The sequence below is a fragment of the Rhodoligotrophos appendicifer genome, from assembly GCF_007474605.1.
Classification (GTDB): domain Bacteria; phylum Pseudomonadota; class Alphaproteobacteria; order Rhizobiales; family Im1; genus Rhodoligotrophos; species Rhodoligotrophos appendicifer.
In genome coordinates, this window is the sequence record NZ_VHKL01000018.1 from 1 (window position 1) to 55,388 (window position 55,388).

Consider the following 55,388-nt stretch of genomic DNA (forward strand, 5'->3'; position numbering starts at 1 on the left):
AGGGGGAGGCAAGGGGGTGTGGGTGGAGGCGGGCTAGGGGGGAGGAAACGTTTAAAATCGGCCGCAGTGAGGAGAAGGAGGTCTCTCCTTCTCCTCTTTCGACAAAGAGCGTCAAAATTTGGCTTTGCGGTTTCGAAGTGTCTAAATACATCGCTTGTCGGGCCTTAAAGTGCGTAGCTATGAACTTGCTGCTGCCATCACGATCTGCACGATGCCCATCAGCAGGCTGGCGATCCCCGTTATCCCGGCGAGCGTAGTAGAGCGTAAGAGGCGCATGATCTCGGGCCAGAGTGGATCTGGAGTTTCGATCAGCTTTTCGGCAGACTCAATTAATGCCATGGCATTTGCCTTATGAGCATTAGAGAGTTTGGCGGATTCGACGACTACTCGAATATCCCTGAGAATGTTCTGGATCTCAGACTTTTGATTTTCAGATAAGTTATATTGGCCAGTCCATGCAACGCTGTCCACCCTGACAGAAATATCGCCTTTCTGCACTGCGTCCAACCCTGCGGCGGTGATCTGAAACAGTCTGCCGCCGGACATTTGATATGCCTGACGCGTGATAACCAATCCTACGGACTCTAGGTCATCTGTCAGGGTCAAAATGTATTGACTAGAACCCTCAATCTGCGTGTGTTTCCTGATCGTCGAGATGGTGCAGTATCGTTTGTCTCCGCCAATCAGGCGTTGGTGTAAGTATCTAAGGATCTTTAGCTGATCAGTTTTTGAATTCAATCCGATCTCCTCTGAGATTTAACTATCTCATCTACCAAAAAATCCAGCCATGCATCGTTGTAGGTGTAGCTGTTGTAAGCCTTATGGAAGATGCAATAGGTGCGGTTGGCGTTTTCCCCCTTGCCGGCCCGCACGTTGTGTCTCTTCCATGCTTCCGTGTGGTTGCTGACCGTAAAGCGACGGCCGCTTCTCCGACTGACAAGAGCGGCCACCTCACTGGGTTTATAGGGGTAGAGCTCGTCAGAAATCTTGTACTTTTGGAGGACGTTGTGAACGCTCTTTCCCTCAGCAGAATCTGGCGTCAGAAACTGGATATGTGCACTTCCCTTTGAAGCGCTGTCTAACGTGTAAACAACCCGAAATTGATATTCCAGGTCACTCAACTCCTCCTCTGAGAGCTCTGCCGTCAGTCGAGCGTCCAGCGCTGCGATATGCGCTGGAACGTCGTACTGGTGAGGCTGCGCGGCCTGCTCGATCTCAAGCTTGCCGAACTGAAGAGCTACCGAGATTTCGTTTTGAAGACTTAGGCGAGGTCCGTACCAGTCCACAATCGTCCTATCGAAGTTCAGGCAGCAAGCTTGGAAAACAGCGAGCCATCGAGGATCGCTACGTCCCATTAGCCTGTGTTCGACCTCGTCCCGAATGGCTTTGATCGTGTTTAGGTTGTTCTTGATGCCCTTTGACAGCGGAGAGTCGGACTTGTTGAGCATGTAGCTTAGGCCAAAGGTTGTGCCGTCACTGTTCAAGATGTTACCGTCTTGCCTGTGATAAAACTCGTGGAGAAGATAGGTCCACGCAATGTTCGCCAGGATAGCAAACATACCAGCTTTGAACTTGTAGCTGCTGCTATTGAAAATCGTGACCGCGATTATCATTGCTTCGCGCGCACGAATCAACCGCTCGTCATCGTAAATATTGAGGCCGGTTATAGGGTCAAAGCTAAGCTTCCACTTCTTAAAAAATTCTATTTCTGCCTCTGAGGCGGGCTCGACAAAATTGTCTTTTTTGACACCAGAAATACGGCCGAAGTTAACTGTTGGAGTTCGCTGATAGTTAATGAGCGCATGGATATCCTGGCTCCGCTCGCCACAAAAAAGTAAGGCCTTTACTATCCGCTTCTCAAATGTAGTCAGTCCCCCGCCTTTTGACATCATCGCCTCCGCTTACTACTAAGTTGATATTTTTGTTTAGAGGGAACTCAGCGCAAAAGGTTCTCAGGTTAACGCTAACATGCGAAGCTTCTGTGAAAAACATGAACAGGTCGGACGTGAAAACATTAGCGTCCATGGCGACAAGCCACTTCAGCGCGCCAATTGCCCGGTAAATCTTCATTCAAATATTATGAACTGTCGTTCGTTATCCTGACAAGTAAGTTTAAGATCTAAAATATTTTCTTCGCAGCTTTGAGTTCCCTTGGCTATCGATTCATTATTGTTACTGAGCAAGGCCGAAACGGCGCTTTGCGCTTCCTCAGGATGAGGTTCTCCCTTGGGACGGATCCTTCGAGACGGGTGGGGAGGCCGCTCGGATGAGGGTTTCCCTTGGGGCTAGTCCTTCGAGACGCGCCCTGCGGTCGCTCCTCAGGATGAGGATTACCCCAAGGCTTTGGGGCGGAGGGTTTGGCGGTCCCGGGTCTGCACGGCACCGCTGCGCGGTGCAGTGCGCCCGGGATAACCCGGGGTGGGTGCTTCGGGACGGCGGAGCGGTTGCGGATCCTTGCGGAGCGTCATCCCGGGCTTGACCCGCGGTCCCGGGCCCCAGGGGAAAGTGTTGCGTGTGTGGCCCCTGGATCCTCGGGTCAAGCCCGAGGATGACGGGTGGGGGGGGCGATGGGGGGGCTTTCCCCTGCGGGACGGGGTCCCGGATCTGCGCAGCACCGCTTCGCGCTGCGGCGCGTCCGGGATGACCGGTGTGGGGGGTGCGCTGCGGTGCGTCCGGGATGACGGGTTTGGGGGGTGCGCTGCGGCGCGTCCGGGATGACGGGTTTGGGGTGCAGCAAGGGAGGACGGTGTTGTCATGGGGTTGTTAAGGCTGCTGTTCAATTGTGTGGCGTCGGCGGTGGTCTGGGGTTAGCGTCGGGCGGATTGGGGGCTCGAGGGCCGGCGCTTCGTTCTGCTGCGCCCCGTCGTCGCCATCAGGAGGATATATCGCCCATGAAAATACCCCAGATCCGCTTCGCGCTGCTGCTGCTCGGCAGCCTGGTCTCGGCGTCGGCCGTGGCCTCGGCGCAGGAGGCGGCCAAGCCGCATGTGCCGCTGCAGAAGACCATCGGCCAGGTCACCCATACGGCGCCCGAGCCGTCGCTCGCCGTGATCAATTCGACCGGCGCCACGCTGGACGGCACGAAGCTGACCCTGACGGGCGTTGCGCCGAATTCCATCGTCTTCGCCGACCGGCCGGTGCGCGCGGCCGGGCATGTGACGACGAAGCAGTTCATCATGCAGTGGGACGAGGGCAAGGACAGCTTCGCCAAAGATCCGCCGAACGCCACCATCTCGGTCCTGGGCGGGGACGGGTCGGCGGTCGAGGATGCCGTGGTGACGCTCAAGAAGCCGGTGCTGGAGGGCACGACGCTGACCTTCGAGGTCGCGGTGCTTGAAGGCAGCCTGTCGGGCGGCAGCGGGCCGGCGGCGCTGTTCATCGACTTCTTCGCGGCCCATTACGGCGGCTATCACGGCGGCGTGACGGTCGGCCATGTGGGCGGCTATGGCTATCACGGCGGCGGGGCCTATTGGCATGCACCGGCCTATCACGGCGCCTGGTACGGCGCCGGTGCGGTGGCGGGCGCGGCGGTCGCCGGTGCGGCGGTCGGTGCGGCGGCAGCGACGGCGGCTCCCTATTACCGGCCGGCCTGCGGCTATTACCCCTATCCGCCCTGCTATTGAGGCTTCGTCCTTCGAGACGGCCCCCCATGGGGGCCTCCTCAGGATGAGGGGTGGAGGGGCCTCCTCAGGATGAGGGGGAGGCGGGCCGGATCGAGCGCGGCCATGAGCTGAGCGCAAGGCTTCCCTGCGGGAGGCCTTGCGAAATTCGTTTGTCGCGGAGATGCGCAGGGGTTTACATCCGCGGCCATGAGTGCTGCGCCTGATGCATCGGACCCCGAGGTCTTCGTTACCGAGCGCGACCCGAAGCTGCGGCTGCTGATCCCGCTCATCGTCGCCGTCGCCTTCCTCATCGAGCAGCTCGACCAGACCATCATCACCACCGCCATCCCGGCCATGGCGCTGAGCCTCGGGACGACGCCGATCCGGCTCAATCTGGCGATCACCGCCTATATCCTGACGCTCGCCGTGTTCATCCCGGTGTCGGGCTGGTTCGCCGACCGGTTCGGGGCGCGGACGATCTTCGCGCTGGCGCTGTTCATCTTCACCCTCGGCTCGGCCCTGTGCGGCATGGCGAATTCGTTCGAGATGCTGGTGGCGACGCGGGCGCTGCAGGGGATCGGGGGCGCGATGATGACGCCGGTGGGGCGGCTGATCCTGCTGCGCTCGTTCCCGCGCGCCCGGCTGGTGACGGCGATGACGTATATGACGCTGCCCGCCATCATCGGGCCGGTGGCGGGGCCGCTCCTGGGGGGCGTGCTGACGACATATGCGTCGTGGCGGTGGATCTTCTATGTGAATGTGCCGATCGGGCTTTTGGGCATGGTGCTGGCGCTGCGCTATGTGGAGAATACGAAAGCACCGCAGCTCGCGCGGTTCGATTTCAAGGGCTTCGTCATGGTGGGGCTGGGGGCGGCCTTGCTGCAGTTCGGACTGGAGAATGTGGGGCGGCCGATGCTGCCGGTGCCGGCCATCGTGCTGGTGCTGGCGGCTTCGGCGCTGATGCTGCTCGGCTTCGTGCGGCATGCGCGTAGGGTCGCAGCACCGGCCGTGGACCTCACGCTGTTCCGCGAGCGCGCCTTCGCGGTGGGGACGCTGGCGGGAGGATTGTGCCGGGTGGGGCTCAACGGCACGCCGTTCCTGCTGCCGCTGATGCTGCAGGTGGGCTTCGGCATGAGCCCCGTCCTGTCCGGCTCGCTCACCTTCGCCAGCAGCCTGGGGGTCGTGCTGGTGAGGCCGTCGCTGTCGCCGCTGCTGAAGCGCTTCGGCTTCGACCGGGTGCTGATCGCCAGCGCGGTCTTCAGCGCGCTGTTCACCGCGGGCTTTGCCCTGATCGAGCCGGGGACGCCGCATTGGGCGATCGGGACCTACGTGTTCGCCTTCGGGCTCATGCGCTCGCTGCAGTTCATGACCTCGAACACGCTGTCCTATGCGGACCTGCCGAGCGAGAAGCTGTCGCGGGGCACGAGCCTGGGCGGCGTGCTGCAGCAGCTGAGCGTGAGCTTCGGGGTGTCGATCGCGGCCACGCTGCTGGCGCTGGTGAGCGTGGGCAGCCACGAGCTCACCCCGGCGCGGTTCCACGAGGTGTTCCTGCTGCTGGCAGTGATCCCGCTGCTGTCGATCCCGGGCTTCCTGCTGCTGAAGCCGGAAGACGGGCGACAGGTGAGCCGGCATGTCAGGGACTGATGCAGCCTGCAGCTGCTGTGCCGGCGGCAGGAGTGGTGTCAGCGCGGCGCGGCGGCGCGGGCGAGCCGGTCGTTGATGGCCTCGCCGAGGCCGTGATGGGGAACCGGGGCTGCGGCAATGGTGGAGGACCGGCTGACGGCCTCGGCGTCGAGCTCGTGCAGCAGGCGGAACAAATTGGCAGCGGCCTCGATGAGATCGCCGCCGGGCGAGAGATTGCGCATGGGGCCGTCATGAGGGGCGGCCGGTCCGAAGGCGAGATAGGCCTCGCCGGGGGCCGGGGCCGTCACGTTCAGGCGCAGGGCTGCACGCGGCGCGTAATGGCTGAGGAGCTGGCCCGGCGCGGTGGGACGATCGGGATCGGCGGCACAATCCGCCAGCCGCCCCTCGAGACAGCGCTCGATCGCCTCGCGGGCGAGGCCGCCGGGGCGCAGCAGCGTCGGCGCGGATCCCAGACAGGCGATAATCGTCGATTCGAGGCCGATGCCGGTGGCGCCGGCGTCGAGGATCCGGTCGACCCGGTCGCCGAGGCTGGCGGCCACATGAGCGGCCAGAGTCGGGCTGATCGAGCCGGAGCGGTTGGCGCTGGGTGCCGCCAGCGGCCGGCCACAGGCGCGCAGCAGGGCTTGGGCCGTTTCGTGGGCGGGGACGCGCAGGGCGATCGTGTCGAGCCCGGCCGAGGCCAGAGCGGAGATCGGGCAGCCGGGTGCGCGCGGCACGACCAGGGTCAGGGGACCCGGCCAGAAGGCCTGTGCCAGGCGTTCGGCGGCCGCATCGAAGCTGCCCAGGACGCGGGCGGCAGCGAGATCTTCGACATGGATGATGAGCGGATTGAAGCTGGGCCGGCCCTTCGCCTCGAAGATGCGGGCCACGGCCCGGTCCGAGGTTGCGTCCGCGCCCAGGCCGTAGACCGTCTCGGTGGGAAAGGCCACGAGGTTGCCATGGCCCAGACAATCGGCCGCCGAGGCGATATTCTCCGGGGTCGCGGGCAGGATTTGCAGGCCGCGGGCCTCATGTCCGATTGACGCCACGGCGCTGACCCCTACATTCCATGCACAAATAGAAATTCACACGCGTATCGCGCCGGCCTGCCCCGCGCGCTCAAGCCAGGAAGCCTCCAATGCCTTATACCCCACAGGTCGACGACCTCAAGCATGTGCTCGGTTCCATCACCGGATTCCGCCAACTGGTGGAGGAGGGGCTGTTCCCGGACCTCACCGCAGACACGCTGGACCAGATCCTGGAGGAGGCGGGCCGCTTTGCCGGAGAGGTCCTCGCGCCGCTCAATGTGGTGGGCGACCGGGTCGGCGCCAAGCGCAATGCGGACGGCTCCGTGACGACAGCGCCGGGCTGGCGGGAGGCCTATACGCGGTGGGTGGAGGCAGGATGGGGCGCGCTGCCGTCGCCGGTCGATTATGGCGGCCAGGGCCTGCCGGTTTCGGTAGGGCTTGCGGTGCAGGAATTGTGGAACACCGCGGCCATGGCCTTCGGGCTCGGACCGCTGCTCACGCAAGGAGCGGCGGATGCGCTGCATCAACATGGCAGCGAGGCCCTCAAGAGCATCTATTTGCCGAAGCTCGCCACCGGGGAATGGTCGGGCACCATGGTGCTGACCGAGCCGCAGGCCGGCACCGATCTCGCCGCCATCAAGACCAAGGCCGAGCCGCAAGGCGACGGCACCTACAGAGTTCAGGGCACGAAGATCTTCATCACCTATGGCGAACATGATCTCGTGGACAATATCGTGCATTTCGTCCTGGCACGGGTCGTGGGGGCGCCGGAGGGCACGCGCGGGATCTCCATGTTCCTGGTGCCGAAGGTGCTCGTGAACGAAGACGGCAGCCTGGGCGCGCGCAACGACGTCAAATGCCTGGCGCTGGAGCACAAGCTCGGAATCCATGCGAGCCCCACCTGCGTCATGGCCTATGGCGAAGAGGACGGTGCGGTGGGCTATCTCGTGGGGCAGGAAAATCGCGGCCTCAACTGCATGTTCACGATGATGAATTCGGCCCGGCTGCATGTGGGGATGCAGGGTGTGGCCGTCGGCGAGCGGGCGTTCCAGCATGCGCTGGGCTATGCCCAGGACCGGAAACAGGGAAAGCGGTCGGGATCGGACCAGATGGTGCCGATCATCACGCATCCGGACGTCAAGCGCATGCTGCTGGACATGAAGGCGAAGGTCGCGGCATCGCGGGCGATCTGCTTTGCCACCGCCTATGCCCTCGACGTCGCCCGCCATGGGCGGACGGAGGAGGAGCGGCTCCATCATGAAATGCTGGCCCAGCTGCTCACGCCGGTCGCCAAGGCATTTCCCACCGACATGGGCGTGGATGTGGCCTCGACCGGCATTCAGGTGCATGGCGGCATGGGCTTCATCGAAGAGACGGGCGCTGCGCAATATTACCGTGATGCGCGGATCGCGCCCATCTATGAGGGCACCAACGGCGTGCAGGCGATCGACCTGGTGGGACGCAAGCTGCCGCTGGGCGAAGGCCGCGTGGTCGCCGGGCTGATCAAGGAGCTGCGCGGCATCGCCGAGGAGGCGCGGGCGGTGAACGATCCGGCCTTCGGCAAGACGGCCGAGCGGGTGGGCGAGGCGGTTGCCGATCTCGAGGAGGCGACGGCCTGGATGCTGAAGGCGCTGGCGCGCAACCAGGACGAAGCCATGGCCGGAGCGACGCGCTATCTGAAGCTGTTCGGGCTGGCCGCCGGCGGCGCCTGGCTGACCAAGGGGGCGCTGCAGGACCGGACCAACGGACATGTGCCGACGGCGCGGTTCTTCGCCGAACAGGCCCTGCCGGAGACGGGGGCGCTGAAGCGCAGCGTCATGGAGGGCGCGGATGCGGTGCTGGAGGCAGCCCTCTAGGCGGTGTGCGTGGGCGGGTTTGCCAGCGGGTGTGCCGGCGGGTTTGCCTCTGCCGCCCGGGGTCCCGGCTCTGCGCGGACGCACGCGTCCGCTGCGGCCGGGATGACCGGGATGCTTTCTTTTCGACCCTTTCAGGCTGAGCAGTCGAGGGATTTTCCGTTTTCCCTTGCGGGAGAGGGATCTTTATAAGGAGCTTCATGAACACTCTTCTTCTCACGCATCCGGATTGTCTCGAGCATGAGACGCCGAAGGGGCATCCGGAACGGGTCGATCGGCTGCGCGCCATCAACCAGATCCTGGCCGCGCCGCATTTCCAGAGGCTCGACCGGCTCGAGGCCCCGCGCGGCCTGCGGGAATCGGTGCTGCTGGCCCATGAGGAATCCTATGTCTCGCGCATCGAGGAGGCGGTCCCGTCGGAGGGGATGGAGGCGGTCGACCCCGACACCTGGCTGTCGCCCCGATCTCTGGATGCGGCCTTGCGCGGGGTGGGGGCCGCGACCCGGGCGGTCGATGCCGTGTTCAATGGGGAGGCCGTGAACGCCTTCTGCGCCACGCGACCGCCGGGACACCATGCCGAAAGCGACAAGGCCATGGGCTTCTGTTTCTTCAACAATGCGGCGATCGCCGCCCTGCATGCGCGCGAGAACCACAATGCGCAGCGGGTGGCGGTCGTCGATTTCGACGTGCATCACGGCAATGGCACGCAGGAGATCTTCTGGTCTGACCGGGACCTGTTCTACGGCTCGACCCACCAGATGCCGCTGTTCCCGGGCACCGGCGAGATGTCGGAAACGGGGGTGGGCAACATCGTGAACGCGCCATTGCGGGCGGGCGACGGGTCGGACCGGTTCCGCGAGGCGATGATGTCGACCATCCTGCCGGCGCTGGATGCCTTCGAGCCCGATTTGATCGTGGTCTCCGCCGGCTTCGATGCCCATCGCGACGATCCTCTGGGCAGCCTGCAGCTGAGCGAAGAGGACTTCATCTGGATCACGCTCCGGCTCCTGGAACTCGCCGACCAGCATTGCGAAGGGCGGCTGGTGTCGGTCCTGGAAGGCGGCTACGACCTGCGCGCATTGGCGAGCTCGGTCGGATGCCACGTACAGACCCTGATGCGGGCGGCGGAGATCTCATGATGACGGACAAGCAGGACGTGGCAGGCCTGAGCTTCGAGACGGCGTTGAAGGAACTCGAAGGCATCGTCGACCGGCTCGAGGCGGGCAAGGTCGATCTCGAGGAATCGATCACCATCTATGCCCGCGGCGAGGCCCTGAAAGCCCATTGCGAGGCCTTGCTGAAATCGGCGGAAGCCCGGATCGAGAAGATCACCCTGAAGCCGGACGGAACGGTAGCGGGAACGGTGCCGCTGGACGTGGAGTAGGCGTGGCCCTTCGAGACGCAGCCTTGCGGCTGCTCCTCAGGATGAGAGCACCTTGCCTGGGTGCGGAGCCCTTGGCGGTCCCGGGTCTGCGCGGACGCGGTCGTCCGCTGCGGCCGGGATGACGGTGCGGGAGTGCCATGCGCTTGGGATGACGGAGAGGGAATGGCGCGACAGAGGCTCGACCTCAGGCTGGTGGCGGCGGGGCTGGTGTCCAGCCGGGCGCGGGCTCAGGCGGCGGTTTCGGGCGGGCTGGTGCGGGTCGATGGCGCGGTCGCAACGAAGGCCGCGATGCTGGTGAGGGGGGATGCCCTTCTCAGCGTGGAGGCGGCACCGGAGCTTGCCTATGTCTCGCGCGCCGCCCTCAAGCTTCTCCACGGTCTCGACCATTTCGAGATCGAGGTCGCGGACACGGTGGCGCTGGATCTCGGGGCCTCGACCGGCGGCTTCACCCAGGTGCTGCTGGCGAGGGGTGCTGCCCGGGTGTTCGCTGTGGATGTGGGCCATGGCCAGCTCGATGCCGCGATCGCCGCGGATCCTCGCGTGACGGCGATCGAAGGGCTGAATGCGCGCGATGTGGATGCCGCCACGGTTCCCGTGGCCCCGCAGCTCGTCGTCTGCGATGTGAGCTTCATCAGCCTCAAGCTGGCGCTGCCGGCGAGCCTCGCCCTGGCGGCGCCGCGGGCGGAGCTGTTGGCGCTCATCAAGCCGCAATTCGAGGTCGGCCGCCAGGGCCTGGGCAAGGGCGGCATCGTGCGCGATCCCGCCCTGCAGGAGCAAGCCTGCACCGACATCGCGACCTTTCTGGAGGCGGAGATGGGGTGGGCGGTGCAAGGGGTGACGCCGTCGCCGATCACCGGGGGCGACGGTAACCAAGAATATCTGATCGCGGCACGGGGGCCGAGATAGCGATATGATCGTGCAGCGGATATAATCGCCGCCCCTTCCCAAGCTCGAGGATCACTTTCATGCGCAATGACGAGACTTTGTCGGCCGAAGAGAAGAAGACGCTGGCCCATGGCCTGTCCCGGGTTCTGGCGGACAGCTTCAAGCTCTATCAGAAGACCCACGGGTTCCATTGGAACATCGAGGCGGCGAATTTTCACGACCTGCACCTGATGCTGGAGGAACAATATCGCGACATCTGGGATGCGGTGGACGTGATCGCCGAGCGGATCCGCGCATTGGGCCATTATGCGCCGTCGACGGCGACCGATTTCAGCCAGCTGTCGGAGATCGAGGAGGAGCGCGGCGTGCCCGAGGCCAAGGCGATGCTGAAGCAGCTGGTGGCCGACAATGAGACGGTGGTGCGGACCATGCGCGACATCCGGCCGAAAGTGGAAGAGGCCGGCGACACCGCCACCGGCAGCATGCTGGACGACCGGCTGCAGGTGCATGACAAATATATCTGGATGCTGAAGGCGACGCTGAAAGACGGCGGCAAGGGCACGAAGTCGGTGCTGGAGACGCTGACCTAGGCCGCTCAGCCGTTCTGGGCGCGGTTCAGGAGAAAATGGTCGGCGAGGACCAGGGCCATCATGGCTTCGCCGACGGGGACCGCGCGGATGCCGACGCAGGGGTCGTGACGGCCTTTGGTGACGATCTCGGTGTCCTCGCCCGCAGCCGTCACCGTATGGCGGGGGCTGAGGATGGAGGAGGTGGGCTTCACGGCGAAGCGGACGATGATGTCCTGGCCGGTGGAGATGCCGCCCAGGATGCCGCCGGCATGGTTGGAGGCGAAATCGACGGCGCCGTCGACCATGCGCATCTCGTCGGCATTGGTCTCGCCGGTGAGGCTGGCCGCCTCGAAGCCCTCGCCGATCTCGACCGCCTTCACCGCATTGATGCTCATCATGGCGGAGGCGAGATCCTGGTCGAGCTTGGCATAAAGGGGTGCGCCGAGGCCGGGCGGTGCGCCTGAGGCGATCACCTCGATGACGGCGCCGGCGGAGGAGCCGGCCTTGCGGACCTGGTCGAGATGGGCCTCCCACAGGCGGGCGGTCTCGGCATCGGGGCAGAAGAAGGGGTTGCGGGCGACCTCGTCCCAGTCCCAACGGGCGCGGTCGATCCGGTGCGGGCCGATCTGGACCAGGGCGCCGCGGATCGTGATCCCAGGCACGACCTTGCGGGCGACGGCGCCGGCAGCGACCCGGGCGGCGGTCTCGCGAGCGGAAGAGCGGCCGCCGCCGCGATAGTCGCGGATGCCGTATTTCTTCAGATAGGTGTAGTCGGCATGGCCGGGGCGGAACTTGTCGCGGATGTCGGCGTAATCCTTGGAGCGCTGGTCGGTGTTCTCGATCATCAAGGCGATGGGCGTGCCGGTGGTGCGGGGGCCGTCGCTGCGGTCATCCTCGAAGGTGCCGGAGAGGATGCGGACGCGGTCGTCCTCGCGGCGCTGGGTCGTGAAGCGCGACTGTCCCGGCTTGCGGCGATCGAGGTCGCGCTGGATATCGGCCTCGGTGAGGGACAGGCCCGGCGGGCAGCCGTCGATCACGCAGCCCAGGGCCGGCCCGTGGCTCTCGCCGAAGGTGGTCATGCGGAAGATGTGGCCGAAGCTGTTATGCGACATGAAACGGGTTCTAGGGCGCGGGAGGCCGCGCGGCAAGGGCAGGTTGATTCAGTCTGGCGGGAAACGCGGCCAAGGCCCTGGGGGAGGCGGCTGCTTGGTTAAACTTCAGTTAAAAGTTTAACGAAAGGGCGCGGCGGATTCCGGATCTCGGCCGCCGGCGCTAAGCGGTTGATCGGATTCAGAGGACGGATCCGACTCACTTTATGAACAGTTTGACTCAATTTATCAGCATCGCGCGCTAAGCGTCTGAGGGGATTCAGCGAACGGCTCAGGGGATCACGGTGTGCCGGCGCAGGGTCGCGAGGGCGTCGAGGATCGACTGCTCGGTGTCGATGGCGTCGGGAAAACCATGCTGCCGGGACTTCACGATGGAGGAGAGATCGTCCCAGTCGGCGCGGAAGAGGAAGTCGCCGAAGGTCCAGTTGGCGAGGCTGGCGAGGGGGTGCGGAGCGAGGTTGCGGGCGGTGATCAGGGCCTGCCATTCGGCGTCGGCGCCGGACATGATCGCGGCCAGGGGGGCATTGCGGACCTGGCCTAAGGGCACGGCGAAGAACTCCGCCAGACGCGGCCAGAGATTGGACCAGCGGAAATAGTCGCCATTGATGATGTTGTAGGATTGGTTGGCGCAGACGGGATCGGTCGCGGCCCAGACCATGGCGCGGGCCAGGAGGCGGGCGTCGGTCGCCTGGCTGATCGAGTGATAGCAGGCTTCGGTGCCGGGGAAATCCAAGGGCTGGCCCCGGGCGGCGCAGAGGGCGCCATAGGCGCCGAGAAGGGTGACGAGGTTGAAGGGGTAGCCCGTCGTGGGGGCGCAGACGATGTGGGGGCGCACCGTCGACCAGGTCCAGTCGCGGCCCCGCTGCAAGCGCTCCACGTCGTCGAGCTGGTCGTAATAGAAGTTGGGACCGGCATGGCGCGGATCGCTTTCCCGGGCCGGCGTGCGGTAGGGGCCGAGATGGCTGCCATACCATTTCGTGCCATGGACGAGGCTCACATGCTCCAGGGAGGGCGAGGCGGCCAGCGGCTCCAGGATATGGGCCAGCATGGCGCGATTCATGGCGGCTTCGGCGGGCGCGTCGGGATTGCTGTAGCGGGCGCAGTAGAAGAGATGGGTGACGGTGCCGAGATGCACGGCCGCTTCACGACAGGCGCGGGCGTCGGCGAGGTCGAGGGCGAGATGACGCCAGCCGGGACTTGCCGGCGGGGCCTTGCGCGACAGGCCGGTGACCGTCCAGTCGCCGAGGCTGACGAGATGATCGACCAAAGTGGTGCCGACAATGCCGAGGGCACCGGCGATCAAAGCGTGGCGGGGCATGTCATCTCCGGGTCGGGCGCAGGATGATTTCATCGAGGGCCACATGGGCGGGTTGGCGCAAGGCCCAAAGGACGCTCGCCGCCACGTCCTCCGGCAACAGATATTGCTTGAAGCGGGCGTAGAATTCCTCGGCGCGGGCCACATCGCCCTGCCAGCGGCTCAGGGCGAATTCGGTGCGCACAACGCCGGGAATGATCTCGATGAAGCGCAGGCCGGTGGCGGCATAGTCGAGGCGCAGACCCGCCATGAGGCCGTGGAGGGCATGCTTGGTCATGCCATAATCGGCCAAGCCCGCCACCGCCTCGCGGCTGACGATGGATCCGATGGCGACGAGATCACCGGCGTCACGGGCGAGCCAGGCCGGAAGCAGGATCTGCGCGAGATCGGCAAGGCTCGTCAGGTTCACCGAGAGTTTGGCGGCGAGGTCTCCCTCGTCAGCCTCATGATAGGATGTCTTGCCGCCGGCGTCGTGGCCGGCCGCATAGACGAGGGTGTCGATGGCCCAGTCGGGAGGCAGCTGGGCCATGAGGCGCGCAGCCGCCCCGGGCTCAGACAGATCGGCAGCGATGAGATGAAGGGCCTCGCCGAAGCGGGCGCTGAGAGGCGCAAGCCGTTCGATGCGGCGCCCGGTGGCGACGATGCGTGCGCCGGCTTCGAGCAAGGCTAATGCGCAAGCCTCACCGATGCCGCTGGTGGCGCCGGTGACGAGAACAGTGCGTTCAGACATTGGAGGTCTCCGGGCGCTTCGCGCGGCCAGCCGCCTGCGGGTCCACCCAGGTCTCGGGGGTGATGCCGCGGGTGCGGAGTTCGGCCTTGCGGATCTTCTGGGTGGGGGTCTTGGGCAATTCGACCATGAGCTCGATGAAGCGGGGCCGGGCAAAATCCGGCATGCGCGCCGCGCAGTGGGCGGCCAGGGTTGCGGCGTCGCACGCACTGCCGGTTTTCACGACCACACAGGCCTTCACCTCCTGCTCAAGAGCATCATAAGGGGAGGCGACGCCGATCACCGCGACCTCGGCGACGTCGGGATGGCTGCGCAGAACCTCCTCGACCTCGAAGGAGGAGATGTTCTCGCCGCGACGGCGGATCGCGTCCTTGGCGCGATCCAGGAAGAAGAAATAGCCCTCGTCATCGCGGCGCATGACGTCGCCGGTGTGGAACCAGAGGTTGCGCCACGCTTCTAGGGTCGACTCGGGGCGATTGTGATAGGCGAGCATGGTCGTCCAGGGCTTCTTCGGGCGCACGACGAGCTCGCCGGGGGTGCCGGTGGGAACCTCCTCGTCGGTTTCGGGATCGACGAGGCGGGCCTCGAAGCGGTCGGCGACGATACGCCCGCAACTGCGGGGACGGCGGGGCTCGTGGCGCGGATGAAACAGCGGGCAGTTGAGCTCGGTCGAGCCGTAGAGTTCGATCAGCTGGACACCGAAGCGGCGCTCGAAGCGGGGCCCAAGCTCGGGCGAAGTCGGGACGGCGGTGGCGATGCGCAGGGCGGTGTCCGCATCGCCGGGGTCCTCGGGCTGCTTCAGAATGAACTCGACCATGACGCCGAGGAGATTGGTGGCCGTCACCTTGTGCTCGCGAATATGGGCAAGCCAGCGGCTGGCGCTGAATTGGGGACTGAGCACGATCTCGGTCTCGAGGATCAGCGCGCCGAGCACGCCGAGCAGCAGGGCGTTGGCGTGGAAGAGAGGCAGGCAGGAATAGAGGACATCGCGGGAGGTCAGCCCAAGCTGATCGATATAGACGTCCGGATTGGCGCGCAGCTGGCCATGGGGCATGACTACGCCCTTGGAGCGGCCGGTGGTGCCGGAGGTGTAGATGATGGCGCCCGGATCGCGCTCCGTCACGGTGATGGCAATGGAGCGGGCGGGAGCGAGGAGCAGGTCGGCGAAATGGAGGTGCTCCACGGTCGCAGGGAGCGCAACGGAGGGGGCGCCGTCGGGGACCTCGATGACGGTGTGCAGGGTGGGCGCCTCGGGCAGGATGGCTGCGATCGATGGCAGGTGAGCGGTGGCGGCGACGATGATCGCAGCGCCCGAATCCCTCACGATATGGGCGAGATAGTCGCCGACATAGGCGGTGTTGACGGTGACGATGACGGCGCCGAGGCGGTTCGTCGCAAACCAGGCCTCGATGAATTCGGGCATCGAGGGAAGCATCAGCAGGAGGCGGTCGCCGCGGGCGAGACCGAGTTCGGCAAAGGCCGCGGCGAGGCGGCGGGAGACCTGCTCGATCTCGCCATAGCTGCGGCTTGCGCCGGTGGTCAAAGTGAGGAAGCGGCGGTCGGGCAGGCGGGAGGCGCGCTCCTCGATCAAGGCGGGAAGGGCGAGCGTCATGAGGCGGGTCCTTCGAGACGCGCCCTGCGGCCGCTCCTCAGGATGAGGGCTTTCTTATAACTGTCATCCGGGGCTTGACCCGGAATCCCCGAGCCGCATGGGGTCCCTGGCCGCATAGGGCCCCCGAGCCGCATGGGGTCCCGGCGCTGCGCAGCACCGCTGCGCGCTGCGGCGCGTCCGGGATGACGTCCTTCGCTACACGGGATGAGGGCTTTCCCGTGGAGCACGAGATCCCGGGTCTGCCCTGCAGCACTCCCTGCTGCAGGGCGTCGGGGATGACGGGGGAACGGGGGACTCCGAGGGGAGAGTGCGGGCGAGACGGCCAAGCGTGAGATCCTAGATCATGTGCAGCGCACCGGAGAATGCGGGCTGCGGGGCATCATGCTGAGGGCGTTCGATGGTGGGGTCGATCGCGGGGAAATCCGGCCACTCCGCCAGGCCCGGGGTCTGCGCGTTCAGCAGGGGTCGCAAGGCGCCCAAGGCCGAAACGCGATCGCCGTCATTGGCCTCCATCAGCTGCTGCCAGGCTGCGGGAGCAAGCTTCACCTGGATGAGGGAGGAGGGGAATCCGAAAACATCCGTGGTGCCGGTTCCAACAAGCACTTCGGGAACGGCGAAGACATAGGTCTCTTGTCCGGATTTATACTCTCCCTGGACCTTGACGACCGGCGTGGAGGGTCCGCCTGCGGGCGCCTCTCCCACGAGATCGAAACGGTCGTGATAGGGATCGAAGCCCAGGACGGTCTGATCCAGATCATCCTGGTCCAGAGGCACGTGCACCGTCTCGGACTCCTCGTCGTCCAGGTCGAGCTTCAGCCGACGCGTCTGGTAGGGGCCGGGCTTCGTCAGGGTCACCGAAACGTCCTCTTCCTCATAGCGCGCCTTCATGGAGGCATAGTCCGGCTTCGACGCTGCAGTTCGGGTCATGAGTCATCTCCTTCACATCGGCCACGGTCAAGCGTGGAGGAGATAGAGTGGTGCGCAGTCGCGTCGCCGTCGGGGTCGATTTGTGACCGGTGAGGTCCATTTCTGCAACCGTGTGCGGTCACCGCGCCGTCATGCCACCATCGACGGGGAGCATCACGCCGGTGATCATGCGGGCCTCGTCGCTGGATAGGAAGACGGCGGCGGCGGCGACGTCGTCGAGGCCGATCAGGCGCTGCATGGGCACACCCGCTCCGAACTTCGCGAGGAAGGCCTCTTCATCGCCGGTTCGCCGGCCGATCTCACGCATCAGGGGGGTATCGATGGGGCCGGGGCAGAGGGCGTTGACGCGGATGGGCACGGGGGCGAATTCGAGAGCGATCGCGCCGACGAGGCCGCCGATGCCGTGCTTGGAGGCGGCATAGGCCGTGAAGCCCGCGCGGACCATGATGGACTGGATCGAACCAGTGAACAGGATCGAGGCATTGGCGCCGGACTGGGCGGCCTCGCGCAGGGCCGGGACCGCGGCCTGGGCCATGAGGAAGGGGCCGGTGAGATTGGCGTCGATCACCTTGCGGAACTCGCCCGCCGGGATCGATTCGACGCCGCCCTGCTGCGGCACGCCGGCATTGTTGTGGAGGATGTGCAGGGCGCCGAATTCGGAGACGGCCCGGGCGACGGCCTCCTGGCACTGGGCCTCGTCGGTGTGGTCGGAGACCAGCCAGCGGGCCTGTCCGCCGAGCTCGCCGGCAACCGCGCTCACCTTGTCGGCGGCGAGGTCGGTGAGCAGCAGGCGGGCGCCCTCGCGGGCGAAGTAACGCGCGGTGGCGGCGCCGATGCCGGAGCCCGCGCCGGTGATGATGGCGATCTTGCCGTCGAGACGACCCATGAGTTCAGCCTTTCGGTTCGAGTTTGGCCGCAGTGCCGCCCGCCAGGCGGCCGGAAGTGAAGGCCCAGCCGAGATGGTGGCCATGGCCCTCCAGGAGGAGCCCGCCCTGGCCGGTCGAGCCCGCGCCATAAAGGCCGCGGATGGGCGTGCCGTCGCGGCGCAGGATCTCGAGCGTGTCGGAAACGCGCACGCCGCCATCGGTGTAGACGACGAAGGCATGGAGCGGGCCCAGGGCATGGACGGGGCCGGACGCTGCTTTCAAGGTTTCTGCCAGCGCCTGGGGCGAGGCGCCGATCCGGGCGGCCAGGGCCGCGGGCGTCTCAGCCTGGTGGCAGAGCTCGGGCCGGGTGCGGCGGTAATCGGCGAGATAGGCGTAAGCGACGCCAGGTGCGGTCGAGACGAAATTCGGCCAGCTGTCATAGCGCCGGGCCAGAGCGTCGTCGAAGACGATGTAGGCGGTGTTGTCCGGGGTCGCGGCCACCGCGTCGCCGGGGCTGCGGCCGGCCAGCGTCAAGGCCTCGCCGTCGCGGCCGACGAGAAGGGCGCCATTGGCGAAGAGGCTGCGCTCAGGCGCCAGGACCGTCGTCATGAACCCCATGACGAAGGGGCGGATCACGCTGGCGGGCATGCGCTCCAGGCCCCAGCGCATGAAGCGGGTGAGGGAAGGGGCTGGCGGAATGCGCTGGTAGAGGGGCCGGCTGCGGGGCGGCTCGAAGCGCAGGACGGGGCCGAGCGCCAGGTCGCCATTGAGGATCTCGCCGCCGATCGCCTCGACCATGCGCTGGCAGTCGCCGGTGGCGGTGGGGTTGACGGCGGGGACCGGCCCCAGGGCCTCGGAGACGAGGGCTGCCTTCATCTCGGCATTGCCGCTGTAGTCGCCGCCGGCAAGGACGATACCGCGACGGGCCGACACGCGAGTGAGGGTGCCTGCGATCTCGGCCTCGATGGCGGTCGCCCGGTCGCCGTCGAAATGGATGCGGACGGCCTTGGCGTTGACGCGGATGTCGACGCCGAGAATGCGGGCGCGGCGGGCGAGGTGATAGATATAGGCGCGGGAATTGGGCAGCACATTGTGCATGCGCGGCTTGGTGTGGGGCGGCTCCTCCATGGGGCCCAGAAACTCGACCCCCATGGCGCGCAGCCAGCGCACCGTCTCGGGCACATTGTCGACGAGGAGCCGGCGCAGACCGAGATTGTCACGATTGGCCAGGGAGCCGGCGAGCTTGCCCATGTCCTCGAAATGGCTGTCGGGATGATCGACAATGCCGCGGGCGCGCTGATGGGCGGTGCCGGTTGCGGTGATGGAGCCCACGGACCAGCGGGTGCTGCCGCCGGGCTCCGGGTTCTTCTCCAGGAGGATCACGTTCGCGCCGGCTTCGGCTGCCCCCACCGCAGCGGCGAGGCCGGAGCCGCCGCCGCCGACCACCACCACGTCGGCCGTGATCTCGGGCACCGCCGTCATACCGCCAGATGCGCCATGACCTGGGCCTCGTCGGCCTTGGCCTGTTCGACCGTGCCGCTATAGACGATGGCGCCGCGGTTCATGACATAGACGTCGTCGGCCACATTATGGGCGAAATGCATGTCCTGGGCCGCCAGCAGCATGGTCAGGCCCTCCTGCTTGAGGCGGATGATCGCCTGCTCGAGGGTGCGGACCATGAGCGGCGACAGGCCCTCGGTGGGCTCGTCGAGCAGGAGCAGGCTGGGACAGCCCATGAGGGTGCGGGCGATGGTGAGCATCTGCTGCTGGCCGCCGCTGAGAAATCCGCCCTGGCGCTCGCGGAACTCCTGCAAAGCGGGGAAGACCTCGAAGGATTTGTCGAGGGACCAGGCGATGCCGTTGGGGTTCCTGCGCTCGGCGATGAGCAGGTTCTCCTCCACCGTGAGGTCGGGGAAGATGCGGCGCTCCTCGGGGACGTAGCCGAGGCCGAGGCGTGCGATCTTGAAGGGGGGCAGGCGGTTCAGGGGCTTGCCCTCGAAGGTCACCGTGCCGGCGGCGGGCGGGGTCAGGCCCATGATGGTGCGCAGGCAGGTGGTCTTGCCGACGCCGTTGCGGCCGATGATGCAGGCGGAGCGGCCCTTGGCGAGGCTCAGGGAGACGCCGAAGAGGATCTGCGAGACGTCGTAGAAGGTGGCGAGGTCGCGGCATTCAAGCATGTCCGGACTCTCCCAGATAGACTTCCTGGACGCGGGGGTTGGCGCGGACATCGGCGGGGGCGCCATCGGCGATCTTCGTGCCCTGATGCATGACGGCGATGCGGTGGGCCAAGGCGAAGACCATGTCGATGTCGTGCTCGGTGAAGAGGAGGCTGACGCCGTCGCGGGCGTTCAGATCCTTGATGACGTCGATCACCAGGGACCGCTCGGCACCGCTCATGCCGGCGGTGGGCTCATCCAGCAGGACGACGGAAGGGTTGCCGGCCAAGGCGATCGCAAATTCGAGGCGCTTGCGGTCGCCGGCGGCGAGCTCGCCGGCGTAGCGGTGGCCGCGATCGCCCATGCGCACCTGATCGAGCAGGCGCGCGATCTCGGTGTCCAGCATGCGGCTGGCCGGGCGCAGGAAATCGCGGCACAGGCCGCGGCGGGCGAGAAGGGCGATGCGCACATTCTCGATGGCGGTGAGACGCGGGAAGATCGAGGTGATCTGGAAGGAGCGGGCGATGCCCAGATGCACGAGGCTGTGGGGCCGGAAACCGACGATGCTGGCGCCGTTGTAGCGGACGTCGCCTTCATTGGGCTGGAGCGCGCCGGAGGCCATGTTGAGGAGAGTGCTCTTGCCGGCGCCGTTGGGACCGATGAGGGCGAGGATCTCGCCCTTGGACAGAGCCAGGGTCATGTCGGAGACGGCCTTGAAGCCGCCGAAGGTCTTGGTGACCCGGTCGAGCTCGAGGACTGCGGTCATGACGAGGTCCCCGCGGCAGGCTTGGCGGTGGGCTCGACGGCAGGGGGTTCGGACGCGGCAGGCGGCTGGCGCTTGCGGCTGCGACCGAAGAGGGTGCCGACGATGCCCTCAGGCAGGAACAGGACAAGCAGCAGGACGACGACGCCGAAGACCATGAGCGGGTATTCGGTATAGCTCGCCACGAAGAAGTTGAGGATCGTGAACAGGGCAGCACCGACGGCGGGGCCGAAGAAGGTGTGCATGCCGCCGGCCAGGGTCATGAGCACGGGTTCCGCCGATTGCGGCCAGAACAGCAGCGAGGGGAAGGCCATCTGGTGGAAGGAGGCCTGCAGCGCCCCGGCGACGCCGGTCAGAGCGCCGGAGATCGTGAAGGCTGCCAGCTGATAGAGGCGGATGTTCAGGCCGATGAAGCTCGCGCGCTGCGGGTTTTCGCGGATGGCGGAAAGGGCGGCCCCAAAGGGCGAGCCGACGATCAGGCGGATCAGGATGATGCAGCCGGTCACGATGACGAGCGCCATGTAGTAGAAATTCGTCGTGTTGAAGAGATAGTCGGGCGGCATGACGGGCGCGCCATTGTCACCGCCGGTGAAGGAATACCAGCCGGCGACGATGGCGAAGATCAGCTGCGAGAAGGCGAGCGTGAGCATGGCGAAATACATGCCCGAGACGCGAACGGTGAAGAAGCCGATGGCCAGGGCGAAGAGGCCAGCCACCAGGGGGGCCACGAGAATGCCGATCTCGATGGGCCAGCCCAGATGCATCTGGACCAGGGCGACCGTATAGGCGCCGAGACCGTAGAAGGCGGCATGGCCGAAGGAGAGCAGCCCCGTCTGGCCGAGGACGAGATTGTAGCTCATGGCGAAGAGGGCGGCGATGAGCACGTCGACGGTGAGGAAGAGATTGCTCTCGTCGATGAGGAAGGGCAGGACGGCCAGGACGATCAGCAGGAGGGTGTAGAAGACCGGGCCGCCGCGGGTGGTGAGGCTCTGCATCAGACGCGCCTCCCGAGCAGGCCTTGCGGCCGCAGCAGAAGCACGGCGCAAAGCGCGATGAAGATGAAGGCGATGGCCAGGCGCGGGGCGACCATGATGCCGAGAGCCTGGACGATGCCGATGATGAGGGCGGCCAAGAAGGCGCCCGGGATCGAGCCGCTGCCGCCGATGATAACGACGGCGAAGCTCTCGATGATGATCGAATCGCCAATGCCCAGCGATACCGAGCCGATGGGCGCGGCGAGCGCACCGCCGAGACCCGCCAGGGCAGCGCCGAGGCCGAAGACGAGCGTATAGAGCTTCGGCACGTTGATGCCGAGAGCGCCGACCATCTCGGGGTCGACCACCGCGGCACTCAAGGTGCGGCCGAAGCGGGTGCGCTCGATCATCAGGCTCAGGAGAATGGCGATGACCACGCCCATGGCGATGACGAGCAGATAGTAAGTCGGGAAGGGGCGTCCGAGGATGTCGATGCTGCCGCTCAGGAAGGGTGGGTAGCCGATGGAGCGATAGGCGCCACCCCAGAACATCTTGATGCCGTCGGCGATGATCAGGGTCATCGCGAAGGTCATGATCAGCTGGTAGAGGTGCTCACGGTCGGCGATGCGGCGCAGCAGGAGATATTCGAAGGCGAGGCCAAAGGCACCGATCAGCAAGGGACCGACGATCAGGGAGGCGACGAAGCCGAGATTCGAGGCGCCGACATAGTTGGTGACCGCGAAAGCCAGGAAGGCTGCGAGCATATAGAAGGAGCCATGGGCGAAATTGGCGATCCGGAGCACCCCGAAGATGAGGGTCAGACCGGAGGCGACGACAAAGAGGATCATGCCGCGGCTGATCCCGCTCAGGAGCTGGATGATGATGTCAGTCCACATGCGATCCCTGGTCGACGCGATCCTTCGAGACGCGGCCTCGCGGCCGCTCCTCAGGATGAGGTTAGTAATGCGGCCCGAAGGCCGCTCCTCAGGATGAGGATAGTGATGCGGCCTCGCGGCCGCTCACTGTGACGTTCCCGGGCGGGCCCGGGTTCCCAGGGGCCAAGGGCTTCGCGCTTCCCTTGTGGTCCTGGATCCTCGGGTCAAGCCCGAGGATGACGAAGAAGAGGGCCCGAGGATGACGAAGAAGGGACCTGACGGAGTTCTCAGCCGCCCTTGCGCTGGGCCAGGATCTCCTCAGGGGTCGGCATCACGGTTTCGGCCGGGATACGCTTGATGTCCACGAGGCCCTTGAAGGGAAGGCCTTCGACCTTACCCGTCGTTCCCAGGAAAGAGGGAACGTTGCCCTGATGGTCGACTTCGCGGAAGACAACCTCGCCCTGCAAGCCATCAAATTTCAGCTTCTGAATGGCTGCAGACACCGCATCGGAGTCACCAACATTGGTGTCCTTGATGCCTTGCGCGAGGATCATCATGCCGTCATAGCCCATGACCGCCCAATCGGAGGGGTAATGGCCGAACTTGTCGGTGAACTTCTTGATGAAGGCATCCATCTTCTCACTCTTGGTGCCGAAGGCGGGGGCGTACATCTGGCCGATCACGCCATCGGGCATGTCGTCACCCAAGGCGACAAGATCGTCGGTGAAGAGAAGGGTGGCGAACTTGGTCTTCTCAAAGAGACCATAAGGCTTGGCCTGCTTGATGAAGGCGATGAGGTCGGCGCCCCAGAGATAAGAGAAGATGATGTCCGGCTGGGCCGACATCAGCTGGGTGATGTAAGGCGTGAAATCCGGCTCGCCGAGCTTGGGCCATTGCTCGCTGATGATCTTGGCCTTCGGGTTCACCTTCTCCAGCCAAGCGCCGAAATATTTCACGGCCTGGTGGGAGGCTTCGTAGTCACCGCCGATGAAGGCGATCTTCTCATTGTCCTGGCCGATGCCTTCGGCCATGGCGCGGGCCAGCATGGTGCCGGAGGGAACGATGGTGAAGAAATAGGGGTGGAAAAGCTCGCCGACGAGGCGGGGCGTGTTCGGGATCGTCATGACAACGATCTTCTTATACTGCTTGGCGACGCCGGTCACCGCGACGCCGACGGAACTCGCGTCAGGGCCGATCAGATAATCGATCTTCTCGCGGACGATGAGATCGCGGGTGAGGCTGGAGCCAAGCTCCGGCTTCAGCTTCGAATCGCGCACCAGGAGCTCGAGCTTGCGGCCATTGATGCCGCCGGCCTCATTGATCTCGTCAATGGCGAGCTGAACCGAATCGACCTGAGCCCGGGCATAGGTCGCAGCAATGCCGGTGAGGTCCGTGGTGAGGCCGATCTTGATCGGCGGCTCATCGGCACTCACGCCGGTGGTCGACAGTCCAAACAGCGTAACGGCGGCACCCATGACAGTGCCCAACATGCCGCGACGCGACACAGAATAGAAAGTCATTCACATCCTCCCGAGTTCAACGCTCTTCGCGGCGCTTCGCCAGACAAAGGCGAGCGAACACCCTTATCTCGTTGCCGGTCTGTCCGACAACAGGTCAAATCTTATCCGAATCGTTTGCGGGCGCAAGAGGGTTTCGAAGGAGGGGTGCTGCCTGTGATCCCGGGTCTGCGGTCCTTCGAGGCGCAGCCTTTGGCTGCTCCTCAGGATGAGGGGGTTTCCCCTGCCGGACGGGGTCCCGGGTCTGCGCAGCACCACTAACGTGCTGCAGCGCGCCCGGGATGTCCTCCGAGACGGCCCTACAGGCCTCCTCAGGATGAGGGCTGTCCATGCCATGCCTCGAAAAGGGGAGCGTTGACCGTTTGTCCGACAAGGCTATAGTCCATGCGCAGTGCCGCAGACTTTGGAGTGCCGGATGGCCGATCCCATGTTCGACAAGCTCACCGTCAACCCGGCCTATCGGGTGGTGGCGGAGGCGATCGAACGCAACATCCTGATGGGACGGCTCAAAACCGGGGACCGGCTGCCCTCCGAAATGGAGCTGGCCAAACAGTTCGGCGTGCATCGCTCCACCGTCAGGGAGGGGATCCGCCTGCTGGAGCAGAGCGGGCTGGTGTCGCGATTCGGGCGGACGACGCTGGAGGTGACGCTGCCGCATTTCCAGGACCTCGCCAGCCGGGCCTCGCGGGCGCTGTCCATGCACAAGGTGAGCTTCCAGGAATTATGGGAAGCCTCCATGCTCACCGAGCCGGCTGCGGCGGAGATGGCCGTCGACAACGTGACCGAGGACGAATTCGCGCGGCTGAACGAGAATGTGCGCGCGATGGCGGACAGCGCTCCGGATACGGACGAATTCGTGCGGCTGGATACGGAGTTCCACGACCTGCTGGCCATGGCGGCCGGCAACAAGGTCATCGCCATGATGCGCGAGCCCGTCAGCCTGCTGTTCCTGCCGGCCGGGCGGATCATCCTGCCGCGGCTCAAGACCTATGACCGGGTGGTCAAGGCACATGAGGAAATCCTGGCGGCGATCGGGGCGCGGGACAAGGCCCGGGTGCGGGAGTGGATGCATCGCCACATGAGCGACTTCAGACGCGCCTATGTGCGCACCGGGCTCGACCTCGACCAACCCATGCAGATGCCGGAAAGCGCGCTGACGCCGCAGAGACCGGAGTAACGAAACGGCCAAGGCCTAAGCCGTCGAGGGGGCAAGCGAGTGGGACCACTTTCCGGATATAAAATCATCGAAATGGCCGGCATCGGGCCGGCACCCTTCTGCGGCATGCTGCTGGCGGATATGGGCGCGGAGGTCATTCGCCTCGACCGGGCGGAGAGCGCCGATCTGGGGCTGGATCTCGGACCTGATCCGCGCTTCGGCGTGCTGGGCCGGGGCAAATCGTCCATCGCCCTCAATCTGAAGACGGATCAGGGGCGGGCGCTGGCGCTGGAGCTCATCGCGCAGGCGGATGCGCTCATCGAAGGCTTCCGCCCCGGGGCCATGGAGCGGCTAGGGCTGGGGCCCGACGCCTGCTGGGCCGTCAATGAGCGGCTGGTCTTCGGCCGGGTGACGGGATGGGGCCAGGACGGCCCCCTGGCGCTGCGGGCGGGGCATGATCTCAACTATATCGCGCTCTCGGGGGTGCTGCATGCCATCGGTCCCACCGAGGGGGCGCCGGTGGCGCCGCTCAACCTCGTCGGGGATTACGGCGGCGGCGCCATGCTGCTCGCCGTGGGCGTGCTGGCCGCCCTGCTGGAGGCGAAATCCTCCGGCAAGGGGCAAGTGGTGGATGCCGCCATGATCGAGGGCTCAGCCCTCCTGATGGCCCCCGTCCACGGGATGCTGGCGCGGGGGCTCTGGCAGGAGGCGCGCGGGCGCAACATCCTCGATGGCGGCGCACCGTGGTACCGGCCCTATCAGACGAAATGCGGCAACTACATCTCCATCGGCGCCATCGAAGGGCGGTTCTATGCGGAGCTGTTGCAGCGGCTGGGACTGGAAGACGAAACGCTGCCGGCGCGCGAGGACATAGCGGGACATGCCACGCTGGAGCAGCGCTTCGCGGAGGTGATCGCAGGCAAGACGCGGGAGGAATGGTGCGCGATCTTCGAGGGAAGCGATGCCTGCTTTGCGCCGGTCTTATCCATGTCGGAGGCCTATGTGCATCCGCATAATGCGGCGCGGGGGGTCTTCGTCGAACAGCAAGGCGTGCCGCAGCCGGCGCCGGCGCCGCGGTTCAGCCGGACGGCGAGCGCCATCGGCGGACCACCGCCGGCGGATGGCGCCCAGGGGGAAGAGGTGCTGCGCCGGCTCGGGCGGTCGGATGCGGAGATCCGGGCGCTGGTCGAGGCGGGCGTGGTGAAGGGCTAAGCCCGGGCCTTCGTCGCGGCCCCGGCGTCAGCTCGACAGAGGTGCGGGATTTGGCGACGATGGGGGCGGGAGGATCTCGGGCTCCTCGTGCTGGCCGCCATTGCCGATGGTCTTGATCGGCAGCGGTGGTGCCTTGCCGTGCTTGTCCTCGCCCATATACAGCGTGATGTGAGGGAAGGGGATCTCGATGCCGCGGGCGTCGAAGACTTCCTTGATCAGCTCGTTATAGGTGCGGCCGGTGCCCCAATGCTGGCCCGGCATGGTCTTGATGCGGGCGCGCACCATGACTGCCGAATCACCGAAGCCGGTGACGCCATGCATGTCGAGGGGGCCGATGATGTGGTCCTTGTGGCTGGTCTGCAGCAGCTTGTCGAAGGCCTCCTGCATGGCCTCCTTCACTTCCCCGATGTTCTCGCGATAGGCGACGCCGATCTCGGCCACATGGAAGGAGAAGCCCTTCATCATGTTGGAGACGGAATCGACCGAAGAGAAGGGGATCAGGTGCAAGGTGCCGTCGAGGGAGCGGATCGAAACGGAGCGGATCGTGAGGCGCTCGACGACGCCAGAGAAGGAGCCGAGGCTAACGACGTCACCCTCGTTCATGGCATTCTCGAACTGGATGAAGGCCCCGGTGATGATGTCCTGAACGAGCTTCTGGGCGCCGAAACCAATGGCCAGGCCGAGGACGCCGGCACCGGCGAGCAAGGGGGCGATGTTCACGCCGATCTGGGCGAGCGCGAGCATCAGAATGATCACGCATAGGGCAATGGTGAAGGCGTTGCGGAACAGAGACAGGAGCGTGCGCTCCCGGGCGGTGGGCACCTTGCCGTAATTCGGATTGAGGCGGTATTCGACCCAGGAGGAGACGCCCAGATAGATCGCGATACCCACCAGGATGATCAGGGCGGCGGACATGACCGAGCCGGTGACGTGCTGGCCGGCGTCGGAGGCGATCCAGCTGATGAAGTCGATGAGGCCCCAGACATGGGCGATGGCCACGATCACGCCGATGAGGACGATGGTGCGCACCACCTGCAGCACCCGGGGGACGAAGGCGTTGAGGCGCCGCTCGAGCAAAGGCAGGCGCTCGCGGAGATCATCGGGGACGCGCAGGCCGACGGAGACGAAGCGGGTGGTGAAGGCGATGACGACAGCGCCGATCGCCACCGCGATGAGGCTCTGAACCGTGGCCGCGATCATGAAGGACAGGGCCTCCATGGGATTGGCGAGCCAGGTCACGAACAGCGCCACGAGATAGAGGATGGCGATGATGTGCCAATAATTGCCGAGAAAGGCCAGGGTGCGCGACAGGAGGCCGTCGCGGCCCATCTCGGCACGGCGACACAAGACGGCGCGCACGCGGTCGCGATTCTGCAGGACGATGACCACGGCCATGGTGATGACCGTGAACATGACCAGGATGCGCAGGGCCTGGGCCGCTTCATGGGACACGCTGGTGCTGACGATGGGGGCTGCGAACATGAAGGTGTAGCCCAGCATGGAGACGATGCGGCTGAGCCAGAAATACCAGTAGGTGGCGCTGGTGTCGGAGAGCGGAAGGAAGCGCAAAGACGGGCGGTCGGGCTCGAGCACCGAACGCATGAGGACCTTGAAGAGCTCGACCACGAGAAAGGCATTGAGCAACAGGGTCTGGTTTATGCCCAGGCGGCCTCCCCAGCCGCCGATGTTCAGGGCGATGACGTAGCCCGCACCCCAGGCGAGCACCACGCCGAGCGCATCGACCAAAGTGGCCACCGTCAGCCACATCGCGCTGGCAAGCCATCCGCCGCCGGTCGAGCGCCGGGCGACCATGGCCTGGACTCGATCGGTTACGAGGCGGACGATGAGAAAGGCCACAAACAGGCCCAGACCCACCAGGGCCACGTCGCTGATGGCGTTCCAGAGGCGGGTGAAATTGGTCTCCGTGGTGCCGGCGAAGACCTCACCGGTTTCGACGAAGAGCTTGCCCAGGCCCTGGGCAATGGCCACGCCCTGCTCAGCCACCATTCGGGTGTATTCGGCGACCTGACGCGCGACCGTGGGGTCGACGGTGGCCTCGGCCGCCTCCGCCTTCTCCTTCGCCACCGCCTCGGCCGTCTGAGCCTTCAGGCTCTCGATCAGGGCGGCGCGGGCCTTGTCGTCTTCAAGAAGCCGGATGAGGTCGGACACCGTGGCGGTGCCCGGAGGCGGCTCGGCGGCGGGGGTCGCACTTTCCTGCTGAGCGGGGATCGTGATCTGGGCGGCCGCCGGGGCGGCGATGAAAAACAATCCGAGGATCAACAGGGTCAGCAGCCGCATGCCGGGGCATTCTCCGTCTGTCAGGGCGTTCCGGTTCGGTGTTCAGGGGGTATGGGGTGCCGAAACGCTGCTGTCAACCTTTCGGGGGAGGGACGAGGGGCAGAATGCCGCGCTGCAGAAAGGTGGCAAAGAGACGTCGCCGTGGCATGGTCCGCCGCTGTTTCCATGGTGACGAGGTCCCATCCGTGACGTTCTCCTGCCTGCGCCAATGCGGTCTTGCCCTGATGATGTCGATGGCCGCCATACTGCCCGGCCTGGCTGAAACCGCCGAGCCCGGAACGGCCGAACCCGGAACGGCCGAGCCCGGAACGGCCAATCCACCGCCCGAGGTGACGGCGGACGCGCTCTCGCTGTCGACGGTCTTCAAACCCATGGAGCGGATCTGGGGCATCGACTTCCTTCCCGACGGGCGGGCGATCGTCACGGAACGGCCGGGGCGGCTCTCGATCCTGGGCAAGCCGGGGGATAAGCCGATCCCGATCGAAGGCGTGCCTGCGGTGTTCGTGCTGAACCATGCCGGGCTGCTCGACGTCCATCTCGATCCACACTTCAAGGACAACCAGCTCCTCTATCTCTCCTATGTGGTGGGAAGCGACGATTCCTCCTCGATGCGGCTCATGCGGGCGCGCCTCGACGGCCATAAGCTGGCCGATGCGAAAATCATCTATGAGGCCGGTCCCTTCGTTCCGGGATCGGAGAATTGGGGCGGGCGGATCGCCATCGACGGCCAGGGCTTCCTGTTCCTGTCGCTCGGCGACCGCCTGCAGGATTGGTGGCGCGCCCAGGATCTGAGCCAGTCCTGGGGCAAGATCATCCGCATCCGGACGGACGGGGCGATCCCCGAAGACAATCCGTTCGCCCATGTGCCCGGCGCGCGCAAGGAGATCTGGTCCTACGGCCATCGCAACCCGCAAGGGCTGGCGATCGATCCCAAGACCGGCACCCTGTGGGAGGTCGAACACGGGCCGCAGGGAGGCGACGAGGTCAACATCATCAAGCCGGGCCGCAATTATGGCTGGCCGGTCATCACCTATGGCATCGGCTACGACAATGCCAAGGTCGGGATCGGCACCCATGCGCCGGGACTGGAGCAGCCCGTCTACTATTTCAAACCCTCCATCGCGACGTCGGGTCTCGAGATCACCCAGGAGGGAAGTCCCTGGGGCCATGCCCTCTGGGTTGGGGGGCTCGCAACGGAGATCCTGGTGAAGCTGACGCTGGAGGGGGAACGGGTGACGGGGGAGGAGCGGTTCCTGGAAGGGGAAATCGGCCGCGTACGGGTGGTGAGGGCGGCACCGGACGGCTCGCTCTATCTGGGGGCGGATGAGGATGAGAGCGGGGTCTATCGGGTGGCGCCGAAGCAGTAGGCGGGGGAATCCTTCGAGACGGCCCTTTGGGCCTCCTCAGGATGAGGCTTCGAGACGCGCCCTGCGGGCGCTCCTCAGGATGAGGGGGGCTTTTGGCTGTCATCCCGGGCTTGACCCGGGATCCCCGGCGGCATGGGCTCTTCGAGTCGCATGAGGTCCCGGCTCTGCGCAGCACCGCTACGCGCTGCGGCGCGTCCGGGATGACGGGTTGTGGGGGCGGCATGGGGTCCCGGATCTGCGCTGCGCTCCGTCCGGGATGACGGGTGTGGTGGGGGGTCTTGTTCTGCTGTCATCCCGGGCTTGACCCGGGATCCCTGGCAGCATGGGGTCCCGGATCTGCGCTGCGCTGCGTCCGGGATGACGGGTGTGATGGGGCCTGAGTTCTTGGCGGTCCCGGACTGCGCTGCGCTTCGTCCGGGATGACAGGGTATGGAGGGGGGGGTCCCGTTCGAATCAGGTCTTTACGATGAGGGCGTCGACGGCCGTGGCTCCTTGCGGGCGGACCATCAGGGGGTTGACGTCGAGTTCCAGCAGGGTGTCGCGGTTGGCGGCGGCGTAGTCGGCAACCGCCATGATGGCGGCGACGGTGGCAGCGAGGTCGCCTTTTGGGCGGCCGCGAAATCCGTCCAGGAGTGTGAAGCTCTTCAGGCGGCGGACGGCTCGCTCGACGGCCTCAGGGGTGGTGGGAAGGAGCAGGCGTTCGGCGTCACGCATCAGCTCGACCAGGATCCCGCCCGCGCCGATCACCAGGACGAGGCCGAAGAGAGCATCGCGCTTCACGCCGACGATGAGCTCGGCGACCGCATCGGTGAGCATGGGCTCGAGGAGGAATTCATCCAAAGTGAGGCCGGGGCGGGCGGCCTCGACGCGCGACTTCATCGCCTGGGCCGCCTCGAGCACCGCTGCGGCATCGGACAGGTTTAAGGCGACGCCGCCGACTTCGGTCTTATGGGCGAGGTCGTCATGGAGGGCCTTCAGAACGAAGGGGCCCGCCATGGAGGCTGCGGCGGCGGCAAGGGTCGCAAGAGTGGCCGTGCGTCCCGGAGGGATGGGCAGGCCGAATTCGGCGAGCGCCCTTTTGCTGTCGCGCTCGTTGAGGGTGTGGCCGCCCGCCGGGTCGAGCGGCGCACAGGCAAAGGGGAGATCGATGCGGCGCCTGGTGCGGCTGCGCTCGGCGAATTCTGTCCAGGCGCCGAGGACGGGACCGGCGTCGTGGAGGCCCTGGAGCGGCAGGAGGCCTTCGGCAATGACCATGCGGCGCATGGGCTCGGGCATGGATTCGGGGTTCACCGAGGCCACGGCGCCGGGGATGCCGGTGACCCGCGCGGCGGTGCCGATGGAGCGGACCATGGCCTGGTGGGCCGGATCGACGGGGGCGCCCGGCTCGAGGCGGCCATGGTCGATGACCAGGACGGCCTGATCATAGTTTCGCGACATCATTTCGGTGAACATGGGGGTGAGCAGATTCTCCTGGCCCCAATAGCCGGCGGTGAAGTCGAGAGGGTTGGAGCAGTGGCCGTAATCCGGCAGGATCGCCTCGACGGCCTCAATTTGAGCCGCGTCGGGAGGCGGCAGCTCCAAACCAGCGGTCGTGAAGAAATCGGCCGACATGCCGTTGTCGCCGCCGGAGCTGGAGAAGACCGTCAGGCTGCGCCCCTTGGGCTTGGGCCAGAGGGAGGCGGTCTTCAGGAGCTCGAGAAACTGCGGCACCGAGGCGGTCTGCATGATGCCGAGGCGGTCGAAGAGGGCATCATAGAGCTCGTTCTGGCCGGCCAGGGAACTCGTGTGGCTCGCGGCCAGCTGGGCGCCGAGCTCGGAGGTGCCGACGCGCAAGGCGACGAGGGCCATGTCGCGCTCGGCTGCGCGGGCGCAGGCGGCAGAAAAGGCGGGCACGTCGCGAATGCCCTCGAGGAACAGGCCGATGGCGGTGACGTTGGGATCGTCGATGAGGAATTCGATATAGTCCTCGAAGCCGAGGACGGCCTGATTGCCGGCGCTGATCACATAGGACAGCGGAACCTGGCGCTGGTTCTGGGTGAAATGGATGCAGACATTGCCGCTCTGGCCGATGATGGCGGCACCGCGGGGGCCCGCCGTGTGGTCGTAAGGAGCCGACCACATGCTGGCGCCGGTCACGTAATTGACGACGCCGAAGCAGTTGGGGCCGACCAGGGCCATGTCGCCGGCCGCCTCGATCAGGGCCGCGTGGCGCGCCATCCCGACGCCGCCGATCTCGGAGAAACCCGAGGCATAGCAGACGGCCGCAGCCGCGCCCATGGCGCTCAGGTCGCGAATAGCGGCGATCGTGGCGTCGGCTGGAATGGTCAGGAAGGATGCGTCGGGGACGACGGGCAAATCCAGAATGGAGGGCGTGCAGCGGATGCCGCCGATCTCGGCTCGCTGGGGGTGGACGACGTAGATCTCGCCCTGATAGCCGGCGCGACGGGTGATGTTGATGATCTCGGCATTGCGGATGCCGCCGGCGAACATGAGATGGCGCGGCGCGAGAAGCCGCGCGATATTGGCTTGGCGCGCCAGAGCGCGGCCGGTCCTGGCCTCCATGGCCGTCACTCCCGTCACTTCTTCTTCGGTTTGAGGGCGTTCCAGTCGTCGTCGCTCATGAGCGCGCCGATGAAGTTGAACTGACCGGCACCAGCCAGCCATTCGCCGCCATCGAGGGTCACGCATTCGCCGTTCATATAGCCGTTCTCATCAGCGACCATGAAGGCGGCGAGATTGGCGAGCTCGGCATGGTCGCCGGCGCGCTGCAGCGGGTTCTGGTCGATGAAGGCCTGGGCGAGCTCCGGCTTGGGCACCAGCCGTTCCCAGGCGCCGGCAGTGGGGAAGGGGCCGGGGGCAATGGCGTTGAGGCGAATGCCGCGGCCGCCCCATTCGACGGCGAGCGAGCGGGTGAGGGCCAGAACGCCGGCCTTGGCCATGGCGGAGGGCACGACATAGGCGGAGCCGGTCCAGGCATAGGTGGTGATGATGGACAGGACATTGGCCTTATGGCCCGCCGCCAGCCAGCGCCTGCCGCAGCCGAGGGTGACGTAGGAAGTCCCATGCAGGACGATGTTCAAGACGGCATCGACGGCGCGGGGCGACAGGTCCTCGGACCGGGAGATGAAGTTGCCGGCGGCATTGTTGACGAGGATGTCGAGAGGGCCGTCGGCAAAGGCCCAGTCGAGGAGGGTGTCCACCTGGGCCGCGTCGCGGATGTCGCAGGGTTTGTAGAAGACTTTGCCGCCGGTCTCATCGGCCAGAGATTTGGCGGTCGCGGCCAGGACCTCCTCGCGCCGGCCGCAGATCATCAGCTCGGCCCCGAGGGAGAGCAGGCGGCGGCCGATGGACAGGCCGATGCCGGTGCCGCCACCGGTGACGAGCACGCGCTTGGATTTCAGGAGATCATTGCGAAACATTCAGCGTCCTATGGATTGGTCGGCACTGGCCGCAGCCGGCGCCATTTCGGACAAGACAGCGTCGAGATCGGCATAGGCGCCGGGATCCTCGCGGAAGGTTTGGAACAGCCATTGGCGCAGGACCAACTGGGCCTCGGCCATGGTGTAATCCTCCTCCATGATCCAGCCGAACCAGAGGCCGTCGGCCAGCTGGGTGAAGGCGATGGCGGCGTGACGCGGATCCAGCTCCAGACCGCGCTCGGCGGCGGCGGCGACCATCATCTTCTCGATCCAGCGCCGGTAGCGGCCGTACAATGTGCGGTGCACCTCGATCATGTCGGCATTCCAGCGCGCCACGCCCCAGAAGGCGAGCCAGACGGGCGCATTCTGGCGCTTGGCCGCCTCGTCGCTGAAGGTGATGGTGGCGACCGTCAGCAGGCGGCGGAACGGATCCTTGCCGACCTTGAGCAAGGCGTCGCGGACCTGCTCGTCGAGGCGCTTGGTGATGTGACGGAAGGCATGGAGGAAGAGATCATCCTTGCCGTTGAAATAATGGCCGATCAGGCCGCGGGACAGCCCCGCGGCGTCGCAGATGGTCTGCACCGTCGAATTGGCGTAGCCGAGCTGGGAGATCGAGCGGATGGTCCCCTGGATCAGATCCTGCCTGCGGGCTTCGATGGTGGGCGTGAGCTTGACCGGCCGGTTCATGTCAGGCCCTGAATTTCTTGAGGATGTCCTTGGCGATGAGGTCGCGATGGATCTCGGAGGTGCCCTCCCAGATCCGCTCGACGCGGGCATCGCGCCAGAAGCGCTGGATCGGGAAATCCTCCATGACGCCCATGCCGCCGAAGATCTGGACGGCCGAATCGGTGACGCGGCCGATCATCTCGGAGCCGAAGAGATTGACCATGGAGGCTTCGTGGCGGGTGAGGGTGCCCTCATCCATCTTCCAGGCGGCCTCCTGGACCATGAGCAGGGACATGCGAATGTCCATGGCCATGTCGGCGATCTTGAAGCCGGTGCCCTGGAACTCGCCGATGGTCTTGCCGAAGGCCTTGCGGTTGGCCGCCCAGTCGCAGGCCATGTCAAAGACGCGCTCGGCACGACCGGTGCAATGGGCGGCGAGCATGACGCGGCCGGAATAGAGCCAGTCATTGGCGAAGTCGAAGCCCTTGCCCTCCTCGCCCAGGATCTTGCCGTCGGGGACGCGGACATCCTCGAAATAGACCATGTTCGGGTTGTAGCCGCGGGTGCAGATCGACTTCATGGGGGTGACGGTGACGCCGGGAGTGTCCTTGTCGACCAGGAAGACGGTGAAGCGCTTGCGCTTGCCGCGGGGCGTGTCGTCCTCGCCGGTGATGGCGTTGAGGATGATAAAGTCGGCCATATCGGCATAGGAGATGAACTGCTTGACGCCGTTGATCACCCAGTCGCCGCCGTCGCGCCGGGCGGTGGTGCGGATGGCGCGGGCGTCGGAGCCGGCCTGGGGCTCGGTCAGGGCGAAGCAGTCGACCTTCTCGCCGCGGATCGAGGGCATGAGATAATCCTCGATCTGGTCGCCCTTGCAGCCGAGGAGGATCTTCGTGGGGCGCTTGACGAGCAGGCTGAGGCCGGTGGAGGGCTTGCCCATGACCCGCTCGACCTGGGCCAGGGTCTGGTAGTCGAGGCCGCCGCCGCCGAGCTCGGCGGGCATGTTCATGGCGATGAAGCCGGCTTCGCGCGCCTTGCGCTTGATCTCCTGGGCAATGTCGGGCGGCACCATACGGAGCTCCTCGACGATGTCCTCGTGCGGGTAGAGCTCGGTTTCGACGAAGGCGGTGAGGGCCTCGACGATGGCCTTCTGTTCGAAGGTGAGGGCGAAATCCACGGGCGGCTGGCTCCTAATGCGGCGTAGTGATCTTCAGGCCATGACGACCTGCAAATGTCGGCTTTCTGCGCTTCCGGTGCTCATGTACCGTTAGGTACTCTGCGCTCCGGTTCTCGAAATCCATCATTTTCGACTCGTCCTGACCTGAAGCTCAACACGCCGTAGAGCGGGGTGTGAGGTGCTCCTCACCCGTCCGCTGCGCGGCCGACCCCTCCCGCAAGGAGAGAGTTGAAGGAGTGCTAAGTCTCGGGGGGTGCGCATCGTTTACCTGCCCACGAAGACGGGAGAGCGGCGCTCGTTGGCGGCGGCCAGGCCCTCCTTGTGGTCTTCGGTCTTGGCGCAGACGCGGCCGAGCTCGAGCTCCAGGCGCTGCTGATCGCTCAGGCTGCGGGCGTGGGAGGTGTCGATCAGATGCTTGGCCAAGCCCTGGGCGACGGTTGGGCCCGAGGCCAGCTTCTCGGCAAGCTTCATGGTCTCAGCCTCGAGCTCGGCGGGCTCGACCACCATGGTCACGAGGCCGACCTCCTTGGCCTTCACACCGTCATAGAGATCTCCGGTATAGGCGAACATCTTGGCATTCTCGATGCCCATCACCCGGGGCATCAGCCAGGAGCCGCCGGCATCGGGCGGATAGCCGATCTTGGTGTAGGCGCAGATGAACTTGGATTTCGTCGAGGCCACGCGGAAGTCGCAGGCCAGCGCCATGTCGAGACCGGCACCGACGGCGGCCCCGTCGATCATGGCGATGGTGGGCTTGCGCAGGGCATAGACGTCATGGACCAGCATGCAGGCTTCCTCGACCCAGTTATTGTCCGGGTGCGGGTCGATGCCCTTGATCTTGTCGGCCCATTCCTTCACGTCGGCGCCGGCGGAGAAGGCACCGCCGCGACCGGTGAAGACGATGGCGCGCAGGTGCTCGGCGGCGGCTGCCTCCTTCACCGCCTTGCGCATCTGGAGCAGCACGGCGGTGTTGATGGCGTTGCGCACATCGGGGCGGTTCACGGCGATGATGCGGACGGCACCGCGGTCTTCGACTTCGACAAAATCAGACATGGACGACAGCTCCTGGGCCGCGATGGTCACGGCGTCTTCTTGCGATTGGCGAGGTAGTGGAGGATCAGCGGCGGCACGGTGGTGAGGATCAATAACAGCGTCGAAATCGCCGCGATGGTCGGATCCACTTCGTCGCGGAGGGAGGAGAACATGCGCTTGGTCAGGGTCGCACCCTCTCCTCCGGAGATGAGCATGGCGATGATGACCTCGTCGAAGGCGACGATGAAGGCGAGGAGTGCGCCGGAAATCACGGAATAGCGGATCTGGGGCAGGGTGACCGTGAGGAAGGCCCAGAGGCGGTGCGCCCCGAGGCTGCGGGCGACCATCTCCTGGTTCATGTCATAGGTCTTCAAGCCGGCGGAGACGGTGACCAGGACGAAGGGGACGGCGATCATGGTGTCGGCGAGAACCAAGCCAAGGGTCGTGTTGACCATCCCAAGCTGCGCATAGACGAAATAGAGGCCGATCGAGATCAGGATCACGGGGACCATCAAGGGTGAGATGAGGGCGCCGTAGATCGTGCCGTTGAGGCGGAAGCGACCGACATGGAGGCCATAGGCTGCGGCCACGCCGATGGGGGTGGCGCAGAGCATGGTCAGGAACGAGACCCGCAGCGAGACGAAGGTCGCATCCTGCCACTGGGGACGGGTGAAGAAGTTCTCATACCATTGCAGCGACCAGCCAGGCGGCGGGAAGATCAGCGAGCGCGACGACGAGAAGGACATGGGCACGACGATGAAGGTCGGCGCGATGAGAAAGAGCAGCGTCAGGGCGGTCAGGCCGTAGAGCCAGAAGCGGTGACTATGGGGGACATGCTGTTCCATGGCGCTCAGCCCAGCTTCGCGTTGAGGCGCGACAGTGCCCAGCGGCTCAGCAGCAGGAAGACGCTGGTGAGGACAAGGAGCACGACGCCCAGGGCCGCGGCCGGACCCCAGGTGGGATAGAGAGAAACCGAGGCCTCGACGCGCTGGGCGATCATCTGGACCTTGCCGCCGCCGAGCACCGCGGGAGTGATGTAGAAGCCCAGGCAGAGGACGAAGGTGAGGATCAGCCCCGCCACCAGACCCGGCATGGAGAGGGGGAAGAAGATCTGCCAGAAGGCCCGCGTGGGAGAGGCGCCGAGATTGGCAGCGGCGCGCAGGTAGCCCGTGTCGATGGAACGCATGGAGGCGTAAAGCGGCAGCACCAAAAAGGGCAGCATGACATGGACCATGCCGATGATGACGCCGGTCATGTTGTTGACCAGGGGCAAGGGCGCGGTGATGGCGCCGATATCCATGAGGAAGCTGTTGACGATGCCCCGGCGCTGGAGCAGCACCAGCCAAGCATAGGTGCGCACCAGGAGCGAGGTCCAGAAGGGGACGAGCACTCCGAGCATGAGGATGCCGGCCCATTTCTGAGGGATCTGGCTCAAGCAATAGGCGAGAGGATAGCCGATCGCCACGCAGATCAGGGTGACCAGGGCGCTGATCTTGAAGGTGACGATGAAGATGTTGACGTAAGCCCCTTCCGTCCAGATGCGCGTGTAGTTCTCCGTCGTCAGGGCGCCGTCGCCGTCGATGGCCGACAAAGTGAACAGCCAGCCGACGGGGATCAGGAGCAGCAGAAGCACCAGGAGGAGGCCGGGCGAACAGAGGGCGAAGAGGCCGCGGCGTTCGGCGCGCTGGTCGGCGGCGAGGCCTTGGGCGTTCACATCATCGCGGAAGTGGAGGGCTGTGGCGGTCATGGGTCCGGCTCAGCTGTCGGGAACCAGGCGCGTGTCCTGGGCATGCATGGCGATGGCGACCCGGCTGCCGATCTCGGGCATGCCATGGCTGCCCAGTTGCCGGTTGGGGATGCGGGCGAACACGTCGTGGTCGCCTGGAAGGCGGACGGTGGCGAGGATGCTCTCGCCCTGGAAGACGGCGTCCACGAGGGTGCCCTCGAAACGGTTCATTTCCGGCCGGTCGACGCCATTGGCGAATTCCAGCTTTTCGGGGCGCATGAGCAGTCGGAGATTGCGGGCGGTGGCGGAGGGCGGTGCGGCGAGCTTGAGGCCGCGACCGGCAAAGCTCGCATTGCCGCCCTGCAGCTCAACCGGCAGGAAGCTCGATTCGCCAATGAATTCAGCGACAAAGCGATTCCTCGGGTTCTCGTAGATGTCGCGGGGAGTGTCGTATTGCATCAGCCGGCCATCCTGGAGAACGGCCACGCGATCGGACATGGTCAGGGCTTCGCGCTGGTCGTGGGTGACGGCGATGGTGGTCATGCCGAGCTGGTTGTGAAGCTTGCGGATCTCGATCTGCATATGCTCGCGCAACTGCTTGTCGAGGGCGGACAAGGGCTCGTCCATGAGCAGGATGCGCGGCTCGAAGACGATGGCGCGGGCCAGAGCGATGCGCTGGCGCTGGCCGCCGGAGAGCTGGTCGACACGACGGGACTCGTAGCCGGAAAGCTGGACAAGCCCAAGGGCCTGGCCGACGCGGGCGGAGGCTTCCGCCTTGGAGACGCCGCGCAAACGCAGAGGATAGGCGACATTGTCGCCGACGCTCATATGCGGGAACAAAGCGTAGTTCTGGAACACCATGCCGATATTGCGCTTGTGCGGCGGCAGGCGGACGATCTCCTGGCCGTCAATGGCAATGGAGCCGGCATCCGGGCTGGTGAAGCCGGCAATGGCCATGAGCAGGGTGGTCTTGCCCGACCCGGAGGGGCCGAGCAGGGTAACGAATTCCCCCGGCTTCACGGAGAGGGTCACCTGGTCCAGTGCCGTCACCGAGCCGTAATGCTTCGACAGGTTGGAAATGGCGACGGGCAAGGCTTTCAGGGACGAGGCGGTCATGAGTGTCGGGCCCGCGGCCGTCCGCTCCGGCACCTTTGAGACGGTCCTCCAGGCCTCCTCAGGAGAGGGAGGGAGATGTCATGCGGGGGATCGAGATGGCAGGATTGAAGCATGGCTTGGTTCTCTGTCCCTGAAGGTCCCGGATCTGCGCAGCAGCACTCGGTGCTGCAGCGCTCCTAAGATGACGGAAGGGGGCATCGCCGCTCTCGCGACCCGCACCCGGGATGAGAATTGGCCTCGTCATCCCGGCGCGCGCGCGGCGTGCGGTGCTAGTTGCCCTTCTGCAGGAAGGCGTCCCATTTTTCCTGGGACTTCTGGCCGTTCTCGGCCCAATAGGCCTTGTTCTGGACCACCTGCTTGGACAGGTTCTCCGGCGAGGTGTTCGCCTTGGCCGCCGTCTCGGGCGAGATCTTGCCGGTGTCGTAGGCCTTCTGGTTCATTGGGCCGTAGGAGACGTATTTCGGCAATTCGGCCTGAAGCTCGGGGGAGATGAAGGAGTTGATGACCTTCATGGCCAGCTCCTTGTTCTTGGCCCCCTTCGGCACGACAAGGCATTCGACGTCCATGATCGCCTGGTCATAGGTGAAGGCGTAAGGCGCGCCGTCCTTGATGGCGGCCTCGATGCGGGCGACCCAGATCGAGAGCATGTCCGCTTCGCCCGAGGTCGCCAGCTGGGCCGATTGGGCACCGGAGCTCCACCAGGCCACGATATGGGGCTTGATTTCCTCGAGCTTCTTGATGGCCCGTTCCTGGTCGATCGGATAGAGCTGGTCCTTCGCCACGCCATCGGCCATCAGCGCCATCTCGGCCGTGGTCGACAGGCCGTAGCCGCCGAGGGCGCGCGTGCCGGGGAACTTCTCGGTGTCCCAGAAATCCTTCCAGTTCTTCGGCGGATTATCCTTGTAGACCTCCGTGTTGTAGGCGAGGACCGAGGAATAGGCGGTGAAGCCCACCCAATAGGGCTGAACCACGTCCTTGGGGATGCCGTCGGCGTTGATCACCTTGTAATCGAGGGGCTCGAGCAGGCCCTCATTGGCCGCCTGCTGGCACTGGCCGGAATAGAGTTCGACCACGTCCCACTCGATGTTGCCGGCCTTCACCTGGGTGCGGATATCGGCGATGGATGAGAGGGTATAATCCTTGATGGTGATGCCGAGAGCCTTGGCCGTGGGATCGTAGAATGCCTTGCGGAGCGCGTCCTGATAGGCGCCGCCGTAAGAGGCGACATTGACGGTCTCCTCGGCAAGGGCATGACCGGCGGCAAGGGACGCGCAGAGCAGCGGCAAGGCCGCGGCGGCGGCCTTCGCGAGTTTCCTCATAGAGTGTTTCCTCCACACAATGGGATCGGGTCTTCTTGTCCGGCTGACCGGTGAGACTTCGACCTTCGGCTATAGTGAGAATTTTTTGTTGGACGTACAAGACATTTTTTCGGGGTGTGGATGACGGGGGCTGGCGGCCGTTTGGGCTCGTCGGGATGGGGTTCTCTTCTGGCTGTTATCCGGGGCGGCGCGAGGTCCCGAGCCGCATGGGGTCCCGGCTCTGCGCAGCATCACTTCGTGCTGCGGCGCGTCCGGGATGACGGGTGTAGGGGCCGCTCGTTTTTGGGTGTCATCCCGGGCCGCAGGGGATCGCGGGCGTCCTTCGAGACGCGCCCTTCCGGGCGCTCCTCAGGATGAGGCCTTCGAGACGGCCCTTCGGCCTCCTCAGGATGAGGGATTCTTGCTCCTGGCGGTCCCGGATCTGCGCGGCACCGCTTCGTGCTGCGGCGCGTCCGGGATGACGGGTGTGGGGAGCGGCCTAGGTGAAGTTCTTGGCCTGCAGGCGCAGGACGGTGGGACCGGGGTGATCCAGGGCCTTGGCCATTGCCGGGGCGATCTCGGCGGGGCCCTCGACCTCGACGGCGCGGGCACCGAAGCCGCGGGCGACGGCGATGTAGTCGGGATTGCGCGGGGAGACGCCGATCTGAGGCATCTGCAGGCGGATCATGCCATCGCGGATCTGACCGAGGCCGTCATTGTCCCAGAGGATAATGGGCAAAGGCATTTCCAACTCCACCGCCGTGCCGAGATCCGTCAGGGTGAAGAGCAGGCCGCCATCGCCGACCATGGCCGCGACGGGGCGCTCGGGCGCGCCGAGCTTGGCGCCGATGGCGGCCGGCAGCCCGTAGCCCAGAGTGCCGAAGCCGCAAGGATGGAGATAGCTGCGGGGCTGATCCACGGGGAAGTGGCTGTTTGCGGCATAGGCCAGCTGGGTCATGTCGGTGGCCAGGACGGTGTCCGCGGGCAGGGCGGCGCGGAGGGCGTTCAAGGCGACCATGTATTCGGGGCGCTCGGCGGCGCGCTCCTCGTCGAGTGCCTTGCGGATCGCAGCCACCTTGGCGCGGGCCCGGCCATCCCAGGGCTCGGTGCGGCCTCGGCCCAGGGCTGCCAGAAGATCCCGGGCAAAGGCACCCGCCTCGCCCAGCAGAGGCAGTTCGGCGGGATAGAGATCACTCAGCTTGCGGATGTCGAGATCGACCCGGATGAGCTTGCCGGGCATCTGCAGGCGGTCGACCCAATGGTCGGTCTCGGCCAGCTCGGTGCCCAGCGCCAGGATCACATCGGCCTCGGCCAGGAGCTTCTGGGTCTGGGGCGAGGGCAGGGTCGCGCCCAGCGACAGGGGGTGCCGGTCGGCGATGATGCCCTTGCCGGCGATGGTGGTGATGACGGGGGCGGACAGGGCCTCGGCCATCGCTGCCAGGGAAGGGTGGGCCGAGATGGCGCCGCCGCCGACGAGGATCAAGGGGCGTTCGGCCTCGGACAGCAGGCGCGCGGCGCGCTCGACGTCGGCGGCCTGCACATGAGGGGGGCCGACGAAGGGCGGGATCGCCGCGGCCTCGCTCAGGCCGGAGTCGGCGCCGAGAATGTCGATGGGCAATTCGAGATGGGCGGGGCGGGGACGGGCGGCGGAAAAGAGGTTGAAGGCCTCATGGACATAGGCCGTGACCTGGTCGCGATCAAAGGCGGTGCGGGAGAGGCCGACCAAGGGCCGGGCGGTTGCAGCCTGGTCGGTGATCTCGTGCAGCGAGCCCCAGCCGCGGCCAAGCTCGCGGGTGGCGTTCACGCTGGACAGGACGAGCATGGGAATGCTGTCGGAGAAGGCCTGGCCAATGGGGGTGAGCGCATTGGTGAGGCCCGGGCCGGTGATCAGTGTGCAGACGCCCGGCTTGCCGGTGACGCGGGCATAGCCGTCAGCCATGAAACCCGCGCCCTGCTCGTGGCGGACGAGGATGTGGCGCATGTTCTCCGAAGCGATGCCCCGATAGAGCTCGAGAGTGTGCACACCGGGAATGCCGAAGACGGTATCCACGCCATAGGCCTTGAGCAGGCGCATGAGATACTGGCCGATGGTGAGGGTCGACATGGGAGGATCCTTGAAGGGTGTTGAGGCAGACGGGCGACGGAGGCGCTGGACGCGAGGAGGCGCCGCTATTCGCCGCGCCAGACGGGGGCGCGCTTTTCGAGATAGGCGCGGGGGCCTTCCTTCGCATCGCCGCTTTTGAGCATGCGTCGGTACATGGCCAGATGGTCCGGCGTCTTGCGGATGATGTCCATGGCCTCGGGCAGGGGCATCTGCTCGATGGCGAGCATCACTTCCTTCAAGGCCTGAAGCGCCAAAGGTGCGCCTTGGGAAATCGTCCCGGCAAGGTCGCGGGCGGCGTCGAGGAGCTCATCGCGCGGGTGGACGGAATGGACCAGGCCCCAATGCAGGGCCTCGGCCGCATCCATGCGGCGACCGGTGAGCATCATGCCCATGGCGACGTTATAGGGAATGCGACGCGGCAGACGCTGGAGGCCGCCAGCGTCAGGAAGGATCCCCCGATCCATCTCCGGCAGCTGGAAGAAGGCGTCCTCGGCCATGAGGATCATGTCGCAGGCGAGCGCGATCTCGAAACCGCCGCCGATGGCCGGGGCCTGAACCGCCGCGATCAGAGGTTTATAGAGATCATGAAAAGCCGTTATTCCGCCGAAGCTTGCACCGCTTTCCTCACCTCCCGGCTGATTTTCCAGGGCGGCATTGCCGGCATCGGCATCGGCGACGGCTTCATTGAAATCCCAGCCGGCTGAGAAGGCGCGCGTCCCCGCTCCCGTAATGAGGCCGGCCTGCAGTTCGGGATCCTCATGCAGTAGACGGGCGGCCGCGTAGAGCTCGCGGCTGAGGCGGCGGCTGACGGCATTCACTTTCGGATGGTCTAGCGTCATCTCCAGTACGCGCGACCGCCGTTCGACCCGCACGATCGGGTCCATGTTGCTCTCCGACAGGACGTTCTCCCCTAGGTTTTGGACAGTCATCCAATTGCCCGAGATGATAGGGGGAGGGCGTGGCGAAGGCAAGTTGCCTTGCGCAAAGGACGCGGGTGCGGACGATCATAAGCCGTGCCGCACCCACAAAACCCGGAAGGTCTCAGCCCGTCAGAATTACTGGACCTTCGTGCTGCTGGTCATTCCGCCGCCGGAGCTCGCACCGGTGCTCGGAACGCAGTTTGCCTGAGACATGTCGCAGCTCGTCGCGTCGCCCGAGGCCTTCATCTGCACTTCATTGGGATCGGTGCCGGTCGTCACGGCAGTGCTGGCGTTGGTCTGGGTCGTGCCCGTGCCGCCAGGATCAGCCGCAGAGCTCGGCGGCGTACCGGAAGCCGTGTCGCCAGTCGACCCGGCAAAGCCCGCCGAGGCGCTCATCATCAGAGCTGCAGCCACGGCTGCACTGCGCAATAAATTCTTGCTCATGATCATTCTCCATTCATGTATGAAAGGCTAAAGCACGAGCCGGGTTCGAGTTCCCAACGTTCCCCCTCACAGACGCGTTACAGAGCCTGCAGTGTACGGGCTGTCTGTCTGCCACTGTGGCACGAATTTGGCAACGAAGGAGCGGCTCGGACGTTGTCTCGGGAATATGAGGACCATGGCATCCCCCGGGGGTGACACAAACAAAGAGGGTTTCATGTATAAGTTCGCCGCCATCGCGCTCCTCGGCGTGATGACCAGCCTATCGCCCGCCAGCGCCGCCGAGCGGCTGACGGCAAAGCAGATCCGGGCTCTGTTTCCAGGCTCCTTCACCGGGATCTGGCAGAATACCAATCGCGTGTCGATCAAGGCGGAGCGGGACGGTACTCTGGCGGGAGTGGCCGGCGGAATGACCGATAGCGGGGTCTGGCAAGTCAGTGGCCGGCGGCTCTGCGTCACCTTCAAATCATGGACACAGAATAAGCAGCGTTGCGGCGAAGTGTTTCGCGACGGGGCCCAATATATCGGCTTCATCGAGGATGGTAAGCCGCAGCTCCAATTCCAGAGAAATTAACGCGGGATTTCAGCCGTAGGTCTCGTAGCGGCGGCGTGCAGCCTCGATCTCTTCCGTCTTGAGAATGCGAGGCTCGCCTGCCGAGCAAGCGAGCAGATATTGGCGGGCCAGGGCTTCGAGCTTCTGGGCGCGGACCAGCGCATCGCGCAAATCGGTGCCGTGGCAGATCATGCCATGATTGGCGAGGAGACAGGCGGTGCGATCGCGCAATGCCTCAACGGCCAGGCGGCCGAGTTCCGGCGTGCCAAAGGTGGTATAGGGAGCACAGCGGACGTCTTCACCGCCGAAGCCCAGAACCATGTAGTGAAAGGCAGGCAACGACCTGCCGAGACAGGCCAGGGCGGTGCAGGCATCGGAATGGGCATGAACGATGGCACGCGCCTCGGGATAGGCCGCATAGATGTCGCCATGCATGAAGGCTTCACTTGACGGCTTCAGATTGTTCCGGGATGCACCGCTGGCATCGACATGGCAGATGTCGGTCTCGGTGACCTCGTCGACGGCGACACCGGAGCGGGTGATGAGCATGCCGTCAGCCAGGCGGCAGCTGACATTCCCGCTGGCCGCGAAAGAAAGCCCGGCCACGCCGAGGGCACGGTAAGTTTCGGCTACGGCGCGGGCGGATTCAGGCATGGCGCTGTGGTCTCCTCAGACGTGCTGGCCGCCATTGATGTGGAGTTCAGCCCCGTTCACGTAGCTCGAGGCGTCGGTGCACAGAAAATAAATTGCCTTGGCGACCTCCTCGGGCTGGCCGAGGCGACGCATGGGTATATCGACGATCAGCTTTTCCGTGCCGGGCGAGAGGATGGAGGTCTCGATCTCCCCGGGTGAGATTGCGTTGACGCGCACGCCCAAGGGACCAAAATCATGGGCCATTTCCCGGGTGAGGGCGAAGAGAGCCGCCTTCGAGGTCGAATAGGCCGCCCCGGCGAAGGGATGGACCTTGCCGCCGGCAATCGAGGTAACGTTCACCACCGAGCCCTTGGCCGCCTTCAACTCTTCGAGAAGGCCCCGCCCCAGCATGATCGGGGCGAAGAGATTAATCTGGAAGACGGTCGTCCAGTCCTCGACATCCATGTCCATGGCGGCCAGGCGAGAGCCGCCGGGTCCCTTGGGGGAAATCGCGGCATTGTTCACGAGGGCATTCAGCCGGCTGCCATTGGCCTGGAGTCGCTCGCGCATCTCATGGATCGCGCGCTTGACATCACCGGGATTGGCCAGATCCAGCTGGATGTGGTCCTCGGGGCCGGCATCCCAGGGACAGTTTTCCGGAAAGCCATGACGAGAGCAGGTGATGACACGCCAGCCCGCGCTGGAGAAGCGCTTCACGGTGGCGTGCCCGATGCCCCGGCTGGCGCCGGTCAGGATGAGCGTCTTGCGCTCGTTGTCAGTGTTCTCGATCATGGGTAAAGCCGGCTCTTGGTCCAGGGGCCATCGAGGCTTTCGCGCTCGAAGCGGATGCGCTCATGCAGGCGGAAGGGGCGATCCTGCCAGAACTCGAAGGATATGGGCATGATGCGATAGCCGGACCAGTAGGGGGGACGCGGAACATCGCCCAAAGCATAGCGCGCGGCATATTTGGCGACGGCCTTCTCCAAGGCGAAGCGGCTCTCCAGCGGGCGCGACTGCTGGGACGCCCAGGCGCCGATGCGACTGTCGCGAGGCCGGCTGGCGTAATAGGCATCGGCCTCGGCGTCGGTGACGCGACCGACGCTGCCGCGAATGCGGATCTGCCGGCGCAGGGACTTCCAGTGAAAGCAAAGAGCCGCCTTGCCGCTGGCCTCGAGCTCGCGTCCCTTCTGGCTCTCGGTGTTGGTGTAGAACACGAAACCCTTCTCATCCACGCCCTTCAGGAGAACGACGCGGACATGAGGCATGCCGGAGGCGTCAACGGTTGCCAGACTCATGGCATTGGGATCGTTGGGCTCTGAGGCGGTGGCCTCCTGCATCCAGGCGTCGAACAGCGCGAAGGGTTCGTCGCGCTCGGTGAAATCCGCAGACGAGCCGGATTGAATGGCATCCATCGACATCACAGTTTCTTTCGTCCTGAGCGCGGCGGGACCCCGTGCCCTTTAGCCTCGGCTGCAGCCATAGTCTTGGCGCATTTCCATCGGAACACGGTGGCAGAAGCGTGCCGCAGCCATGAGGAGGATGGGGCATTTCATTAAACGAGGGGACTAGCATGATCAAGCAGACCATAGCGGCCGGCGCCATCGCCGCTTCGCTGGCGCTCGCCGGCTGCGCGGGGCCCAACCCCTATCAACCCGCGGCCTGGGGCGGCAACCAGGCCGGTGGAACCGTGGTCGGGGGCGTCGCAGGCGGACTGCTCGGCGCCGCCGTGGGCGGCACAGGGGCGACGGTGGTCGGGGCCACGCTGGGCGCGGTGCTGGGGAACCAGATCGGCTATTCCATGGATGCACAGGCGCAACAGAGGGCCTATTACGCCGCCGAATCAGCCTTCGATTCTGGGCAACCGGTGCAGTGGCGGGACCCGCGCGGCACCTATTACGGCGAGGTGGTGCCGTATGACCCCTATTATCGCGGACCGGAGATGTGCCGGGATTTCCTGCATACGATGTTCGTGAACGGACGGCGGGAAGTGGTGCGGGGCACGGCGTGCGAGATGGCGGACGGCTCCTGGCGGGTCGTGGGCTAGGGGACTTTCGGGACGGCGCTTCCGGCTTGAGGATGAGGGACCCCGCGCGTGGGTCTTCCCCTGCCGCCCCCGTCACCCATCCGCGTGCCACGGCCGACCTCTCCCGCGAGGGGAGAGGAGCAAGACGGCTGCTCAGGATGACGGTAGGTGCTCGGCTCTGCGCTTCGCTTGGGCCGGGATGATGAGTGGAAGCGCTACAGCGGGGCGGAAATAAAGCCGTGGACCGGGTAGGCCTTTTGTGTAGGATGCGCCGGGTTTTCGAGGGATCGAGGATAGAATGACCGAGCCACAAGCGCTCATGGCCGGAAAACGCGGCCTGATCATGGGAGTGGCGAATAACCGCTCGATCGCCTGGGGCATCGCCCGGGCCTGCGCCAGCCATGGCGCGGAGCTCGCCTTTTCCTATCAGGGCGAGGCGATCAAGAAGCGCGTCGAGCCCCTGGCGGCGCAGCTCGGATCGGAACTGGTACTGCCCTGCGACGTGACCGATGGGGCCTCGCTGGACGCGCTGTTCGCGGCGGTCGACGCGAAATGGGGCGGGCTCGACTTCGTGGTGCACTGCATCGCGTTTTCCGACAAGGACGAGCTCACCGGACGCTATGTCGACACCAGCCTGGACAATTTCACCAAGACGCTGAACATCTCCTGCTATTCGTTCACGGCCGTGGCGCAACGGGCCGAGAAGCTGATGAAAAACGGCGGCTCGATGCTCACGCTCACCTATTTCGGCGCCGAGAAGTGGATGCCGCATTACAACGTCATGGGCGTCGCCAAGGCCGCGTTGGAGGCCAGCGTGCGGTATATGGCGGCCGATCTCGGCCCGCAGAACATCCGGGTCAACGCCGTCTCGGCCGGGCCGATCAAGACGCTGGCCGCGTCGGGCATCGGGGATTTCCGCTATATTCTTAAATGGAACGAATATAATTCGCCGTTGCGGCGGACGGTGACCATCGAAGAGGTCGGAAACTCGGCCCTGTTCCTGCTCTCCGATCTCGGCAGCGCGGTGACGGGGGAGATCCTGCATGTGGATGCGGGCTATCATATCGTGGGCATGAAGAACCCCGATGCCCCGGATATCTCGGTGGTCTGACGGCGTTAAGGATTTCTAAAGCCTCTCGGGCGAGAGTACGGCAACTTAAAGTTGCATGAGTCGCCCAATGCCCACTCCCGCTCGCTCCGCCTCGTCCCATTCGCTCTCTCCTCATGACTGGTCGTATAGGGTCCTCGGCAGCTACCAAAGATCGGATGGACATCCCCTCATTCCGACGCCGGATCCGAGCCCTCCCGCGCGCTTTTTCGCGCCATTGGACGCCCCGGAGACGATCCCCAGCTTTCACTTCCTCGGGCCGGGAGAGTATCTCGATCTGCCGGGGGCGCAGCGGTCGCCCCTGCGGCCTGGGGATTTCGACATCGGCCGGGACCTTTCGGTCAGTTCCTCCCTCGACAGTGTCAGTGGGTCGTCAGGAAGCTTCCATTTTCCCTGGGGGAAGCTCGCCCTCGGGGGCGGCGCGACGGCGCTGGCCTTGGCGGGCGCGGGTGGTGCAGCCTATTTCCTGACCCACGAGCCGGGAACTTCAGGCAGCTCCCTCGAGACCGGCGCTCCAGACAGTCCCGAGGAGCCCAGCGCGCCGGAGTTGGCTTCCCTCGGCGACGGCGGAAGCCTTGCCTGGATGACGGCGTAAGCCATGGGACTGACGCTCACCGCCTCGCGTCTCAACCTCGCTGAGCAACGCGGCTCTTGGGAGGGTCCTGGGGCTCACGAATCGCTGCACCCGGTGAGCCGACCCTGGCCCGTGGATGTACGGTTTCTGGAGCTTGACGATGGACCGCTGCGGGGGTTCCAGCGGCCGGTCAACGCCGTGGACGGATCAGGCTCTCCCAAAGCATGGTGGCTCGGCGGCGGCCTGGGGCTCGTCGCCGGCCTCGCCGCGGGCGTCGGCGGCACACTCGGAATCGGTGCGCTGATGCAGCGCGCCGAACCCAGAAAGACAGACGACTGGACCACAAGCAGTTTCACCGAGGCGTCTTGGGCGGACCATGGCGCGGAGACCGGCGTCCCGGGCGTTCCGACAGGGAACGCCGGAGACATGGCCTGGATCGACAGGTGATCCGATGAGCAGCAGGAGACGACCATTCCCAGCAATCCGTTCTACAGGGCCACTCTTCCCACGCGGGCTCCGAGGATTCCGCCGCTCAACGAGGTCTATGAGAGCCGGGATTTGTATGTCCAGCATCCGTCACTTTGGGGAGAGCCGCCGGACCTCGCCGGCTTGCCTCGCGCGCAATCCTGGGCGGTGCCGCTTGCGGTCGCCGGTGTCGGAGCCGTTGCCGCGTCCGCGATCGGCCTGGGGATCTGGGCCGCCGGGCGCAGCCAGCCCCCACCGGAAAGCCCGCCCTGGCCCATCGAGGAAGGGGCGGCATGGCCGCAAGACGCCGATTGGATCGTCTGACGCGGCAGAAAACAGCGTGTTTTGTCCACAGCAAGGTGCTCAGGGAGAGCCATCATGACCAACCAGACCGTCCCCCCCATTGCCATTCGTCCGGGAGCCGTCACGGCGGGAGAACTCGCGCCCATGCTGACAGATGCCTATCAGGCGGGCTTCAATCACGGCACCCGAGGGCTGACACCCTCCTTCGGGGTCACGGGGGCGGAGCTGCGGGTCGGCAACGCGTATCACCTGGCCCTGGACAGGGCTATGAACGATGGCGACGCGCCGGTGACGGCGGTGCGCCATTTCGGGGCGGGCTATATGGCCGGCCTCACGGATATGGAGCGCTTTGAGCCCCAGCTGCCATCCGCCGGCGAGGACCAAGTCCCCTTGCTGCCGGAAAAGAGTTCGTCCTGGTCGCCGCTTTCGATCGCAGCGGTGGGGGCCGCGGCGGGAAGCGCCGCCACGCTTGCCGTGGGCGGCGGCGTGGTCGCGGCGGTCCTGAGCGGCCAGGCGAATGAGGGTGCGAGCCCCGATGCCTCGTCTGAGGGGCCCTGGAGTCCCGAACCGCAGACGCAGGCATGGTGGTGAAAGACATCAAACAAGAGTTTGCAACTTAAGATTGCATTAACGCATATGTTGGGATATAGGGGGGCCATTGTTCATCCCTTTAGCGAGTTCTTCATGGCCAAAACGACAGCGTCATCATCCAGCTCTCATTCCTTTGTCACGCCGCTCATCGGCGTCGGCGGCGTCGCGGTGGGAACCCTCCTCGGCTTCGGCATCGGAGCCCTTGCATTCAGCGGACAGCGGAGCACGCCGCCCGATCCCAATGCCGGCCTGATCAGCCATGCTGATTCCGCAGCCGGCGCCTGGCACGATTCCTATTTTCAGTGACGGCGCACACTCGATCTCCCAACGGGGTTTTGGGGGATCGAGGGCTTCGATCCGCGTGGTGGCCAGGCTGGCCCGCCGTCGCGACGACACTGCGCTCCCGCCGAAGTCTCGGTGGCGGCAGCGAGAGACCCTCACATTTCGAGCGATTGCTTCCAAACCATTTTGACGGGGAAATTATTCCATGACTCCACCACCCTCGCGCGTACCCACACCCCCACCCCCACTGATCCCGACCGGATCACAAGACATCCTTCATCCGGTCGGTCCGGGTCCAGTGGCGTTTCGTCCCGCGCCTCCTCCTCCTCCTCCTCTTCCTCTTTCTGACGCGTCGCATGCCGCCGTACCGGCCGATCTCGGGGCAAGTCCCGGCGGACGACACGTCCCCATCGCAGATGCCACTCCTACAACCGTCCATGACGGGGGGACAGCATCCTGGAAGTGGGGGCTCGCCGGGGTCGCCGTGGGAAGCCTACTCGGTGCGGGGGTGGCCGTTCCCGCCACACTGGCGCTGACCGGGCAGTTCGACCGTCATGGGGAGAGTGCTCCCGCACCCGATCCGATCACCGGATCGGACGGCTGGCTGGGAAAGGATTCCTCAGCGGTCTGGACAGCCTAGCTCACCATTGAGCCTCGACCTCAGGATCGCTAAAGTCCTCCGCAGAAATTCGGCGCCCGCGGGCGCTCCTTGGAGGATTATGCCTTATGTTGGGGCTCATGCAGGATTGGCCATTGCTGATCCACACGATCATGGATCACGCCAGCCGCTATCACGGTACCCAAGAGATCGTATCGCGGACGGTGGAAGGGCCAGTCCATCGCTATACCTATGCCGATTGCGCGAAGCGGGCGCGGGCCCTCGCCGATGCCGTGAACACAAAGCTCGGCATCGGCGCAGGCGACATCGTCGCGACCATGGCCTGGAACGGGTATCGCCACCTGGAGATCTGGTACGGGCTGATGGGGCTCGGGGCTGTGGTGCATACGCTCAACCCGAGGCTCTTCGCCGACCAGCTCGACTACATCGTGAACCACGCCGAGGACAAATACATCTTCCTCGAGCTCTCCTTCATCGCCCAGATGGAGGCCCTGCAGGACAAGCTGCCGACGGTCAAAGGCTTCATCATCATGACCGATCGGGCACACATGCCCGAAACCAGTTTGCGCAATCCCATCTGCTACGAGGAGCTGATCGCTGCGGGCGACAACACCTTCGCCTGGCCGAAGCTCGACGAGCAGCAGGCCTGCGGCATCTGCTATACGTCCGGCACCACCGGCAATCCCAAAGGCGTCGTCTATTCCCAGCGGAGCCATGTGCTGCATGCCATGGCGATCTGCGCCGGGGACGCGCTGGCGCTGAAATCGACCGACGTGGTCATGCCCGTGGTGCCGATGTTCCATGCCAATGCCTGGTCGCTCGCATTCTCGGTGCCCATGGCGGGTGCGAAGATGGTGATGCCTGGGGCGAAGATGGACGGGGCCTCGATCTATGAGCTTCTGGACCAGGAGAAGGTGACCGTCACCGCCGGCGTTCCCACGGTGTGGCTGATGCTGCTGCATCATCTTGAGAAGCATCCCGAGCTCAAGCTCGACCATCTGGAACGGGCGCTGATCGGCGGCTCGGCCTGCCCGGAGGCGATGATGGCGGCCTTCGAAAAGAAATACGACACCAAGGTCGTGCATGCCTGGGGCATGACCGAGATGAGTCCCATCGGCTCGATCGGCAATCGTTCGGGGGCGACCGCCGATCTCGATGCGGAGGCGTGGTGGCCCCTGCAGCTGAAGCAGGGCCGGCCGCCCTTTACGGTCGAGATGGAAATCACGGACGATCAGGGGCAGGTGCTGCCCAATGACGGCAAGACCTTTGGCCATCTGGTGGTGCGGGGAGCGGCGACGGCGCGGGAATATTACAAGGGCGAGGGCGGCAAGATCCTCGACGACAAAGGCTATTTCGACACCGGCGACGTGGCGACGATCGACGCGTATGGCTTCATGCAGATCACCGACCGGGCCAAGGACGTGATCAAGTCGGGCGGCGAATGGATCTCCTCCATCGACCTGGAGAATGCCGCCGTCGGGCATCCGGCGGTGGCGGAGGCTGCCGTGATCGGCATCACGCACCCCAAATGGGACGAGCGGCCCTTGCTGGTGCTGGTGAAGAAGCCGGGAGCGGAGGTCAGCAAAGAGGAGGTGCTGGGCTTCCTCAAGGACAAGGTGGTCAAATGGTGGCTGCCGGATGACGTGGTGTTCGTGGAGGAAATCCCGCATACGGCCACGGGAAAGATCTCGAAGCTGACGCTGCGGCAACAATTTGCCGGCTACGTGCTGCCGGGGGCGGAGGCGGCGGAGTAGGGGGCGCAGGACGGTTCTTGGCGCGCTGTGGGGGAGGAGCGCCTCCCGCATGAGGTCCCGGCTCTCCGCTTTGCTGCGGCCGGGATGACGGATCGAAAATTGCACGGGGTCCCGGATCTGCGCTGCGCTCCGTCCGGGATGACGGGTTGGGTCAGGCGGGAGCGTATTCGGCCGTGAGGGCCACGGGGCCGTCAGCCTTGACCTTGCCCTGCTCCACCAAATGCTCGACGGCCGCCCAGGTCGACATGGCGGCGGCGGGATGGAGCTTCGGATCGACGGCCTTGTAGACCTCCGCCACGATGGAGGGAATGGTCCGGTTGCCGGAGCGGATGCGGTCGAGGATCGCCTGCTCGCGCATCTGGCGATGGGTGATGAAGGCGCGGACGAAAGAGCGCGGATCACGCTTTTCAGGCCCATGTCCGGGCCAAAAGACCTCGTCGTCGCGCTCGAGCAAGTGGCGCAGGCTCGCCATGTAGTCGGCCATGTTGCCATCGGGGGGCGCGATGATGCTGGTGGACCAGGCCATGACGTGATCGGCAGAAAACAGCGCGTTTTCCTCCCGCAGCGCGAAGGCCATGTGGTTGGATGTGTGGCCCGGCGTGAAGACCGCCTCCAGGTGCCAGTCCCGGCCTGCAATCACCTCGCCATGGCCAATGCGCTGGTCGGGGTCGAAATCCGTGTCGCCGCTGGCGTCCAGCTCGATCATGCCGGACAGGTCGCGGGCGATGGCGCGACCCGAGCCATGGGGGCCGAAGGCAATGGTGGGGGCACCGGTCGCCTGCTGCAGCCGGGCCGCAAGGGGAGAATGATCGCGGTGGGTGTGCGTGACCACGATGTGGCTCACCGTCTCGCCCTCGATCGCCGCGAGGAGGGCCGCCAGATGATCATCGCTCTCGGGCCCGGGATCGATGACGGCAACCGAACCCTGGCCGACGATATAGGTGTTCGTGCCGCGAAAGGTGAAGGGACCCGGATTGGGTGCTACCAAGCGGCGGATCAGGGGAGAGACTTGCTGGGCGCGGCCGAGGGTGAAATCCATGTCTCGCTCAAATGGGATGTCGGCCATATGCGGGTCTCCAGTCGCGGTTGAGGTAGCAGGGATGGACAGGCGAAACAAGCCGCGGACGGGCCGGGCTTCAGAGGCGGCCGTTGCGGAGAGGCTTTGCAGCGCCTGCTGCGCGCGATAGGGTCGGCTCACTCATCATAAGAGGCGGTCATTCATGCGGTCTTTACGGGCGATCAACGTGGTCGGGTGCCATGCGGAGGGAGAAGTGGGCGACGTGGTCGTCGGCGGGCTGCTGGCGCCCAAAGGCGAGACGGTCTTCGAGATGATGAAGACCATGGAGCGCGAACAGGACCATATCCGCCGCTTCCTGCTGTGCGAGCCGCGCGGCACCGTGGCGCGGAACATGAACATCATCGTGCCGGCCAAGCGCGCCGATTGCGTGGCGGGCGCCATCATCATGGAATCGACGGAATATCCGCCGATGTCGGGCTCCAACACCATGTGCATCTCGACCGTGCTGCTGGAAACCGGGATGGTGCCCATGGTGGAGCCGGTGACGCGGATGCGGCTCGACATGCCCGGCGGACCGGTGGACGTGATCGCCGAGTGCCGGGACGGGAAATGCGTCTCGGTGACCTTCGAGAACGTGCCCTCCTTCGTGTTCCATCTGGACGCACCACTGGAGCTCGAAGGACATGGGACGATCAGCGTGGATGTCGCCTATGGGGGCATGATCTACGCTCTCGTGGATGCGAGGGCGCTCGGCTTCTCCATCGCACCGGACGAGGCCCGGGACCTTGCGGTGCTTGGTGAACAGGTGCGGATCGCCGCGCGCGCGCAGATCGAGGCGATCCATCCGGAGCTGCCGGAGGTGAAGGGCGTCTCCATCGTCCAGTTCAATACCCGCTTCGAGGGGCCGGACACCGTTGCCCGCAACACCTGCATCGTGTCGCCGGGACGGTCGGACCGCAGCCCGACGGGCACCGGGCTTTCGGCGCGGCTGGCGGTGCTGGCGGCGCGGGGACAGCTCAAGGTGGGCGAGCGGTTCTCGCATTCCTCGATCATCGGATCCCGCTTCGACGGGCGGATCGCCGGCGAGGCACGGTGCGGCGACAAGCCCGCCATCATTCCCGCCATCACCGGCCGGGCCTGGATCACCGGCACGACGAGCTATTTCCTCGATCCGAGCGATCCCTATCCACAAGGCTATGTGGTCGCCGACAGCTGGGGCACGTCGGGCACGGCCGTGAGCCAGGAATGAGCGGGGAGGCGCTTGCCGCGCGGGTCGACGAGCTGGAGATGCGGCTCACGCATCAGGACGTGACCATCGAGGAGTTGAACCGGGTCGTCACGGAACAATGGACGGAGATCGATCGGCTGAAGCGGCTGGTGCGGGGGTTCGAAGACCAATTGGCGGAAGCCATGGCGGAGCGAGAGCGTCCGATGGAGCCACCGCCGCCGCATTATTGAGGCGTGGGGGGCGAAGGCGCTGGCTGTCATCCCCGGCTTGACCCGGGATCCCCGAGCCGCACGGGGTCCCGGATCTGCGCTACGCTTCGTCCGGGATGACGGGTGGGGTGCGCTGCAGCGCGTCCGGGATGACGGGTGGGGTCGGGGTGGAGGCGCTGATTTAACCGAGAGGTGAATTGCGGGAGGGGCGCGGGGTTCTTATGTTTGTCGGCCATGGTGCTCGCATCTCTCAAATATCTCAGTCTTGCCTTCCTGATCCTGTTCGCCACGCCGCTTGCGGTTCATGG

General features: G+C 65.4%; 55 protein-coding genes (1 of these 55 running past the window's edge). 23 read left to right on the top strand and 32 right to left on the bottom strand.

All coding sequences use genetic code 11. From position 1 onward, the window contains the following. Window positions 1–177 precede the first annotated feature (177 nt). Window positions 178–738, bottom strand: coding sequence for a hypothetical protein (locus tag FKM97_RS24955; protein ID WP_144295181.1), 561 nt, complete (start codon window positions 736–738; stop codon window positions 178–180). Beyond that, window positions 735–1,892 (bottom strand): DUF3644 domain-containing protein, encoded by a 1,158-nt coding sequence (locus FKM97_RS24960; protein WP_144295182.1) that lies wholly within the window; start codon window positions 1,890–1,892, stop codon window positions 735–737. The genes FKM97_RS24955 and FKM97_RS24960 overlap by 4 nt, the downstream gene beginning before the upstream one ends. 999 nt (window positions 1,893–2,891) lie before the next feature. Here FKM97_RS24960 and FKM97_RS24965 point away from each other — a divergent pair. Then, window positions 2,892–3,623 carry a hypothetical protein gene (locus FKM97_RS24965; RefSeq protein ID WP_144295183.1) on the top strand — a complete coding sequence of 244 codons (732 nt, stop codon included), beginning with the start codon at window positions 2,892–2,894 and terminating at the stop codon, window positions 3,621–3,623. A gap of 186 nt (window positions 3,624–3,809) precedes the next feature. Further along, a complete protein-coding gene (locus tag FKM97_RS24970) occupies window positions 3,810–5,246 on the top strand; it encodes a DHA2 family efflux MFS transporter permease subunit (RefSeq protein WP_144295184.1) in 1,437 nt (478 codons plus the stop codon). A 38-nt stretch (window positions 5,247–5,284) separates the two neighbouring features. Here FKM97_RS24970 and FKM97_RS24975 read toward each other — a convergent pair whose 3' ends face one another. After that, window positions 5,285–6,274 (bottom strand): L-threonylcarbamoyladenylate synthase, encoded by a 990-nt coding sequence (locus tag FKM97_RS24975; protein ID WP_428977946.1) that lies wholly within the window; start codon window positions 6,272–6,274, stop codon window positions 5,285–5,287. A gap of 89 nt (window positions 6,275–6,363) precedes the next feature. On the opposite strand from FKM97_RS24975, the gene FKM97_RS24980 reads away from it, so the two are divergent. From FKM97_RS24980 to FKM97_RS25000, 5 genes are all read left to right on the top strand, one after another. Then, complete coding sequence (locus tag FKM97_RS24980; RefSeq protein ID WP_144295185.1) at window positions 6,364–8,109, top strand: acyl-CoA dehydrogenase family protein; 1,746 nt, start codon at window positions 6,364–6,366, stop codon at window positions 8,107–8,109. Between the two features lie 197 nt (window positions 8,110–8,306). Next, window positions 8,307–9,245, top strand: coding sequence for a histone deacetylase family protein (locus FKM97_RS24985; RefSeq protein WP_144295186.1), 939 nt, complete (start codon window positions 8,307–8,309; stop codon window positions 9,243–9,245). Continuing rightward, complete coding sequence (locus tag FKM97_RS24990) at window positions 9,245–9,490, top strand: exodeoxyribonuclease VII small subunit (protein ID WP_144295233.1); 246 nt, start codon at window positions 9,245–9,247, stop codon at window positions 9,488–9,490. The genes FKM97_RS24985 and FKM97_RS24990 overlap by 1 nt, the downstream gene beginning before the upstream one ends. A gap of 162 nt (window positions 9,491–9,652) precedes the next feature. Further along, complete coding sequence (locus FKM97_RS24995; protein ID WP_144295187.1) at window positions 9,653–10,396, top strand: TlyA family RNA methyltransferase; 744 nt, start codon at window positions 9,653–9,655, stop codon at window positions 10,394–10,396. A 59-nt stretch (window positions 10,397–10,455) separates the two neighbouring features. After that, window positions 10,456–10,965: a Dps family protein gene (locus FKM97_RS25000; RefSeq protein WP_144295188.1), complete on the top strand. Its 510-nt coding sequence runs from the start codon at window positions 10,456–10,458 to the stop codon at window positions 10,963–10,965. A gap of 5 nt (window positions 10,966–10,970) precedes the next feature. Here FKM97_RS25000 and aroC read toward each other — a convergent pair whose 3' ends face one another. From aroC to FKM97_RS25060, 12 genes are all read right to left on the bottom strand, one after another. After that, window positions 10,971–12,056 (bottom strand): chorismate synthase, encoded by a 1,086-nt coding sequence (gene aroC / locus FKM97_RS25005; protein WP_144295189.1) that lies wholly within the window; start codon window positions 12,054–12,056, stop codon window positions 10,971–10,973. Window positions 12,057–12,324: 268 nt separating this feature from the next. Further along, window positions 12,325–13,371, bottom strand: a complete 1,047-nt coding sequence (locus tag FKM97_RS25010; protein WP_144295190.1) for an SDR family oxidoreductase — start codon at window positions 13,369–13,371, stop codon at window positions 12,325–12,327. 1 nt (window position 13,372) lies between these two features. Continuing rightward, on the bottom strand, window positions 13,373–14,098 hold the full coding sequence (locus FKM97_RS25015; RefSeq protein WP_144295191.1) for an SDR family oxidoreductase: 726 nt from the start codon (window positions 14,096–14,098) through the stop codon (window positions 13,373–13,375). Further along, complete coding sequence (locus FKM97_RS25020) at window positions 14,091–15,707, bottom strand: AMP-binding protein (RefSeq protein ID WP_144295192.1); 1,617 nt, start codon at window positions 15,705–15,707, stop codon at window positions 14,091–14,093. The genes FKM97_RS25015 and FKM97_RS25020 overlap by 8 nt, the downstream gene beginning before the upstream one ends. A 336-nt stretch (window positions 15,708–16,043) precedes the next feature. Beyond that, on the bottom strand, window positions 16,044–16,634 hold the full coding sequence (locus FKM97_RS25025; RefSeq protein WP_144295193.1) for a hypothetical protein: 591 nt from the start codon (window positions 16,632–16,634) through the stop codon (window positions 16,044–16,046). Window positions 16,635–16,752: 118 nt separating this feature from the next. Beyond that, window positions 16,753–17,604: an SDR family NAD(P)-dependent oxidoreductase gene (locus FKM97_RS25030; RefSeq protein ID WP_205015301.1), complete on the bottom strand. Its 852-nt coding sequence runs from the start codon at window positions 17,602–17,604 to the stop codon at window positions 16,753–16,755. Then, window positions 17,525–18,982: an FAD-dependent oxidoreductase gene (locus tag FKM97_RS25035; protein WP_144295194.1), complete on the bottom strand. Its 1,458-nt coding sequence runs from the start codon at window positions 18,980–18,982 to the stop codon at window positions 17,525–17,527. Before FKM97_RS25035 ends, FKM97_RS25030 begins: the two co-directional genes overlap by 80 nt. Then, window positions 18,979–19,677, bottom strand: coding sequence for an ABC transporter ATP-binding protein (locus FKM97_RS25040; protein WP_144295195.1), 699 nt, complete (start codon window positions 19,675–19,677; stop codon window positions 18,979–18,981). Before FKM97_RS25040 ends, FKM97_RS25035 begins: the two co-directional genes overlap by 4 nt. After that, window positions 19,670–20,422: an ABC transporter ATP-binding protein gene (locus FKM97_RS25045; RefSeq protein ID WP_144295196.1), complete on the bottom strand. Its 753-nt coding sequence runs from the start codon at window positions 20,420–20,422 to the stop codon at window positions 19,670–19,672. The genes FKM97_RS25040 and FKM97_RS25045 overlap by 8 nt, the downstream gene beginning before the upstream one ends. Beyond that, window positions 20,419–21,414, bottom strand: coding sequence for a branched-chain amino acid ABC transporter permease (locus tag FKM97_RS25050; RefSeq protein WP_144295197.1), 996 nt, complete (start codon window positions 21,412–21,414; stop codon window positions 20,419–20,421). Before FKM97_RS25050 ends, FKM97_RS25045 begins: the two co-directional genes overlap by 4 nt. Beyond that, window positions 21,414–22,289, bottom strand: a complete 876-nt coding sequence (locus FKM97_RS25055) for a branched-chain amino acid ABC transporter permease (protein ID WP_144295198.1) — start codon at window positions 22,287–22,289, stop codon at window positions 21,414–21,416. Before FKM97_RS25055 ends, FKM97_RS25050 begins: the two co-directional genes overlap by 1 nt. Before the next feature lie 266 nt (window positions 22,290–22,555). Next, window positions 22,556–23,788 (bottom strand): ABC transporter substrate-binding protein, encoded by a 1,233-nt coding sequence (locus FKM97_RS25060; RefSeq protein ID WP_144295199.1) that lies wholly within the window; start codon window positions 23,786–23,788, stop codon window positions 22,556–22,558. 412 nt (window positions 23,789–24,200) lie between these two features. Here FKM97_RS25060 and FKM97_RS25065 point away from each other — a divergent pair, with 412 nt between their 5' ends. Beyond that, the gene (locus FKM97_RS25065; protein ID WP_205015302.1) at window positions 24,201–24,962 is read left to right on the top strand and encodes a FadR/GntR family transcriptional regulator; all 762 of its coding nucleotides are present in this window, start codon (window positions 24,201–24,203) and stop codon (window positions 24,960–24,962) included. A gap of 39 nt (window positions 24,963–25,001) precedes the next feature. Further along, the gene (locus tag FKM97_RS25070; protein WP_144295200.1) at window positions 25,002–26,153 is read left to right on the top strand and encodes a CoA transferase; all 1,152 of its coding nucleotides are present in this window, start codon (window positions 25,002–25,004) and stop codon (window positions 26,151–26,153) included. A 27-nt stretch (window positions 26,154–26,180) separates the two neighbouring features. Here FKM97_RS25070 and FKM97_RS25075 read toward each other — a convergent pair whose 3' ends face one another. Beyond that, the gene (locus FKM97_RS25075) at window positions 26,181–28,451 is read right to left on the bottom strand and encodes a mechanosensitive ion channel domain-containing protein (protein ID WP_144295201.1); all 2,271 of its coding nucleotides are present in this window, start codon (window positions 28,449–28,451) and stop codon (window positions 26,181–26,183) included. A 104-nt stretch (window positions 28,452–28,555) separates the two neighbouring features. Between FKM97_RS25075 and FKM97_RS25080 the strand changes: the two genes are divergently transcribed. Next, a complete protein-coding gene (locus tag FKM97_RS25080; RefSeq protein WP_144295202.1) occupies window positions 28,556–29,818 on the top strand; it encodes a PQQ-dependent sugar dehydrogenase in 1,263 nt (420 codons plus the stop codon). Between the two features lie 453 nt (window positions 29,819–30,271). On the opposite strand, the gene FKM97_RS25085 is transcribed toward FKM97_RS25080, so the two are convergent. The 12 genes from FKM97_RS25085 to FKM97_RS25140 form a co-directional block, all read right to left on the bottom strand. Beyond that, complete coding sequence (locus tag FKM97_RS25085) at window positions 30,272–32,380, bottom strand: acetate--CoA ligase family protein (RefSeq protein WP_144295203.1); 2,109 nt, start codon at window positions 32,378–32,380, stop codon at window positions 30,272–30,274. A gap of 14 nt (window positions 32,381–32,394) precedes the next feature. Continuing rightward, window positions 32,395–33,237 carry an SDR family oxidoreductase gene (locus FKM97_RS25090; RefSeq protein WP_144295204.1) on the bottom strand — a complete coding sequence of 281 codons (843 nt, stop codon included), beginning with the start codon at window positions 33,235–33,237 and terminating at the stop codon, window positions 32,395–32,397. After that, complete coding sequence (locus FKM97_RS25095) at window positions 33,238–33,924, bottom strand: TetR family transcriptional regulator C-terminal domain-containing protein (RefSeq protein WP_170241137.1); 687 nt, start codon at window positions 33,922–33,924, stop codon at window positions 33,238–33,240. It lies immediately after the preceding gene. 1 nt (window position 33,925) lies between these two features. Further along, window positions 33,926–35,083: an acyl-CoA dehydrogenase family protein gene (locus FKM97_RS25100; protein WP_144295206.1), complete on the bottom strand. Its 1,158-nt coding sequence runs from the start codon at window positions 35,081–35,083 to the stop codon at window positions 33,926–33,928. A gap of 264 nt (window positions 35,084–35,347) precedes the next feature. Beyond that, window positions 35,348–36,136: an enoyl-CoA hydratase/isomerase family protein gene (locus FKM97_RS25105; RefSeq protein ID WP_144295207.1), complete on the bottom strand. Its 789-nt coding sequence runs from the start codon at window positions 36,134–36,136 to the stop codon at window positions 35,348–35,350. 26 nt (window positions 36,137–36,162) lie between these two features. Then, complete coding sequence (locus tag FKM97_RS25110; RefSeq protein ID WP_144295208.1) at window positions 36,163–36,960, bottom strand: ABC transporter permease; 798 nt, start codon at window positions 36,958–36,960, stop codon at window positions 36,163–36,165. Window positions 36,961–36,965: 5 nt separating this feature from the next. Further along, window positions 36,966–37,862: an ABC transporter permease gene (locus tag FKM97_RS25115; protein ID WP_144295209.1), complete on the bottom strand. Its 897-nt coding sequence runs from the start codon at window positions 37,860–37,862 to the stop codon at window positions 36,966–36,968. A 9-nt stretch (window positions 37,863–37,871) separates the two neighbouring features. Then, window positions 37,872–38,957, bottom strand: a complete 1,086-nt coding sequence (locus tag FKM97_RS25120; protein ID WP_144295236.1) for an ABC transporter ATP-binding protein — start codon at window positions 38,955–38,957, stop codon at window positions 37,872–37,874. Window positions 38,958–39,226: 269 nt separating this feature from the next. Continuing rightward, window positions 39,227–40,276: an ABC transporter substrate-binding protein gene (locus FKM97_RS25125; RefSeq protein WP_144295210.1), complete on the bottom strand. Its 1,050-nt coding sequence runs from the start codon at window positions 40,274–40,276 to the stop codon at window positions 39,227–39,229. Between the two features lie 478 nt (window positions 40,277–40,754). Beyond that, window positions 40,755–42,359: a 5-guanidino-2-oxopentanoate decarboxylase gene (locus tag FKM97_RS25130; protein ID WP_144295211.1), complete on the bottom strand. Its 1,605-nt coding sequence runs from the start codon at window positions 42,357–42,359 to the stop codon at window positions 40,755–40,757. Between the two features lie 65 nt (window positions 42,360–42,424). Beyond that, the gene (locus tag FKM97_RS25135; protein WP_144295212.1) at window positions 42,425–43,243 is read right to left on the bottom strand and encodes an enoyl-CoA hydratase-related protein; all 819 of its coding nucleotides are present in this window, start codon (window positions 43,241–43,243) and stop codon (window positions 42,425–42,427) included. A gap of 171 nt (window positions 43,244–43,414) precedes the next feature. After that, the gene (locus tag FKM97_RS25140; protein WP_144295213.1) at window positions 43,415–43,723 is read right to left on the bottom strand and encodes a hypothetical protein; all 309 of its coding nucleotides are present in this window, start codon (window positions 43,721–43,723) and stop codon (window positions 43,415–43,417) included. Between the two features lie 214 nt (window positions 43,724–43,937). On the opposite strand from FKM97_RS25140, the gene FKM97_RS25145 reads away from it, so the two are divergent. Then, a complete protein-coding gene (locus FKM97_RS25145) occupies window positions 43,938–44,294 on the top strand; it encodes a hypothetical protein (protein ID WP_144295214.1) in 357 nt (118 codons plus the stop codon). Window positions 44,295–44,303: 9 nt separating this feature from the next. Here FKM97_RS25145 and FKM97_RS25150 read toward each other — a convergent pair whose 3' ends face one another. From FKM97_RS25150 to pdxH, 3 genes are read right to left on the bottom strand one after another with little or no spacing between them, the layout of a single operon-like run. After that, entirely contained in the window at window positions 44,304–44,927 is a 624-nt protein-coding gene (locus FKM97_RS25150; protein WP_144295215.1) for a class II aldolase/adducin family protein, read from the bottom strand. 15 nt (window positions 44,928–44,942) lie between these two features. Next, on the bottom strand, window positions 44,943–45,698 hold the full coding sequence (locus tag FKM97_RS25155) for an SDR family NAD(P)-dependent oxidoreductase (protein WP_144295216.1): 756 nt from the start codon (window positions 45,696–45,698) through the stop codon (window positions 44,943–44,945). After that, window positions 45,695–46,318: a pyridoxamine 5'-phosphate oxidase gene (pdxH, locus tag FKM97_RS25160; RefSeq protein ID WP_205015304.1), complete on the bottom strand. Its 624-nt coding sequence runs from the start codon at window positions 46,316–46,318 to the stop codon at window positions 45,695–45,697. Before pdxH ends, FKM97_RS25155 begins: the two co-directional genes overlap by 4 nt. Before the next feature lie 158 nt (window positions 46,319–46,476). Between pdxH and FKM97_RS25165 the strand changes: the two genes are divergently transcribed. From FKM97_RS25165 to FKM97_RS25200, 9 genes are all read left to right on the top strand, one after another. Beyond that, entirely contained in the window at window positions 46,477–46,950 is a 474-nt protein-coding gene (locus tag FKM97_RS25165; RefSeq protein ID WP_144295218.1) for a glycine zipper domain-containing protein, read from the top strand. Between the two features lie 277 nt (window positions 46,951–47,227). Further along, window positions 47,228–48,040: an enoyl-ACP reductase FabI gene (gene fabI / locus FKM97_RS25170; protein WP_144295219.1), complete on the top strand. Its 813-nt coding sequence runs from the start codon at window positions 47,228–47,230 to the stop codon at window positions 48,038–48,040. A gap of 67 nt (window positions 48,041–48,107) precedes the next feature. Continuing rightward, the gene (locus FKM97_RS25175) at window positions 48,108–48,632 is read left to right on the top strand and encodes a hypothetical protein (RefSeq protein WP_144295220.1); all 525 of its coding nucleotides are present in this window, start codon (window positions 48,108–48,110) and stop codon (window positions 48,630–48,632) included. Window positions 48,633–48,635: 3 nt separating this feature from the next. Then, window positions 48,636–49,058: a hypothetical protein gene (locus FKM97_RS25180; protein WP_144295221.1), complete on the top strand. Its 423-nt coding sequence runs from the start codon at window positions 48,636–48,638 to the stop codon at window positions 49,056–49,058. Between the two features lie 111 nt (window positions 49,059–49,169). Continuing rightward, window positions 49,170–49,400, top strand: coding sequence for a hypothetical protein (locus tag FKM97_RS25185; RefSeq protein WP_144295222.1), 231 nt, complete (start codon window positions 49,170–49,172; stop codon window positions 49,398–49,400). A gap of 54 nt (window positions 49,401–49,454) precedes the next feature. Then, window positions 49,455–49,970 (top strand): hypothetical protein, encoded by a 516-nt coding sequence (locus FKM97_RS25190; RefSeq protein ID WP_144295223.1) that lies wholly within the window; start codon window positions 49,455–49,457, stop codon window positions 49,968–49,970. A gap of 93 nt (window positions 49,971–50,063) precedes the next feature. Beyond that, window positions 50,064–50,276 carry a hypothetical protein gene (locus tag FKM97_RS25195; RefSeq protein ID WP_144295224.1) on the top strand — a complete coding sequence of 71 codons (213 nt, stop codon included), beginning with the start codon at window positions 50,064–50,066 and terminating at the stop codon, window positions 50,274–50,276. A gap of 460 nt (window positions 50,277–50,736) precedes the next feature. Further along, the gene (locus FKM97_RS26480; protein ID WP_170241138.1) at window positions 50,737–50,892 is read left to right on the top strand and encodes a hypothetical protein; all 156 of its coding nucleotides are present in this window, start codon (window positions 50,737–50,739) and stop codon (window positions 50,890–50,892) included. 86 nt (window positions 50,893–50,978) lie between these two features. Continuing rightward, the gene (locus FKM97_RS25200; RefSeq protein WP_144295225.1) at window positions 50,979–52,625 is read left to right on the top strand and encodes a long-chain-fatty-acid--CoA ligase; all 1,647 of its coding nucleotides are present in this window, start codon (window positions 50,979–50,981) and stop codon (window positions 52,623–52,625) included. A gap of 151 nt (window positions 52,626–52,776) precedes the next feature. On the opposite strand, the gene FKM97_RS25205 is transcribed toward FKM97_RS25200, so the two are convergent. Next, the gene (locus FKM97_RS25205; protein WP_144295226.1) at window positions 52,777–53,691 is read right to left on the bottom strand and encodes an MBL fold metallo-hydrolase; all 915 of its coding nucleotides are present in this window, start codon (window positions 53,689–53,691) and stop codon (window positions 52,777–52,779) included. A 154-nt stretch (window positions 53,692–53,845) separates the two neighbouring features. Here FKM97_RS25205 and FKM97_RS25210 point away from each other — a divergent pair, with 154 nt between their 5' ends. The 3 genes from FKM97_RS25210 to FKM97_RS25220 all read left to right on the top strand — a co-directional run. Further along, window positions 53,846–54,892, top strand: coding sequence for a proline racemase family protein (locus tag FKM97_RS25210; protein WP_144295227.1), 1,047 nt, complete (start codon window positions 53,846–53,848; stop codon window positions 54,890–54,892). Continuing rightward, window positions 54,889–55,101, top strand: coding sequence for a SlyX family protein (locus FKM97_RS25215; RefSeq protein ID WP_144295228.1), 213 nt, complete (start codon window positions 54,889–54,891; stop codon window positions 55,099–55,101). The genes FKM97_RS25210 and FKM97_RS25215 overlap by 4 nt, the downstream gene beginning before the upstream one ends. 213 nt (window positions 55,102–55,314) lie before the next feature. Further along, on the top strand, window positions 55,315–55,388 hold the beginning of the coding sequence (locus FKM97_RS25220; protein WP_144295229.1) for a DUF3750 domain-containing protein. 670 nt of this gene lie beyond the right edge of the window; the window shows 74 of its 744 coding nt (coding positions 1–74); it begins with the start codon at window positions 55,315–55,317; its stop codon lies off the right edge, out of view.

Excerpts from the sequence above, each read along its gene's own strand:
- FKM97_RS24960 (WP_144295182.1), bottom strand. The coding sequence starts at position 1,892 with ATGATGTCAAAAGGCGGGGGACTGACTACATTTGAGAAGCGGATAGTA.
- FKM97_RS24965 (WP_144295183.1), top strand. The coding sequence starts at position 2,892 with ATGAAAATACCCCAGATCCGCTTCGCGCTGCTGCTGCTCGGCAGCCTG.
- FKM97_RS24970 (WP_144295184.1), top strand. The coding sequence starts at position 3,810 with ATGAGTGCTGCGCCTGATGCATCGGACCCCGAGGTCTTCGTTACCGAG.
- FKM97_RS24980 (WP_144295185.1), top strand. The coding sequence starts at position 6,364 with ATGCCTTATACCCCACAGGTCGACGACCTCAAGCATGTGCTCGGTTCC.
- FKM97_RS24985 (WP_144295186.1), top strand. The coding sequence starts at position 8,307 with ATGAACACTCTTCTTCTCACGCATCCGGATTGTCTCGAGCATGAGACG.
- FKM97_RS24990 (WP_144295233.1), top strand. The coding sequence starts at position 9,245 with ATGACGGACAAGCAGGACGTGGCAGGCCTGAGCTTCGAGACGGCGTTG.
- FKM97_RS24995 (WP_144295187.1), top strand. The coding sequence starts at position 9,653 with ATGGCGCGACAGAGGCTCGACCTCAGGCTGGTGGCGGCGGGGCTGGTG.
- FKM97_RS25000 (WP_144295188.1), top strand. The coding sequence starts at position 10,456 with ATGCGCAATGACGAGACTTTGTCGGCCGAAGAGAAGAAGACGCTGGCC.
- aroC (WP_144295189.1), bottom strand. The coding sequence starts at position 12,056 with ATGTCGCATAACAGCTTCGGCCACATCTTCCGCATGACCACCTTCGGC.
- FKM97_RS25010 (WP_144295190.1), bottom strand. The coding sequence starts at position 13,371 with ATGCCCCGCCACGCTTTGATCGCCGGTGCCCTCGGCATTGTCGGCACC.
- FKM97_RS25015 (WP_144295191.1), bottom strand. The coding sequence starts at position 14,098 with ATGTCTGAACGCACTGTTCTCGTCACCGGCGCCACCAGCGGCATCGGT.
- FKM97_RS25020 (WP_144295192.1), bottom strand. The coding sequence starts at position 15,707 with ATGACGCTCGCCCTTCCCGCCTTGATCGAGGAGCGCGCCTCCCGCCTG.
- FKM97_RS25025 (WP_144295193.1), bottom strand. The coding sequence starts at position 16,634 with ATGACCCGAACTGCAGCGTCGAAGCCGGACTATGCCTCCATGAAGGCG.
- FKM97_RS25030 (WP_205015301.1), bottom strand. The coding sequence starts at position 17,604 with ATGGCCACCATCTCGGCTGGGCCTTCACTTCCGGCCGCCTGGCGGGCG.
- FKM97_RS25035 (WP_144295194.1), bottom strand. The coding sequence starts at position 18,982 with ATGACGGCGGTGCCCGAGATCACGGCCGACGTGGTGGTGGTCGGCGGC.
- FKM97_RS25040 (WP_144295195.1), bottom strand. The coding sequence starts at position 19,677 with ATGCTTGAATGCCGCGACCTCGCCACCTTCTACGACGTCTCGCAGATC.
- FKM97_RS25045 (WP_144295196.1), bottom strand. The coding sequence starts at position 20,422 with ATGACCGCAGTCCTCGAGCTCGACCGGGTCACCAAGACCTTCGGCGGC.
- FKM97_RS25050 (WP_144295197.1), bottom strand. The coding sequence starts at position 21,414 with ATGCAGAGCCTCACCACCCGCGGCGGCCCGGTCTTCTACACCCTCCTG.
- FKM97_RS25055 (WP_144295198.1), bottom strand. The coding sequence starts at position 22,289 with ATGTGGACTGACATCATCATCCAGCTCCTGAGCGGGATCAGCCGCGGC.
- FKM97_RS25060 (WP_144295199.1), bottom strand. The coding sequence starts at position 23,788 with ATGACTTTCTATTCTGTGTCGCGTCGCGGCATGTTGGGCACTGTCATG.
- FKM97_RS25065 (WP_205015302.1), top strand. The coding sequence starts at position 24,201 with ATGGCCGATCCCATGTTCGACAAGCTCACCGTCAACCCGGCCTATCGG.
- FKM97_RS25075 (WP_144295201.1), bottom strand. The coding sequence starts at position 28,451 with ATGCGGCTGCTGACCCTGTTGATCCTCGGATTGTTTTTCATCGCCGCC.
- FKM97_RS25080 (WP_144295202.1), top strand. The coding sequence starts at position 28,556 with ATGCCGCGCTGCAGAAAGGTGGCAAAGAGACGTCGCCGTGGCATGGTC.
- FKM97_RS25085 (WP_144295203.1), bottom strand. The coding sequence starts at position 32,380 with ATGGAGGCCAGGACCGGCCGCGCTCTGGCGCGCCAAGCCAATATCGCG.
- FKM97_RS25090 (WP_144295204.1), bottom strand. The coding sequence starts at position 33,237 with ATGTTTCGCAATGATCTCCTGAAATCCAAGCGCGTGCTCGTCACCGGT.
- FKM97_RS25095 (WP_170241137.1), bottom strand. The coding sequence starts at position 33,924 with ATGAACCGGCCGGTCAAGCTCACGCCCACCATCGAAGCCCGCAGGCAG.
- FKM97_RS25105 (WP_144295207.1), bottom strand. The coding sequence starts at position 36,136 with ATGTCTGATTTTGTCGAAGTCGAAGACCGCGGTGCCGTCCGCATCATC.
- FKM97_RS25110 (WP_144295208.1), bottom strand. The coding sequence starts at position 36,960 with ATGGAACAGCATGTCCCCCATAGTCACCGCTTCTGGCTCTACGGCCTG.
- FKM97_RS25115 (WP_144295209.1), bottom strand. The coding sequence starts at position 37,862 with ATGACCGCCACAGCCCTCCACTTCCGCGATGATGTGAACGCCCAAGGC.
- FKM97_RS25120 (WP_144295236.1), bottom strand. The coding sequence starts at position 38,957 with ATGACCGCCTCGTCCCTGAAAGCCTTGCCCGTCGCCATTTCCAACCTG.
- FKM97_RS25125 (WP_144295210.1), bottom strand. The coding sequence starts at position 40,276 with ATGAGGAAACTCGCGAAGGCCGCCGCCGCGGCCTTGCCGCTGCTCTGC.
- FKM97_RS25130 (WP_144295211.1), bottom strand. The coding sequence starts at position 42,359 with ATGTCGACCCTCACCATCGGCCAGTATCTCATGCGCCTGCTCAAGGCC.
- FKM97_RS25135 (WP_144295212.1), bottom strand. The coding sequence starts at position 43,243 with ATGGACCCGATCGTGCGGGTCGAACGGCGGTCGCGCGTACTGGAGATG.
- FKM97_RS25140 (WP_144295213.1), bottom strand. The coding sequence starts at position 43,723 with ATGAGCAAGAATTTATTGCGCAGTGCAGCCGTGGCTGCAGCTCTGATG.
- FKM97_RS25145 (WP_144295214.1), top strand. The coding sequence starts at position 43,938 with ATGTATAAGTTCGCCGCCATCGCGCTCCTCGGCGTGATGACCAGCCTA.
- FKM97_RS25150 (WP_144295215.1), bottom strand. The coding sequence starts at position 44,927 with ATGCCTGAATCCGCCCGCGCCGTAGCCGAAACTTACCGTGCCCTCGGC.
- FKM97_RS25155 (WP_144295216.1), bottom strand. The coding sequence starts at position 45,698 with ATGATCGAGAACACTGACAACGAGCGCAAGACGCTCATCCTGACCGGC.
- pdxH (WP_205015304.1), bottom strand. The coding sequence starts at position 46,318 with ATGGATGCCATTCAATCCGGCTCGTCTGCGGATTTCACCGAGCGCGAC.
- FKM97_RS25165 (WP_144295218.1), top strand. The coding sequence starts at position 46,477 with ATGATCAAGCAGACCATAGCGGCCGGCGCCATCGCCGCTTCGCTGGCG.
- fabI (WP_144295219.1), top strand. The coding sequence starts at position 47,228 with ATGACCGAGCCACAAGCGCTCATGGCCGGAAAACGCGGCCTGATCATG.
- FKM97_RS25175 (WP_144295220.1), top strand. The coding sequence starts at position 48,108 with ATGCCCACTCCCGCTCGCTCCGCCTCGTCCCATTCGCTCTCTCCTCAT.
- FKM97_RS25180 (WP_144295221.1), top strand. The coding sequence starts at position 48,636 with ATGGGACTGACGCTCACCGCCTCGCGTCTCAACCTCGCTGAGCAACGC.
- FKM97_RS25190 (WP_144295223.1), top strand. The coding sequence starts at position 49,455 with ATGACCAACCAGACCGTCCCCCCCATTGCCATTCGTCCGGGAGCCGTC.
- FKM97_RS25195 (WP_144295224.1), top strand. The coding sequence starts at position 50,064 with ATGGCCAAAACGACAGCGTCATCATCCAGCTCTCATTCCTTTGTCACG.
- FKM97_RS25200 (WP_144295225.1), top strand. The coding sequence starts at position 50,979 with ATGTTGGGGCTCATGCAGGATTGGCCATTGCTGATCCACACGATCATG.
- FKM97_RS25205 (WP_144295226.1), bottom strand. The coding sequence starts at position 53,691 with ATGGCCGACATCCCATTTGAGCGAGACATGGATTTCACCCTCGGCCGC.
- FKM97_RS25210 (WP_144295227.1), top strand. The coding sequence starts at position 53,846 with ATGCGGTCTTTACGGGCGATCAACGTGGTCGGGTGCCATGCGGAGGGA.
- FKM97_RS25215 (WP_144295228.1), top strand. The coding sequence starts at position 54,889 with ATGAGCGGGGAGGCGCTTGCCGCGCGGGTCGACGAGCTGGAGATGCGG.